Genomic DNA, 56,800 nt, shown 5'->3' on the forward strand with positions numbered 1-56,800 from the left:
ACCCACGCTGTTCGCGACCCTCGACGCGGTCAAGGCGCAGCCGGAGATCGCGAAGTTCCAGTTCCGGGCGACCAACCGCTGGGTCAAGGGCACGCACAACCAGTCGACCATGCACAGCTTCTTCGGCGCCGGACAGGAGATGGAGCACAAGCACGCCACCGTCATCGACGCGGATCACCCGGCCGTCCTGGTCGGCGCGGACAACGGACCGACCCCGGTGGAGTACGTGCTGGCCGCCTTGGCCGCGTGCCTGACGTCCGGGCTTGCCAACATCGCCGCGGCGCGTGGCATCGAGCTGACCGAGGTCTCCTCCACCGTGGAGGGCGACATCGATCTGCTGGGCATCCTCGGGCTGTCCGACGAGGTCCGTAACGGTTACCAGCAGATCCGGGTCGTTTTCACCGTCTCCGGCGATGCTCCCCCGGAGAAGCTGCGCGAGCTGGTCGAGCAGTCGCGAAACCGTTCTGCCGTATACGACGTCATCACCAACCCGGTCCCGGTGACCGTGGATGTGGCCGTCGTGTGAGGACCGGCCGCCCGCAGATCGTGGGACGGTCCGTGGACACCCGGCGTGGCCGCTGGCGGGCAGATCGCCCGCGAGCGGTCACCCGCCGGCGGAGAAGAGGATCAGATGAGAACCATCGAGACGGTCGTGATCGGTGCCGGCCAGGCCGGCCTGGCAACCAGCCGTTACCTCACCGGGGCAGGCCGCGACCATGTCGTGCTCGAACGCGGACGGGTCGCGGAGAGCTGGCTCAGTGCCCGCTGGGATTCGCTGCGGCTGCTGACACCGAACTGGATGACGCGGCTGCCGGCGTGGAGTTACGCCGGTGACGAGCCGGACGGCTTCATGACGGCCGCCGGGCTCGCCGGATACCTGAGCCGGTATGCGGACTCGTTCGGTGCTCCGGTGCTGGAGAACACTCCGGTGACCGACGTCTCGGCGATGGCACACGGGTTCCGGGTCACCACGTGGCGGGGGTCGTGGTTCACCCGCAACGTCGTGCTCGCCAGCGGCCCCAGCCGGGTGGTGCCGGAGCTGGCCCGGCGGCTTCAGCCGGAGATGCACCAGCTGCACACCAGCGGGTACCGCCGTCCCGGCCGGCTCCCGAGCGGTGGAGTGCTGGTGGTCGGGGCGTCGGCGTCGGGCGCGCAGATCGCGGCCGAGCTGTGTCGGTCCGGGCGGACGGTGGTGCTGTCCGTCGGCTCGCACACCAGGCTGCCGCGGCGATACCGCGGCATGGACATCATGTGGTGGCTGGAGCAGAGCGGCCTGCTGAGCCGCACCATCGATGAGATGCCGGACGCCCGGGCGGCGCGCGCCCAGCCGTCGCTGCAGCTGCGCGGCGGAGCGCCGGCCGTCGACCTCGATCTCGCCACGCTGCACGAGCTCGGGGTCCGGACCGCCGGACGCCTCGTCGGCGTCGATGGTGACCGGGTGCACTTCGCGGACGATCTGGCGTCGACGGTGTCCGCCGCGGAGAGCCGGTTGCGCCGGACGCTCGACACCATCGACCGCTTCGCGGAATCCACGGGCCTGGATGCGGAACTGCTCCCGGCCGAGCCGGTTCGCGCCGTCGATGTGGCCGCCGGACCGAGCGAGCTGGATCTGCGTGCCGCCGGAATCTCCACGGTGGTGTGGGCGACCGGCTTCCGGCACCGCTACCCATGGCTCCGGGTTCCGGTCTTCGATCGGGACGGGCAGGTGGTGCACAGGCGGGGGATCACCGCGGTACCGGGGCTCTACGTCATCGGGGAGCGCTTCCTGCACCGCCGTGACTCAAGCTTCATCGACGGCGTCCGTCATGACGCACGGACGATCAGTGAGCACCTCGGCTCCTCGTCGCAGGCCGGGCGGAGAGGCCCGCGGCGACGGGTGGACATCGACATACCGGAAGGGGCACGGGCCTGATGAGAGATTCGACGTACGACGTGATCGTGGTCGGCGCCCGGGTAGCGGGCGCCACGACGGCCCTGCTGCTGGCCAGGCAGGGGCTGCGGGTCCTCGTCCTGGACCGGGCCGCGTACGGCAGTGACACCGGCTCCACGCACGCACTGATGCGTGGCGGCGTTCTGCAACTGCGGGAGGCGGGCGTCCTCGGCGACGTCATCGCCGCCGGCACGCCGGCTGTGCGGCGGGTGGTCTTCCACTATCCCGATGACAGCACCACCGTCACCTTGAAAGCCACCGCCGGCGTCGACGCGCTCTACGCCCCGCGCCGCACGGTGCTGGACCGTGTCCTCGTCGACGCTGCGGTGGCGGCCGGCGCGGATGTACGCTTCGGGATGACCGTCACCGGGCTGCTCCGCGACGCTGCGGGCTCGGTGTCCGGCGTCGCCGCGGTCGACCGGGACGGTCGCCGGCTCACGGCGTCGTCGCGCCTGACCATCGGCGCCGATGGGATCGGATCCGCGGTCGCCACGGCTGCGCGTGCGCCGCTGACCTGGTCGGCTCCGGGCCCGGGCGGGGCGGTGCTCTACGGATACTGGAGCGATCTGCCCACCGAGGGATACGAGTGGTACTACGGCGACCAGGCCGGCGCCGGCTTGATCCCTACCAATGACGGCCGGACGCTGGTGTTCGTGGGGACGACCCCGCAGCGGATGAAAGCCGCTCGCCGGAACGGCACACGCGCCGCGTTGCGGGCTGTGGCGGATGCGGCCTCGCCTGAGCTCTGGGAGCGGATCGCCGACGCCGGGAGCCCACGGCACCTGCGTGGTTTCGCCGGTATGTCCGGGTATCTGCGCCGGCCGTACGGCCGCGGCTGGGCCCTGGCCGGAGACGCGGGTGGCTTCGAGGATCCGTTGAGCACACACGGCATGACCGACGCGCTGCGAGACGCTCGGCTGCTGGTGAGTGCGGTGTTACGGATCCGCTCGGGCACGGCCACCGAGACCGAAGCGCTCATCGAGTACGCGGCCGAGCGGGATGCGCTCGCGCTGCCATTGGCGCGCACCGTCGACACGATTGCGTCGTACCGGTGGACGTTCCCCAAGCTCCGCCGGCTGCTACTCGAGGCGAACGCGGCCATGAGCGCGCAGGTGGAGGCCGTGCTGAGGCACTCCGGACCCGCCGCCCGTCTTCCGGTCCGGTGAGTGGGCCGGCTGCCTGAGCACGACGAGCCTGAGCACGACGAGCCTGAGCACGACGAGCCTGAGCACGACGAGCCTGAGCACGACGAGCCTGAGCACCACGAGCCCGGCACGACGCATGAACGTGACGCGCCCGTATACAGACGCGGCGAAGAGGAGCATCATGGTTCACGTCGTGGCACGGTCTGGCTGCTGGCGAGCGGGGGGTACCGGTGACGACGCAGGTGGAGATCCGGCTCTTGGGCGAGTTCGCGGTCGAGCTCGACGGTGTCCCGGTCGCGGCCTCGGCCTGGCCGCGTCGACAGGCCGCGAGCCTGGTGAAGATTCTCGCGCTGGCTCCCGGCAGGCGGCTGCATCGGGAACGCCTGATCGACCTGCTCTGGCCGGAGCTCTCGGTCGCGGAAGCGGCACCTCGGCTGCACAAGCTGGCCCACTACGCCCGGCGTGCCTTCGGCGACGTGCGCGACGCGGTGGTGCTCCGCGACGACATGGTGTCGTTGTTCCCTGGCCTCAGTGTCGTCATCGACGTGGACGTGTTCGAACGGGCTGCCGAAGCGGCGCTGATCGACCCGGCGCCGGATGCGGCATCCGCGGCCGCCGATCTCTATGGCGGGCCGTTGCTGCCCGACGATCTGTACGAGCCGTGGGCCGGCGAGCCCCGCGAACGCATCCGGCTGCGGTATCTGGACGTGCTGCGCCACGCCGAGCAGTGGGAGCGGCTGGTCACGGCAGAGCCTGCCGACGAGGAGGCTCATCTGGCGCTGATGCGGAGGCACCTCGACGCGGGCGATCACCGGGCGGCGCTCCGCCAGTTCGAACGGATGAATGCAGCGCTGAAGCACGAACTGGGCGTCGGCCCTGGCCCCCGTGCACTCGCCCTGCGCGATCAGATCGTCGCAGCGTTACCTCAGCCACCGGGCGGCGGCCGGCCGGCTCTGGTCGGACGGGACGATGAGAGTACGGCCATCGAAGGCGCGCTGGCGGACGCCTCGCACGGGCGTGGCCGCACCGTGCTGGTGCTCGGCCCGGCCGGGGTGGGCAAATCGGCGTTGCTCGACCAGGCCTGTGCCTGGGCGGAACGCGCCGGCTGGCGGACCGGACGCGGCGTCGCCGCCGCGATCGAGGGTGCCTGGCCGTACGCGCCCGTGATGGAGGCTTTGGCCGACCTGTGCCGACGTCACCCGACTCTGCTCGACGGGCTGGACGACACATATCGCGCGGAGATCGAACGGGCTCTGGCCGGGCACGAGCTGACCTGGAGTGGAGAGGGCACGCACCAGCGGCTGTTCGTCGCCACGGCCCAACTCGTCCGGATCGCGGCGGCCGGATCCGGGTTGCTGCTCACCGTCGACGACGTGCACGAGGCGGACGAGGCCAGCCTACGCCTCTTGCACTACCTGGCGCGGACGGTGGCAGGCGAGCGCGCGGTCGTGGTGCTCGGGTTCCGCGACGGCGGCGCGCGGATCGAGCAGATCCGGTCCAGCCTGGTCCGCCGCAACCTCGCGGTGCAGCTCAGGCTCCATCCCCTCGGCCGGGCAGGGACGCAGGAGCTCGTCAAGCAGCGCCTGCCTACCGCGCCGCCGGAGACCGTAGACCGGATCTGGGCGGTGTCGGGTGGACTGCCCTTCACTATCACCGAGATGGCTCGCGCCCCGGAGCCGGCGGACGCGGCGGAACTGGGGGCGCTCGCGCTCACGACGCTCGCGCCCGCGACACGGGAGGCACTGCAGCGGGTTGCCGTGCTGGGCGCGAGCTTCGACACGGACCAGTTCGTCGCGCTGACCGGGCTGCCGGAGCCCCGGGCCTTCGCCGCACTCGACGCGGCGCTGGCGGCCCTGGTCATCCAGCACACCGGAGCCGGATACCGGTTCCGGCACGCGCTGATCCGCGACGCGCTGTTGGCCGGCGTGGCTCCGGCACAGCAACGGGCGTTCCATCATCAGGCCGCGCGCCGTCTGCACGCCATCGGCGCACCTCCGGCACGCGTCGCGCATCACCTGATCGCCGCCGGTGAGCTCGCCGCCGCTGTCCCCCACGTGTTGCTGGCGGTCGAGACCGAGGCCGCCATCGGCGCGTATCGAGACGCTCTCACCCTCGTCGACGCCGTCCGGGGGAACGCAACAGCGACGGACCGGGCGCGCCTGTTGGCACTTCGTGCGAATCTGCTCGCCGCGCTGGGTGACCGCGCGACCATCGACGCGTACCGCGAGGCACTCGCCGTCGCGGCGGAAGCGGATCGTCCACTGCTGCGTGCCCGGATGGGTCAGGCGGCGGTGATGGAGGGTGATCTCGAGACCGCGACGTGGGTGCTGGAAGGGCTGGAACCGTCGGGCGACGAGGCGGATGTGCCTATTCTTCTCGCCAAGGGCAGCCTCGCGTTCTTCTCCGGCGACGTCGACGGCGCGTGGAAGGCCGCGGACCAGGTCAATGCGGTGATGCTGCCCGACGAGGTCACGTGGCAACGGCTTGATCTGCTCACGCTGCAGGCATTGATCGCGCATCAGCGCGGAGAGTTGTTCTCCCGGCTGAGAACCGAGCTGACCCGTGCCAGAGACACCCCCGCGCTGGCCAGCACCCTGTTCGACCCCTACCTGTGTGTGACCGAGTTTCTGCTGTACGGGACGACGCCCTATGGCGAGGTGAAGGCATTGGCTCAGTCGCTGCGAGATACCGCCCGGAGGATGGGCATCCTGCGCGGCGAGGCGTTCGCCACCACCCTGTTGGGCGAGGCGGCATTACTGGCAGGGGAGTTCGTCGTGGCCGAGCGTGAGCTGCTGGACGCTGTCGACCTCCACCGGGAGATCGGCGCCTCGGCCGGTGAAGCGAACACGCTGCAGCGCCTCGCCGAGCTGAGGCTGTATCAGGGCCGGAAGGACGAGGCCCGCCACTTCTTGGTCCGGGCGCTTCCCCGCGCCCGCTGGTCGGTGCTGGCACTCCACCTGGTTCAACGCATTCTCGGCACCATGATCCGGGCCGCACCCGACCCGCACGCCGCGCGGGCGATGGTCGACCAGGCGAGGGAGACCATGGGCCCCGAGGACGCCTGCGCGTTCTGCGTCATCATGTTCGCCGTCCCGGCCGCCACGGCGTGCGCCGACGTGGGTGATCTGGACGATGCCCGGGAGTATCTGGCGATCGCCGAGCGGTCCTCTGAGCTGTGGGAGGGCACGGCGTGGCAGGCCGCGATCCTCGAATCACGCGCGCATATGGCCGCGGCTGCGGCAGAATACGACCGGAGCGTCGCCCTGCTCGGCGACGCGGCGGCGCTGTTCGAGCAGGCGGGCCAGCCGGTCGACGCCGCCCGCTGCACTGCCGGCGTCACCGCCGTCGCGCCGCGGCGTCGTGAGGGCTCGCGCTCGTGATCGATCCACACAAGGGTAGGGGAGTTGTATGGACAACAACGACATGTATCCGATCCAGTTCTCGGTCGATTACCCCGAACGCGATCTCAACCGGGCGACGACGGCGTTCCGGATCATCGTCGCGATTCCGATCATGATCGTCCTCGGCACCGTCTCCAGCGCTGCGTGGCAGTGGACCCACGAGACAGGCACGATCGTGGCTACCGGCGCGGGCGGTCTGCTGTTCGCCGGTCCGCTGCTGATGATCCTTTTTCGGCAGAAGTACCCCAGATGGTGGTTCGAGTGGAACCGGGAGCTGCTCCGGTTCACCAACCGGGTCTGGGCCTATCTGGCGCTGATGGATGATCGGTACCCCTCGACGGACGACTACCAGGCGGTCCGCCTCGAGTTCGAGCACCCGGACGCGCCGAACCAGCTGAACCGCTGGCTCCCGTTGATCAAGTGGTTCTTGGCCATCCCGCACTACATCGTGCTCGTGTTCCTGGACATCGCGGCGGTTGTTGTGGTGATCATCGCGTGGTTCGCGATCCTGTTCACCAAGCGCTACCCACGCGACCTGTTCACCTTCGTCGAAGGCGTCATCCGCTGGCACAACCGGGTGATCGGCTACGCGTTCATTCTGGTGACGGACCGGTACCCGCCGTTCCGGCTGACCGCCTGAACTCCGGGCGGTCTGAACCGCGGACCGCGTTGAACTCCGGGCGGTCCGAACCGCGACCGCCCCTGAACCCCTGCGTGTTCGCCCGCCTGACTCGCTGAGGGCCGACAGGCGTCGTGCACCGGGACCTACGCCCCTACGTGCGTGGTCCGGATCGCGATGTGCTGGACACAGTGGATCGCGATGCGCGACGCCACGTCGGACGGGCCAGGAGATCGGGCAGAGGGATGTTTCAGATACGCATACACGGGCGCGGCGGGCAGGGTGTGGTCACCGCCGCCGAGCTCCTCTCGGTAGCCGCGTTCGTCGAGGACCGGCATGCGCAGGCCTTTCCGAGTTTCGGCTCGGAACGCACCGGCGCCCCGGTGGTCGCGTTCTGCCGCATCGACAACGTACCCATCCGGGTCCGTGAGCCGGTGCTCCGGCCCGACGCACTGATCATCCAGGATGCCACCCTGCTGCGCCAGGTCGATGTCTTCGCCGGTGCGGACCCCGAGGGCCACGTGCTGATAAACTCCGGGCGGACTGTCGCCGACCTCGGGTTGACCGAACAGCTGCGCCCCTTCCGTCCGGATCGGGTCGCCGTCGTGCCCGCGACGGAGTTGGCGCTGCAGAACGTCGGGCGGCCGGTGCCGAACGTCGCGTTGCTCGGTGGTTTCGCGGCGCTGACGGGCGTGGTCTCGCTGGAGTCGGTGGTGGCGGCGATCCGGGAGCGATTCACCGGCCGGCTCGCGGACGGCAACGTCGCGGCCGCTCGAGACGCGTACGGCGTGGTCCGCGACGCGAGGAAGGAACCTCACCATGTCTGAGCAGCGAGAGCTGGAACGCTCGCCGAACGGCCGGGTTGAGCCGGGCGAGCACACTCGTGGCCCGGCGGCCCCACGCCAACCGCTGTATCGGCAGCTGGAAGGTTCGCGCGGGGTCGCCGAGGCGGTGGCTCGCTGCCGTCCGGAGGTGGTGTGCGCGTACCCGATCTCGCCGCAGACGCACATTGTGGAGGCGCTGAGTGCCCTGGTGAAGTCGGGCGAGCTCACGCCCTGCGAATTCATCAACGTCGAGTCCGAATTCGGCGCGATGTCGGTCGCGATCGGTGCGTCCGCCGCCGGCGCCCGGGCCTACACGGCGACGGCGAGCCAGGGGCTGCTGTACATGGCCGAAGCCGTGTACAACGCCGCCGGGCTGGGGCTTCCGATCGTGATGACGGTCGCCAATCGGGCGATCGGCGCACCGATCAACATCTGGAACGACCACAGCGACTCGATGTCTCAGCGTGACTCCGGTTGGATCCAGCTGTACGCCGAGGACAACCAGGAGGCGCTAGACCTGCACATCCAGGCGTTCCGGCTGGCCGAGGAGCTGTCCGTTCCGGTCATGGTCTGTATGGACGGCTTCGTGCTGACTCACGCGTACGAGCGGCTCACAGTGCCGAGCCAGCAGGACGTCGACGCGTTCCTCCCGCCGTACACGCCCCGTCAGGTGCTGGATCCCGCCGATCCGGTGTCGATCGGCGCGATGGTGGGGCCGGAGGCGTTCACTGAAGTCCGGTATCTGGCGCACGTCAAGCAGTTGCAGGCCGAGCGGGCCATCCCGCAGGTCGCGGAGGATTTCGCGGCCGCGTTCGGCCGGGATTCCGGCGGTCTGCTGCACACGTACCGGTGCGACGACGCCGAGACGATCGTGGTGGCTTTGGGCTCGGTACTCGGCACGATCAAGGACACGGCCGACGACCTGCGCGAGGAGGGGATGCGGATCGGCGTCGTCGGGTTGACGTCGTTCCGGCCGTTCCCCGCGGACGCGATCCGTGCCGCCTTGAGTGCTGCGCGGCGGGTGGTGATCGTGGAGCGGGCGTTCTCCACCGGCATCGGCGGCATCGTCTCGGCCGACGTCTGGAACGCGACCAGTGGCCTGCGGCAACGGCCAGCGCACGGCTACACCGTGATCGCCGGCCTAGGGGGCCGCCCGATCACCAAGGCCTCGTTGCGCCGGCTGTTCGTCGACGCGGTCGCCGACCGGCTGGAGCCGTTGACCTTCCTGGACCTCGACCGCGACCTTGTCGACCGCGAACTGCGACGGATGGGCGAGCGCCGCAGGTCCGGCCCGACGGCGGAGAACCTGCTGCGGGACATCGATGGACGCGGACGTTTGTGATCCGGACGGACACACCGGCACGAGGAGCGGACATGGCTGTTCAGCAGATCAAGTTCTACCAGACGGGGAGTTTCGTCGTCGGGAACCGGCTACTGTCGCCGGAGCAGCGCGCTGTTCAGGCCGATCCCGGCCGCGCCAACGCGCTCACCTGCGGACACCGGGCGTGTCAAGGTTGCGGCGAGGCGCTGGGCGCCCGGTATGTGGTCGACACGGCGCTGCGTGCGGCGTCGAACAAGGTCATCGCCGTGAACGCGACCGGGTGCCTGGAAGTGTTCTCCACGCCCTATCCGGAGACGTCGTGGCAGTTGCCGTGGCTGCACTCGCTGTTCGGGAACGCGGCGGCCGTCGCCACTGGGGTCGCGGCGGCCCAGCGGGTGAAACACCGCGACGACGTGCGCGTGCTGGCGCAGGGTGGCGACGGCGGCACCGTGGACATCGGATTCGCCTGTTTGTCCGGCATGTTCGAGCGCAACGACGACGTGCTCTACGTCTGCTATGACAACGAGGCGTACATGAACACCGGGGTGCAGCGGTCCGGAGCCACTCCGCCGGCCGCCCGGACGGCGACCACGCAGGCCGTCGGCTCCGATCCTGGCAACCTGTTCGGGCAGGGGAAGAACGTCCCGCTGATCGCGCTGGCGCATGAGATCCCTTATGTCGCCACGGCCACCGTGGCCGAGCTGCGCGATCTGGAAGCCAAGGTGCAGTACGCGATGAGCCTGCGTGGCGCGCGCTATCTGCATGTGCTGGTGCCCTGCCCGCTCGGCTGGGGAAGCGACTCGTCCGAGACGATCCGGCTGGCGCGGCTGGCCAAGGAGTCCGGCCTGTTCCCGGTCTTCGAGGCGGAACGCGGGGAGATCACCGGGGTGTCGAAGATCCGCCGGCAGGTGCCGGTCGAGGAGTATCTGCAGCCGCAGCGGCGGTATGCGCACCTGTTCGGCCCGTCGCCGCGGCCGGAGGTGGTGGCGCGGCTGCAGGCTCGCGCCGACCGCAACATCGAGCGGTTCGGCTTGATCGATGACGAGGTGGACAACTGATGGAGAAGCCGTTCGCGATCACGCTCGACGTCGGATCGAGCCGCGCCAACAAGACCGGCGCCTGGCGCACGCAGCGTCCGGTGTATACCGATCTGTTGCCGCCGTGCAGCGATGCATGCCCGGCCGGCGAACAGGTTCAGCAGTGGCTGTACCACGCGGAGGAGGGCGGGTACGAGCGTGCGTGGCGGCAGATCATGTCGGACAACCCGTTCCCCGCCATCATGGGACGGGTCTGCTATCGACCGTGTGAGACGGCCTGCAACCGAGGCCGGCTGGACGAGGCGGTCGGCATCAACTCGGTGGAGCGGTTCCTCGGCGACGAGGCGATCCGGCAGGGTTGGACGGTGCCGGTCGAGGCGGCGTCGTCGGGCCGGCACGTGCTGGTGGTCGGGGCCGGACCGGCCGGGTTGGCGGCTGCGTACCACCTGAGGCTGCTCGGACACCGGGTGACGGTCCGCGATTCCGGATCCAAGCCGGGCGGCATGATGCGGTACGGCATCCCCGTCTACCGGCTACCACGAGATGTGCTCGATGCCGAGATCCAGCGGATCGTGGACATGGGCGTGACGCTGGAGCTGGGCACGACCGTGCGCGATGCGGCCGAGGCGATGGCCGCGGACGGCTTCGATGCCGTGTTTCTGGCTGTCGGGGCGCACATCGGGCAGCGGACCTACATTCCGGCGGGTGATTCGGCCAGGATCATGGATGCGGTCTCGGTGCTGCGCGGTATGGAAGATGAGGACCTGCCGCTGCTGGGGCGCAGGGTCGCCGTGTACGGCGGCGGCAACACGGCTCTGGACGTCGCTCGCACCGCCAAGCGTCTCGGCGCGACGGATCCGATCGTCGTCTACCGGCGCAGCCGGGAGCGGATGCCCGCGCACGACTTCGAGGTAGCGGAGGCGATCGAGGAGGGTGTGCGGATGAACTGGCTGTCCACCGTGGCGCACGCCGACGCTGGGACGATCACCGTGGAACGCATGGAACTTGACGAGTCCGGCTATCCGCAGCCCACGGGTGAGTTCGACGAGCTCGGGGCCGATGCCCTCGTGCTGGCGATCGGGCAGGTCAGTGACCTCTCTGTGGTGGACGGTGTGCCAGGGGTGCACGTCGCGGACGCGGTCGTCGAGGTGGACCGGACCATGATGACCGGGCACCAGGGCATCTTCGCCGGGGGCGACATGGTGCCGGCGGAGCGTACGGTCACCACGGCGGTGGGACACGGCAAGCTGGCGGCGCGCAACATCGACGCCTGGCTGCGGCACAGGCGCTACGCGGAACCGGACCGTGCCGAGCTGGCCGATTACGACCGGCTCAACCCGTGGTACTTCTCCGACGCGCCGAAACAGCACCGGCCGCGCTTGGACGCCGCCCGCCGCGCGTCCACCTTCGATGAGGTGGTAAGCGGGCTGGACGAGTCGACGGCGCTGTTCGAGGCGCGTCGGTGCATGTCGTGCGGCAACTGCTTCGAATGCGACAACTGCTACGGCGTGTGCCCGGACAACGCGATCCGCAAGCTGGGTCCGGGGCAGCGATACGAGATCGACTACGACTACTGCAAAGGGTGCAACCTCTGCGTCGCTGAGTGCCCGGCGGGTGCGATCTCGGTGTTACCGGAACGCTCATGACGCATGGACGTTGGTCCCCGATCATGGGACCTTCGCCACTGTGCCGGACGGGTGCGTTCCGATGGACTGGAGTCGAGCCCGCGAAGCCGTCCCGGCGTCCGCGGCCCGCTCGGAGGTGAGTGATGGCCTGGACGACAGTCAGTGCCTTCGCGCGACGGTTCGGTATCGGTCGCTGTCCGTTGCGCAGGCCTTGGGGCCGCCTGGAGGCGGTGCTGACCGGAGCGGCGTTGGTCGCGGCTCTGATGGCGGTGCCGGTCGCCGCGGCGACCGGCACCGCCGCGCATCAGCAGGCGATGCGGGAGGCCGCGGAGCAGGAAACGACGGGTTTTCAGACTGTTGCCGTGCTGACCGCGGACGCCGTGCCCAAGGTGGCGACCACTCCGGCCGGAACGACGGTGCGGGGACCGGTGCTGGTCGAAGCGACCTGGCGGACGGCGGGCGGTCAGCAACGAGAGGGTTACGTGGTGGCCGAGGCCGGAACGGTGCAGGGCACGGAGGTCTCGGTCTGGCTCGACGAGAATGGTGACCCGTCCGAGCCGCCGTTGAGCGCCGGACAGAGTGTCTCCTCGGCGGTCGCGCTCTCGCTCCGGTGGCTCGTCGTCGCGGAGACGTTGATCATCGGTGGTTGGTGGATGATTCGCAGCGTGCTGGTCCTGCTCCGGGTGCACGCGTGGGGTACCGAATGGGCGCATGTCGAGCCGCGATGGTCACGTGAGATGGGCTTCCGGTGAGTGCCCGGACGGATGTGGTCGGGAAGGAGCAGCATCGATGGAGACGACGCCGCTGAGCGAGGTGCTGGCCGGCCACCGGTTCTTCCACTCGCTGGATCCGGCGTACCGTGAGGTCATCGCCGGTTGCGCCGGTCAGGAGCGATTCCAGCCGGGATCGTTCCTGTTCCGCGAGGGAGAGCCGGCGGATCGCTTCTACGCGGTGCGTTCGGGCCGGGTGGCGTTGGAGATGGCGGCGCCGGGAGTCGGTGCGATGATCATCGACACGGCAGAGGCCGGGGAGGTGGTCGGGGTCTCCTGGCTGTTCGTCCCGTATCGCTGGCAGTTCGACGCCAGGGCGGTCGAGCCGGTCGGCGCGATCGGCTTCGACGCGGTCTGCTTGCGCGAGAAGGCCGACGCGGACCCGCGCCTGGGTTATGCGCTGATGAAACTCTTCGCCGAGGTGCTGATTCGCCGGATGCAGTCGGCCCGGGTGCGGTTGCTGGATCTGTACGGCGACGGGAGGTCAGGAACGCCGGCGGATCGCGTACGCGGTTAGCCGGCCGCGCGGGCCCTCAACACCACGTGTCGTTATACCCCCTGGGGTATATTACAGTAGATGGTTGTCGGGTACCCCTGGGAGTATGTAACGCAGAGTTGAGCAAGAAAGGCTCGCATATGGACCTCATCCCGTTCCGCACCCCTGGCCTCGGGGATCAGAGTTACCTGTTGATCCATGACGGCGCGGGAGTTCTGGTCGACCCACAGCGAGACATCGGGCGATTCCTCGATGTCGCCGCCGATCGAGACGTCGACCTCCGCTTCGTCCTGGAGACGCATGTGCACAACGACTACGTCTCCGGCGGAGAACAGGCCGCCTTGCGCACGGGAGCCGAGCTCGTGCTGCCCGCCGCCTCAGCCGTGGCGTATCCGCACACCCCCGCGTTCCACATGGAGGAGATCACCGGCGGTGGAATCACGTTGCGCCCGGTCCATACGCCCGGACACACGCCCGAGCACACGAGTTACGTCGTGCTGATCGAGGACGAGCCGGTCGCGCTGTTCTCCGGCGGGAGCCTGCTGGTCGGCTCGGCCGGCCGACCGGACCTACTCGGCAGCGCTCGAGCACGGACGCTGGCCAAGCTCCAGTACGGCTCGTTGCGGCGACTTGCCAGGCTGCCGAGGAACGTCGGTCTCTACCCCACGCATGGCGCAGGCTCCTTCTGCACTGCCAGCGGGGTTGGAAAGCACACGTCGACCATCGGCGAGGAGATCGACTCGAATCCGCTGCTGACCGTCGGCGAGGCCGAGGAGATGGCCGACCGGCTGCTCGCCGACCCGATGCCGATTCCGGCCTTCTACCAGTACATGGCGCCCGCGAACATCCTCGGTGTGCCCCCGATGCCGCCGGTCACCGTTCCGGAGCTCAGCTACGCCGACCTCCAGGCCATGCCCCCGGCGACGCACGTCGTCGACATCCGGCCGAGGGGGGCGATGGCGGGTGGCATGCTTGCCGGTTCCACCGGCATCGAGCTCGCGGATGATTTCGGCAGCTGGGCGGGCTGGCTGCTGGAGTATCAGAGTCCGATCGTGCTGGTAGCACAGCCGGACCAGAACGTCAGCGAGGCGGTGACGCAGTTGGCGCAGATCGGCGTAGACACCGTGCGCGGCGTGATCAGAGACCTGCGCGGGGCGCCCACCACGCGGTTCGAGTTGGTTGACGTGGCTACCTTCAGACGACGGATGAGCGATCCGGCCGTGCAGGTGCTCGACGTGCGCATGCCGAACGAGCGTGCCGAGGTACGCCTCGACGGGGCGGTCGAACGGTTCGTCCCTGAACTCATCGAACGCGGTATCCCGCCGGAGCTTGACCGCGATCGGCCGGTGCTGGTGGCCTGCGCAAGCGGGCGCCGGGCGGTCATCGCGGCGACGTTGCTCGCCCGGGAAGGATATCGGCCCGCGGTGCTCGACGGCGCCGGCATCGCCGACGTGGCCGCGCGATGACGGCATCCGTGGGGGGATCGTGTCACCCCAGCCCCGCACGTTCTCCCGCGCCGCGTGCCGGCGGCGATGTCGAAGCCGGCACAGCCCGGCAGTGCATCTGCGGCGGACCAGGGTGAACCGCACGATTCCGCTGCCCAAGGTGGACCGCGCGGTTCCGCTGCTCGGGTGGTTGCGCCGGTACAACCGGCACGCCCTCCGGCACGACGCGGTAGCAGGCCTGACGGTCGCGGTGATGCTGGTGCCGCAGAGCATGGCATATGCCACGCTGGCGGGGATGCCGCCGGTCACAGGGCTGTACGCGGCGATCGTGCCGCTGCTGGCATATGCGGTGTTCGGCACGTCGGGATCGCTTGCCGTCGGGCCGGTGGCGATCACCGCGCTGATGACGAGCGCCGCGCTGGCTCCGCTGGCCGACGGCGACCCGGCCCGCTACGCCGCGCTCGCCGGGCTGCTGGCCGTTATGGTCGGCGGCATTCAGCTGCTGATGGGGGTCTTGCGGTTCGGAGCGCTGGTCAGCTTCATGTCCCACTCCGTCTTGTCCGGATTCACCTCCGCGGCCGCGATCACCATAGCGGCCAGCCAGGTCACCGGACTGTTCGGGTTGGACGCCGCTCGAGCGGAGACGTTCGGCGAGATCCTCACGTCGGTGTGGGACGCCGCCGTCACGGTGCACTGGCTGACCGTCGTCGTCTCGGTCGTGAGCGTGGCCGGGCTGATCATGCTCGCCCGCTACGCGCGCAGGGTTCCAGGAGCACTGGTCGTGGTCGCCGTCGTCACGTTGGTCAGCGCCGCGCTGGGGCTGGGTGAGCGCGGTGTGGCGATTCTGCGAGACATCCCGCGTGGCTTGCCGGCCCCGGCGATACCGGAGCTGACCTCCGGTGACGTCCGGCTGCTGCTCCCGGCGGCAGCGGCGATCGCGCTTGTCGCCTACATGGAGGGCATTGCGGTGGCGAAGGCGCTGGCGGCCAAGTCACGCCAGAAGATCGACGCGAACCAGGAACTCGTCGCGGTCGGAGCGGCGAACGTCTCCGCGGGGCTGTTCCAGGCCTTCCCGGTGGCCGGCGGGTTCTCGCGGAGCGCGGTCAACTTCCGGGCGGGCGCACGGACGCCGGTGGCGACGGTCATCACGGCTGTCGTCGTGGGGCTGACCGCGCTGGTTCTGACGCCGGCGTTCTACCATCTGCCGGAGGCCGTGCTTGCCGCGATCGTGGTAGTGGCCGTGCTCGGCCTGGTGGACTACCAGGGTGCGATGCGGGCTTGGCGCGCGCGTCGGTCGGATGGCGCCGCCGTCGCGGTGACATTCCTGGTCACGCTAGCTCTCGGTGTTGAGCCAGGTCTGCTGGCAGGCGTCGGGTTCAGCGTCGGCGTCTTCCTGTTGCGCTCGTCTCGCCCGCATCTGGCCGAACTCGGCCGGGTGCCGGGCACCCATGTCTATCGCAACGTGGCCCGATACCCAGACCTGGTGACCGACCCCCGCGTGGCGATCGTCCGGGTGGACGCGCCACTGTACTTCGCCAACGCGCAACGTCTGGAGGATTCCCTCCAAGAGCTCACCGACGACCGCCCCGAGCTGCGCGCCTTGATCCTCGATGCGAGCGCCGTCGGTGATGCCGACGCGGACGGTGCGCAGGCCGTCGCCCAGCTTCACGAACGGCTCGCCGATCGTGGCGTCGGCCTGCATCTGGCCACCGTGCGCGGTCCGGTGCGGGATCTGCTCACCCGGGCGGGCGTCTGGAAACGCCTGGCGGAAACGGCCGCTGTGCATGCCGATGTCATGACTGCGGTCGACGCGACCCGCGTCGGACCGCCGCTGGCCGATCCAGTCCCGCGGCGGCCCCCGGCCGACGTCCTGTAGAGCCGCGGCGCCCGATCACCCTCGATGCGGCTATCCGTCCGGATGGTCGTGCAGCACGAAGGTTGCTGTCATCGTGCTGGCGACCGCCAGGAACAGGACGAGAAGCCAGACGGAGAGTCCGAATGACACTGCTCCGGCGACGGCGAGCGCACCGGTGGACAGATCGGCGATGAGTTGTCTGCGCAGCATCATGACTCCCGTCTCGATCAGCCGGGAAGGCCGCGCTGGCCACGGACCGTGCGGATGGTCGCTGCGACGGCATCGAGACGGTGCCCGACGTCGACGTTGGCTGCGAACCCGTCGACGTCCATCCGGAACCAGGGACGGCCCTCGTCTTCCCACGTCACATCGATCCGCCCGGGGAGCATGATCCCGTCGGTGAGCCACCAGCGCCGCATGTCCACGTGCCACCACACCAACCGGCCGCCGGCGCCTTTGTACCGCAGCGCGGAGAACCGGCTCGGGTGGTCGTCGTCGGCGAAATGCAACAGCGCGGTGTCCGTCGCGTCTCCGGCTGGGATCGTCAGCTGGACGGTGCGCCACGCGTCGTCCACGACTTTCACCGGAGAACCGGCGGTGAACACCGACGGGATCAGCGTCGCCTCGGCCCACAGAAACAGGTTCGCACCTTGGTCGATTCCGGCTCCTACGGCGGGGCGCCGTATCGGACCGGCCATTCCGTGCCCGCCGACGTAGGCATCGACCACGTCGAGTACGGTCCGGCCCGCCCACGTGGGTGCGATATCGCTGACGAAGTCCACACCGACCCGGTGCCGGGTCAGCATCCGAGCCCACAGCCACGGCATGCGTCGTCCCAGCCGCAGCTGGGGCCGGGCCCAGAGCGCGATCGTGTCCATCCGCGGCACCAGGCCGTCTCCGTCCGGATCCAGGTGACGAGTGAGTCGGGTCGGCAGCCCGTCGGCGAGCTGGACCAGTCCGCGATCCCGGGTCGGTCCAACGGCGGCAGCGGCGCGTGGACGGACTCGGGCACCGGCGATCGTCGCCCCGACGGCGCCGCCAATCGCGAGCGTGGCCGCTCTGCGCGTGATCATCATGGCCTCCCGCCGGACGCACCGGATCCTCACCGGCGTGGCCGGACTAGTTCTCAGCGTGCCCCGCCGGCGAGACAGCGTGGCACGGACGAAGGTCCCGATCTATGAGTGCGGTCGGCCCGATCACGCTGCCACGACATGCTGATCACCGCCTGAGGCGGGCTATCGATCGGTAGAGTCTGCGACAGAGGGACGCGCACATCTACCGCTGGACGGTCACGCATGAGTGATGCATCGGACGGGCCTCACACGGCCAAGCCTCGGGGGCGGCTCGGTCGTATGGCCGCTGCGGTGACCGGTCGGGTCGTCGAGACGCTGGATCCGGACGCGGTCATCGAACATGTCGACGTGGACCAGTTACTGGACCGGGTGGATGTGGACCGGCTGCTCGATCGGGTGGATGTGAATCGTCTGCTCGATCGGGTCGACGTCGAGGAGTTTCTCGACCGGGTGGATGTGAATCGGCTGTTGGACAGGGTGGATGTGGACCGGCTTCTGGACCGCGTCGACGTCAACCGGATGCTGGCTCGGGTCGACGTCGATGCCGTCCTGCAGGAGGTGGATCTGGAGGGAGCGGTGCGGCGGGCGGGCGTGCCGGAGATCGTCGCGGAGAGCACCGGCCGGGTGGCGGGCTCGGCGCTCGACCTGGCACGGCGGCAGATCGTCGGACTCGACGTGGTGGTGGACCGGGTCATCAATCGGATCCTGCGGCGTGCGCCAGGCGACCAACCTCAGGGACCCCCGCGGCTCGTTCTGGGGCGCACACCGTGAGCAGCTGGGACGCGGCGCCGAGATTGAAAGTGACCGGTCACTATGCGGGCGTCGTCAGCCGGGCGGCCGGGGCGGCCCTGGATGTGGCGATCGTGCTCGCCACGTTCACCGCAGGGGTCGCCGGGGTGGATGTGTTGTCGAGGATGGTGGTGGGCGCCTCGCTGGCCCGGGACGACGCGGGCGTGCTCTCCACCGTTGCGCTCGCCACCTGGGCGTTTGTCTACATGTACGCCAGTCTGGCGATCGCTGGCCGGACTCCGGGCAAGGGCATCGTCGGGCTGCGGGTGGTGATGGCCGACGGCGCCGTGCTCACTGGGCGACGTGCGCTGATGCGCACGTTGGCGTTCCCGCTGAGCGTGCTTCCGTTCGGGCTGGGTTTGGTCGGCATCATCGTGCAGCGTGAGCATCGGGCGCTGCACGATCTGCTCGCTGGGACGGCGGTCGTCTACGACTGGGGCGGACGTGTCGCGGAGGTCCCTGGACCGTTGTCGGAATTTCTGGCGCGGCGCGCCGGGGCCGAGTACTCCTCGGCTCCGATCGCGGAACGGGCGACGGACCGGGCAGGAGCCGGCCGCCGCGCGTCGCAGGACCGGCGGAGCTGAATCGGCCGGACCGTCGAGGACCTATGTCGTCACACCGGGTGACCTTCGGCTCCGGCAGCTGACGGCACCGTGGCGCCAGTGTGGTCCATGTGGCGAGGCAGGTAGACGAGCCCGTTGCGGCGCGCGTATCGAGGTCGGGTGCTGACAGGCGGGATGTGAGAAGGAGCAGCAGATCCTCGGCTCGTCTCGGCGGCGGTGCGAGACGGCCGGTGATCCGCAGGTATCTGCCCCCTCAGCACGGAGCCTGGGCGATGCTGGCGGTGCCGCATCTAGCCGGCGTCCTGGTCGCCGGATGGAGCTGGCCTGCCGCTCCGCTGGCGGGTGCGTGGCTGAGCGGTTACCTGTTGTCGTACTACGTCTTCCTTGCGGTCAAGACTCGGCGGCCGTCTCGGTGGCATCAACAGATGGTCGTGTACGCCGCTGTAGCGACACCGTTGGCGGCGGTGGTGACGGTGGCACGGCCGGCTGTGCTCTGGTACGCACCGCTGTATGCGCTGCTGCTGGCGATCAACGCCTGGTACGCGTGGCGCCGCCACGAGCGTGCCCTGCTCAACGATCTAGCCTCGGTGGTGCAGAGCTGTCTCATGGTGTTCCTGGTGGCGGCGGTGGCGCGCGTCGATGTTGCCGAGGTGGCCGGCGTCTTCGTGGCGTGTGCGGTGTATTTCGCGGGCACCGCCGTGTACGTCAAGACGATGATCCGGGAACGCGGCAGACGCGGCTACCGCTACGCCTCGGCGGGGTACCACCTCGCCGCGCTGGCCGCCATGAGTTGGTACGGGCCTGCGATGGCCGGGATGTTCGGGCTGTTGCTCGTGCGTGCGGCGGTCCTACCCGGGCATGGTCTGACGCCGAAACAGGTGGGCCTGATAGAGCTGGTTCTCAGCGCCTTCCTGCTGGTCGCGATCGTCTTCACCTTCGCCTGACGCGGGTGTCCGCCGCTGGTCGGTGTGGCGTCGGCGTACGACGGCCCTCCTGCGGGGCGACTGTGCGAGAGTGCTGCCATGTCCCTGCGAGCCAAGCTGCAGTTCGGGCAGGACGTCCATGCCGTCATCAGGATCGAGCTGTTCATCGTGTCGGCGGTCAGCGCTGTCCTGATCACTCGCGGCTACCTGATACTCATGGGATACCCGCAGATCGGCAGCGGTGGGCTGCACATCGCGCACATGCTCTGGGGCGGGCTCCTCATGCTCGTCTCGCATGTCCTTCTGCTGGGCTTCCTCGGGCCACGGGTGAAAGGGGTGAGCGCCGTCGTCGGCGGTGTGGGATTCGGTCTGTTCATCGATGAGGTCGGCAAGTTCGTCACCTCCGACAACGACTACTTCTTCCAACCGTCGTTCGCGATCATGTACGTGGTCTTCGTCGCGCTGGTGCTCGTCATGCACCGCATGTCCGAGCGTTCGCCACGAGACGCGGCGACGTTGCTGGCCAATGCTGCGACACTGGGAGCGTCGGGCCAGTTACACGGCCTCGACGACGTCGATCGCGCCGATGCGCTGCAGATGATCGCCCTGGCTCGCGGACGAGGAGCAGACGATCGCGCCGCAAGGGCGGTGCAGGAGATGGTGGAGGCTTGCTCCGTCGATCAACACGGTGGCAGGTGGTACGCGTCGATCCGCACGTTCGTCTTGCGAGCGGCCCGTGGCGTGGTGCGGAGCCGGTCAGCATATGTCGCGGTGGTGGCCATCCTCGTCTTCCAGATGGTCGATCCGGTGGGGGATGTCGTCCGGATCGTCTTCGACCTGGGATATGAGGAGATGACGACCGCGAGCACGGTACGGCTCGGCTGGCTGCTGCTCACGGTGCCCGTCATTGTGACAGGGTTCGTGACCTGGTGGCGGAGAAGCGAGGAACACGGGCTGCAGGTGCTCCGATACGTCGTCCTGCTCAACATCATGGTTGGACAGGTCTTCAACTTCGCCGACCGAGAGCTTGATGCGCTTCCTGGTGTCCTTGTGAATCTCGGATCGCTTGCCGTGGTGAATTACCGTCTCAGGATGCTCGAGGAGCCGTCGGAAGTGCCGGCGCCGGCCCGTCTGCGCCGGAGGAGCATGGAGGATACGGAATAGTCTCAGGCGCGCAGCGGCACCCGGCGCAGGCAGAACGGCCTGAACCGGGTGCGGCCACGCTTGTTCGGTTTGTGGAGCGGACACCTGTCGGGTTCGGGTGTGGGTGGGGTGGGTGTTATGTGTGGGGTGGGGGTTGGTGGTCGTGTCGGGGTTGGGTGTTGCGTCTGGGGGTGCGGTCCGGGTCGACCCAGGGGGGTGGGAGGAATTCGGGGTGGCCGTCGGTGCCGAGGCGGACTTCCCAGCCGCCGTGGTGGATGACGCGGTGGTGGTGTGTGCAGACCAGGACGAGGTTTTCCAGGTCGGTGGGGCCGCCGTCGGCCCAATGGTCGATGTGATGCGCTTGGGTCCAGGCTGGGGGTCGGGTGCAGCCGGGGAAGGCGCAGCCGCGGTCGCGGGCGATCAGGGCGGTGTAGATGCCGGGGGTGACCAGTCGTTCGGTGCGTCCGACGCGCAGGGGGACGCCGTGCTGGTCGACCAGGATGGTGGTGATGTCGGCGTCGCAGGCCAGACGGCGCAGCGCCGCCGAGGAGATGGGTCCGCCGTGGGTGAGTTCGGCCGGGGCGACACCGAAGCGTCGGGCCCAGGTGTCTTGGAGCCACCGCGGGGGTGTGTCGGGGTGCGGGCAGCCACCCGCGGTGAACACCCCACCCTCCCCACCAACGCCGCCAGCGCCGTCGTCACCGTCGTCGATGTGGGCGCCGTCCACATGGGCGTCCACGCCGCAGCGGTCCGTGTCAGCGTTGTCGACGTGGACGCCGTCAGCGTCGTCGTCGGTGTCGCTGGTGTGGTCGAGCAGGGTGTGCAGGTTGGCGAGTAGGAGGAGTTGGGTGGGGTGGCCGTGGCGGGTGGGTAGGGTGTCGGTGGTCAGGGCGCGGCGGGCGAGTTCGGTCAACGCATCGGCCAGGCGCTGGTCCGCGGCGCGCTGGTCTTTTTCGCCGTCGTTGCCCGGTTCGGGCGCGGCGAGCGGGTCCAGTGCGCTGCGCACGATGGCTGCGGCCTCGGTGCCCAGTAGCCCGGTGATGCGTACGGTGCCGTCTCCCCGGTCACTGATGCGTAGCGATCGTTTACGCTGGGCGCGTTCGTCGCGGTCTTCCAGGCTGTCGCTGGTGAGTACGTGTAGCAGGTGATCGGCCAGGCGCTGCAGCGTGGCGGGGTCGTACTCGCGGGCGAACGCGGCCAGGTCTTGCTCCGCGCGGGCGGCGTCGTCGGTGGGGATGTCGGTGGGGATCTTCGCCATGGTCTTGGCGATCACCACGGCATGCTCATACGAGATCGCTCCTTCGACCATGCCGGCCAGGGTGGCCGGCATCGTCCGCCCGTTTTTCACTGCGGTCACGCTGGCGCCCCAGTCCTGCACCGGCGCCGGGGGTGTGAGCCGGTGCCCGAGATCCACACACGCCTTCGCCACACCGGGGCGCAGGTTCAACACCTCACGCAGCCACGCCGTGGACGAGGACGCACCCATGCGCCGGCCCAGATCCCGCGTGTCGGACTCGGCGACCAGCCGGGTGAACACCTCCGCCTGCCGAGCCGCCACCGCATGCACCCGCCGGATCGCCACCGCCAGATCCTCATCAGTCAACCCCGCCGCGTCCACCTCCCGGCCCTGGTCGAACCCGGCATCCAACATGTCGAGCACCTCGAACACCGGATGCCCACCACCACCACCGCTGCTGCGCTCGCCGCCCTGGCCGGAACCGCCGTGGTCGCTGCCCTGCCCGCAGCTGCGGCCACCATCGCCCTCACCGGGCATGTCCGCACCCCGGCCACGGTCGTCGTGGGCACCGTCGCTGCGGCCGGGGGTGTCCGCGAACCCGTTGGCGTTGCCGGATGTGCGCGAGGCGGACCCGGCTCCGGTGGCCTCGCCGGGGCCGTCGGGGCTGCTGTGGTGACTGGAGTCGAACATGTGTCTCAGCGTAGGCGATCTTGTCGCCTACATCCACGCGTATTCGTACGCTAACCGCGTAATAAGGGAATCAAACAGAGTCAGACAGGCACTGTCGCAGCATTACGTATTGAATCTTCCGCATGTAGGGCCGATGGTCGGTCGGAATGGGCCAGGCAGGACTGATGCCCTTGGTCCAAACGGCCCTGGGCCCTTCGGCTCTACGTCATGCCGTTTCGTGCTGTCACTGTGAGATGGGCGCGACATCCTCTGCGCGGGATGAACGCGTCGTCAACGGGGTGTTCACTGACGACCTCCGGTGCCGGTTCAAACGAATTCACAGTTCGTTTTCGGAGGAGTGACTGTGAGCTTTACATACGGATGGCACGTTGGGAACGTGGCGACGACGTGGCGTGGCGGGCATGACATCGCCTCCAGTGTGGAGGCGGCGTCACCCTGTGCCGGCACCACGGCGTCGAACGAGCAACGGTCCCACGGTTCTTCGCACGACGGCTATGTCGTGTTCGTCGGCTGGATGCTGCCCGGCGGCGGCGCCGACCGCGCCATCCGTATCGCACGTCGAGCCGGCAAGCGGATCGTCCTCGTGGCACGCGTGTGGGAGTTCGATGAGCGCGAGTACTTCCTGTCCTCCATCGAGCCGCTACTCGATGCTGACGCCGTATACCTCGGCGACGTCGCGGGAGAACGACGGCTCGAGCTACTCAGATCAGCGGAGGCGCTCATCACGCCGACTCGCTGGCCGGAGTCCCTGGTACGGATCTTCCTCGAAGCGGTCGCCGGCGGAACACCGATACTGGCGTTGGGCGACGGTCTCGCCGCAGACGTCATCGAGCACGGCAAGACCGGGTTTCTATGCCACGATGACGACGAGATCACCCGGATGCTCGTCAGCACACCGCACGTGGTCAGCGCCGACCGGGAGCTCCGGCCGGCCGACGTGCCGGTGCCGGCCCCGCCGAGGGTGCCATGGCCATGTCATGCCGAGCCCGCGCATGGCATCCCGCTGCAATTGCCGCCGCCCGGCGGCCGGTTCGGGCGGGACAGGTGGCGTCGAGCAGCCGTCAGCGCACGTTGACATCAGCGGGGCATCGCCGCCGGGTCTCACATCGTCGCGAGATTCGGTTTAACGCTGGACCGGACGGGCCGCAGCCGCGTCCGGTCCAGCGCCGCCGAAGTCAGCGCCTATCGTCGTCGGAATCCTGCTCGATGATCGGCGGCATATCCTCTCGGTCTGTGTCGGCGCCACGGGTCGTCGACTGTCCCGTCGCCTCCTGGGCGGCACCGGAACTGCCGCTGTCGGAGCGGGTGGCGATCTCGACGGCCTCCTCGCCGAGCGACGCCTCAATATCTTCGGCTTCCTTCTCTCGCCCCGGTGTCCGCATGTTCCACTTGGTGATCACCCAGCGGAACACGAAGTAATAGATCGCGGCGTAGCCTAGCCCGATCACGATCAGCCAGACCGGTGCCTCGGCGATACGGAAGTTGAGCAGATAGTCGATGGCGCCCGCGGAGAAGCCGAACCCGTCGCGGATACCGAGCGCGTTCACCAGCGCCAGTGACGTGCCCGTCAGAACCGCGTGGATGACGTAGAGCGGGTACGCGACGAACAGGAACGAGAACTCCAGCGGTTCGGTGACACCGGTCAGGAACGACGTCAGTGCTCCGGTGAGCATGATGCCGCCGACCACCTTCTTCTGCCGGGGAAGGGCGCAGTGCCAGATGGCCAGTGCCGCCGCCGGCAACGCGAACATCATGATCGGGAAGAATCCGGTCATGAACATGCCCGCGTCCGGGTCTCCGGCGAAGAACCGGGTGAGGTCCCCGTTGTAGGTGGTTCCGCTCGAATCGGTGTAGCTGCCGATCTGGAACCACACGATGTTGTTCGGGATGTGGTGGAGCCCGAGCGGAATGAGCAGGCGGTTCACGAACCCGTAGAGACCGCCACCGAGGACATCGTTGTCGCCCACCCATTCGCCGAAGTTCGTCAGCGCCCAGTCGAACGGTCGGTAGATGAAACTCATCAGGACGCCGATGATGACGGCGACGAACGAGGTGATGATCGGCACGAACCGTCGGCCGCCGAAGAACGCCAGGTACGGTGGCAGCTTGATGCGGTAGTAGCGCTGCCAGAGCAGGGCCGCCGTGATGCCCATGATGATCCCGCCCAGCACGCCGAAGTTGATCAGTTCCTGCTCCAGTGCGGCGGCGACATCTCCGGGGGCGGCGCCTTCTTCGACCAGTTGCTGCGCGGCGGCGGCATCGGGTTCACCGAGGATGTACGGCGACATCGCCTCGGTCACGCCATTGAACACGAGGTAACCGACCAGCCCGGCCAGCGCGGTCGAACCGTCGGCCTTGCGGGCGAAGCCGATCGCGACGCCGATGGCGAACAGCACCGCGAGGTTGTCGAACAGGGCGCCGCCTGCGGCCGCGAGGACCTCGGCTACCGGCTGCAGCCACTCCAGGGCGCTGTACTGGGCCAGGCCCGCGGGGAAGTCCTCGCCTACGGTGCCTTCCTTGCCGCCGAGCATGTCGTTCGAGCCGAACCGCAACAAAAGTGCCGCGGCCGGCAGGACCGCGATGGGAAGCATCAGGCTTCGCCCCACGCGTTGCGCATAGCTCAGCGTCGTACCCCACGCGGTACGCGAGGAGGATGTCGCCGTGCTCTGACTGCTCATCACTCGCTCCTTAGCATCAGACCGTCCGGTTGGCGGTGGATTGGGAGGATGTGTTCCAGTGGTCTAGGCAGATCGATGGCAAAGTCTCTTCGCACAACGCCCGTGCGCGCAAGAGGTTCGGGCAGAGATTGTTCGATCTTGCGGAAAATCATCACTCGGGCGATCATCGACAGCGTTGTTCGCTGTACTCTCTCGAGCACGCACCTGCCGTGGCACGGTGCCGCCAGATGCGCGCCGTGCGGGCTTCTGGTCATCGTCGAGGAAAGGGACCGGGATGAGCAACGCCGAGCAGATCCTCGCCGCTCTAGGCGGGGCGGACAATATCGTCGAGATCGAACCGTGCATCACCCGGCTGCGCGCCGAAGTGGAGGACGCGTCGCTGGTTGACGAAGCAGGACTCAAGGCCGCTGGTGCACACGGCGTAGTCAGGGCCGGCACAGCCGTACAGGTGGTCGTGGGGCCCGAGGCCGACACCATCGCGTCGGACATCGAGGATCTGATGTGACACTCTCTGTGCTCGCCCCCGTCTCCGGCGTGGCGGTCCGGTTGTCCGACGTCCCGGACCAGGCGTTTGCGGACGCGCTCGTCGGTCCCGGCGCCGCCATCGACCCGGCGCGGAGTGGCCGTGGCACCGCCCTGGCGCCCGTCGACGGCACGGTGGTCAAGCTGTATCCGCACGCCTACGTGGTGCGCACGGCAGGCGGGGCCGGCGTGCTGGTCCACCTGGGCATCGACACAGTCCAGCTCGCCGGCGCCGGATTTGAGCTGCTCACCTCGGAGAACGCCGAGGTCCGGGCCGGCGATCCGATGGTGGCCTGGGAGCCCGCCGTCATCGAGCACGACGGCCGGTCGCCGATCTGCCCGGTGATCGCCTTGGACGCTCAGGCTTCGGCGCTCTCCGAGGCGGTGGAGGAAGGCCCGGTCGCCGCCGGAGACGTGCTGTTCGTCTGGGACGTCTGACGAGGCCCACCGACGCGGCGCCGGAAAACCCAGTACGACCACCCCTGGTAGAGCAGCACCACGGGAACGAACAACACCGCTACCCAGCTCATGACCTCCAAGGTGTAGGAGCCCGACGCCGCGTTGTCGACGGTCAGGCTGTACGACGCGTCGATGGAACTGGGGAGCACGTCCGGGAAGAGTGCCCAGAACAGCGTGACCGCGGTCATCAGGATCGACGCTGCGGTGCCGATGAAAGCCCATCCTTCCCGCCCACGCGCGTTCGCGACGACACCGAGGGCCAACCCGCCGGCGGCCAGGGTCAGCGTGAGCCACGTCGCGTCCCGCCCGTGCTCGACCTGGGTCCACAGCAGGAACGACCCGCCCAGCCCGAGCGCCAGCGGGCCGAGCCGCCGGGACCACTGGTTGGCCCGTAGCCGAACCGCACCGTCGGCCTTCAGGCCGAGGAACGTCGCACCGTGGAACGCGAACACCGCCAGTGTGGTGAATCCACCCAGCACGCTGTAGGGCGAGATCAGGTCGAGAACGCTCCCGGCGTATTCATGGTCCGCGTCGAGCGGCACACCGTGCAGGATGGCGCCGAAAGCGACGCCCCATCCGAAGGCGGGAATGATCGAGCCGACGATGATGCACAGGTCCCAGCGCGAGCGCCATCGGGCGTCGTCATGCTTGCTTCGGTACTCGAACGCGACGCCGCGGACGATAAGCCCCACCAAGATGACCAGCAGCGGCAGGTAGAACCCACTGAACAGCGACGCGTACCACTCGGGAAAGGCGGCGAACGTCGCCCCGCCCGCGGTCAGCAGCCAGACCTCATTACCGTCCCAGACCGGTCCGATCGTGTTGATGGCGACCCGGCGCTCCTGATCGTTCTTGGCGACGGCCGGCAGCAGCGTGCCGACGCCGAAGTCGAAACCCTCGAGGACGAAATATCCGGTCCACAAGACGGCGATCAGCAAGAACCAGAACTCGGGGAGGGACATCGGGGGTCCTTTCGTTCATCTGCCGTGTGGGATGGCCGGCGAAGGTCGGCGGCGTCAGTAGACGAGGGACGGCTCGGGCCGGTCCTCGTCGGCGGCGGGCGGTTCGAGTTCGGCACGGACCTCCTCGCTGGTGGGCGGGCCGATCTTGATGTACTTGAGCAGAAGCCACACCTCGACCACGGCGAGCGCTCCGTAGAGCACGGTGAGGGTGATCAAGCTGGTCGCGACGGTGCCCACACCGACGGTCGGGGACACACTGTCCGACGTGCGCAGGACACCGAACACGGTCCACGGCTGCCGGCCCATCTCGGCCATGAGCCAGCCGGTGCTGTTGGCGATGAACGGCAACGGAAGGGCTGCGAGGCCGATCCACCACACCCACCGCCGATGCGGGGTGCGACCGCGCCGGGTGAGCCACAGGCCGACCACAGAGACGGCGAGGATGGCGATTCCTGCTCCCATCATCAGTCGAAACGACCAATACACGACGGGGATGTTGGGGCTGTAGTCACCCTCGCCGTACTCGGCTTCGTACTGTGCCTGCAGGTCGTCGATACCTTGCACTTCGCCGTCGAAGTCGCCGGTGGCGAGGTAGGACAATACCCGCGGCACGCGGATACTCAGCAGTTCCTCGTCGCCGTCGAGAGTGCCGATGGTGAACAGTGAGAATGATGCGGGCCGTTCGGTCTCGTACAGAGCCTCGGCAGCGGCCATCTTCATCGGCTGTTGGTCGGTGACCACCTTGGCCTGCAGATCGCCGCTGACGGCGACGGCGATGGACGCTACGGCGGTGACCCACAGCCCTACCTTCAGCGAGGAGCGCATCACGTCGGTGTGCTGTTTGCGCAGCATGTGCCAGCAGCTGATCGCGATCAAGAACACGCCGGCCGTGACGAACGCGCCCGCGATGGTGTGCGGGAAGGTCACGAGCTGCTTGCTGTTCGTCAGCACGGCCCAGATGTCGGTGAGCCGGCCCTTGCCGTCCTCGATCTCGTATCCGACCGGATGCTGCATCCAGGAGTTCGCGGCCAGGATGAAGTACGCGGAGAGCAGCGTTCCGACGGCCACCGCCCACATGCACGCGTTGTGCAGCCAGCGGGGCAGCCGGTTCCACCCGAAGATCCACAGCCCCAGGAACGTCGACTCCATGAAGAAGGCCAGCAATGCCTCCATCGCGAGCGGCGCCCCGAAGACGTCACCGACGAAGCGCGAGTAGCTGGACCAGTTCATGCCGAACTGGAACTCCAGCACGATGCCGGTGACGACGCCGATGGCGAAGTTGATCAGCAGCAGCTTGCCCCAGAACTTGGTGGCGCGCAGCCATGTGTCGTTGCCGGTGCGGATCCAGGCCGCTTCCATCGCGGCGACGACGCCGGCCAGCCCTATGGTCAAGGGGACGAAGAGGAAGTGGTACACAGTCGTGATGCCGAACTGCCATCGGGCAAGGTCGAGTGCTTCCACAGGTCGCCTCCTCGTATTTCGCTGCGAAACAAGCTTCTGCGCTGGGTATCGGTGCCCGTAGGGCCGGAAGTCCCAGAAGCGGACCGGCGTTCGGCCTGCTGCGGCTCGTCCGCTCCGAGACGCGCCGCCGATGGTGCTGTCGGCCATGGGGCGGCGGCCACCCACGCGTGGGCGCTGCAGAGTCGACGCGGCAGAGTCGACGCGGGGACCAAGGGCCCTGCCCGCCGGGGCGTACGGCCGTCGTATTCCCCCGGGGGTATCTGGGAACGTGGAGGATAGAGATCGTTCCTGGGAGGTGGACGACGTGCGTAAGAGGGTCCTGGTGCTGGGCGGCAACTTCGGTGGATTGACGGCCGCACTGAGTGTCAAGCACGAACTGCAGGGTGATGTGGACGTGCGGGTGATCGCGGCGTCCGATCGGTTCCTGTTCAACCCGTCACTGATCTGGCTTCCGTTCGGGAAGCGCCGTCCGCAAGACATCACGTTCCCGCTCGCGCCGACGTTGACGGAACACGACGTCGATTTCGTCCATGCGAGCGCGACCCGCATCGACGCGGCAGCCAAGCGCGTGACGGCCGCCGGTGTCGAGTACGACTACGACTATCTGGTGATCGCCACCGGCTACCGGAACGCGATGGGGGCAGTTCCGGGTCTAGCCGACACCGATGGCGCCTACACCATCACGACGCTGGAGGATGCCATCCACGCGGGCGAGGGGTGGCGACGGTTCCTGCAGAACCCGGGACCGGTGATCGTGGGTGCGAGTCAGGGCGCGGGATGCTTCGGCGCCGCGTACGAATTCCTGTTCAACATGTCGTACCAGCTGCGCAGATTCGGCCTGAAGAAGCACGTGCCGCTGACCTACGTCACGGCCGAGCCGTTCCTCGGGCATTTCGGCATCGGCGGCCTTCCGGGTGGGGAGCGACTGCTGGGGATGTTCCTGAGGAAGGAGGGCATCACGGCGGTCACCGAGGTGGCGATGGAAGAAGTCGTCGAGGGCAAGCTCGCCGTTTCCGGGCGCGAACCACTCGATTTCGCCTACGCCGTGATCATCCCGCCCTTTGAGGGGCAGGACGTGGTGCGCGGTGTCCCGGGCCTGGCCGACGAGAAGGGATTCGTTCCGGTCCGCGACACTTACCAGTCGGCGGCGTATCCCGATGTCTATGCTGTCGGGGTGGCCGCGGCGGTGAGCGTGCCGTGGACGACGGCCGTCCCTGTCGGAGTCCCGAAGACCGGCTTTCCCACGGAGGTGCAGGCGCACGTGGCTGCCGAGAACATCGCCAGCCAGATCCGGGGCAAGGAACCGGGCAGGCACAAGGCTTTCGGTGAGATCCCTGCGGTGTGCGTCATGGATGCGGGAAACAACGGTGTGATGATCCTTGCCGACCGGATGCTCCCACCGCGCAAGGCGGGTGTGCTGATTCCCGGCCCGCAGTCCCACGGAGCAAAGCTGTTGTTCGAGAAATACTTCCTCTGGAAGGCGCGGCACGGGTATGTGCGGCTGCCGTGAGCGTCGTCGTGCGCAGATCCGGGTATTCGACGTGGTGAGCGGCGCGTCGTGATGCGGGAATGGCTGCCGCAATGTGGGTGTTGTATACCCCAGGGAGTATCGAGAGAAGGGCTTGCTGATGGCAACGGTTCAACTGACCAAGGACAACTTCAACGACGTGACCAGCCGCGACGGTATCGTGTTGGTCGACTTTTGGGCGGCGTGGTGTGGCCCGTGCCGCATGTTCGCCCCGGTGTTCGAGCGTTCTTCGGAGAAGCACGAGGACATCGTCTTCGGCAAGGTCGACACCGAGGCGGAGCGTGAGCTCGCTGGGGCCTTCCAGATCAGCTCGATCCCGACGCTGATGGCGATCCGGGACAATGTCGTGCTCTACGCGCAGCCGGGTGCGCTGCCGGAAGAGGCGCTGGAGGATCTCATCGCCAAGGTGCGGGCCGTCGACATGGACGAGGTGGCGCAGAAGCTGGCCGCCGACAAGGGCTCTCGATGAGTCTGCCGCTCCTGGGCGGCCTGAGTACACGTCATCATGGGCGTCGCTCCCGGCCGGGTATCGTTACCCTCCGGGGTATCGTGAAAGGAACCTACGGTGGAGCTGGATCGAGAGTCTCTGTCTGATGTGATCGTCCGCCTGAACCGGGTGCAGGGGCAGCTGCGCGGCATCGTGGCCATGATCGAGGAAGGCCGGGACTGTAAGGACATCGTCACCCAGCTGGCCGCGGCGTCGCGGGCCCTGGATCGCGCGGGCTTCAAGATTATCTCTACCGGTCTGGAACAGTGCGTGACGGCGGAGAGCGCGGGGTCCGCCGAGGCCAAGATCGACCGCAAGCAGCTGGAGAAGCTCTTCCTGACCTTGGCCTGAACAGGCGGTGCCTGAACGGGCGGTACACGTATGGCGGCGCCTGAACCGGCGTGCGGGTCCGGGCGCGGATCGGTTCCCGAACCCGCACGGCGGGTGGTGGCTGTGGCCTGTTCAGCTCGGCGGTGTCTGCGCTTCGCCGGAGTCCGCCTCGGGCTCGGGCGCGCCTTGTTCCCGGCGACGCGAGCGCAACCGTCCGCGGAACCATGGCGTGCCCAGCAGCGGCAGCGCCCAGCGGTCGAGCCCGTACCAGCCCGCGTTCCGCCAGGCAAGAATCAGCAGGAACGACACCAAGATCATCGCCGGGTTCACGCCGGCCGAACCGGCGAATACGAACGAGAAATTCAGCACCGCGCCCAAGGCGGCGGCGATGCCGGTGAACAGCCCGACGATCAGCAGCACGCCGATCACCAGCTCGCCGATGGCGACCATCGGGCCGAGCCAGGGGTGCGCGGTGTCTCTCACCCACTCCAAGAAGTCCACGTACCAGCCGTACGCGACGTCCGGGTGGGGCCCTTCGGATGCCTCGATCGCCCCCTGCGCGAAGCCGGCCACGGAGTCACCGACATCGACGTCGCCGCTGGACCGGACCCAGCCGATGTTCCCGTCACCGGTCAACCCGTACTGCTGGTCGCCCCAGTCCCAGAAACGCAACGTGATGTCGCCGCCGAACACCTTGCTCCATCCAGACTGGAACCACTCCCAGCCCAGCCAGAGCCGCGCGATGAGCCAGATCCAGGCCGCTCGGTTCGAGCCGAACAACCAGCGGGCGACGGCCGGTTCCTCGATATAGGTGGGGCCCGATGGGGTCTGTTCGGTTGTGGACATGGATATCACCAGCCTCCCTGCGAGTCCCGCCAGAAACGTAGGGGTTCTCCCCTGTCACCTGCCGGCGAGTGCGACGGGACGTTGACGGTTCTGTTGCCCATCTGCGGGACTCGCACACGTCTATGGTGGCGAACTGTGCGTTCGGGCGTAGCCCACGTCACGCGTGGTGCAGCGGCACCGCAATGGTGAATGTGGAACCCTCACCAGACGCTGACTCGACATGAACCGTTCCGCCGTGTGCGGTGACCACCTCTCGCACGACGGCGAGGCCGATGCCCGATCCCGGGGCCGCCGTGCCATGCCGGGCTGTCCACCAACGGTCGAAGACATGCGGCTGGTCTTCGGCCGGGATGCCGGGACCGGTGTCGGCGACCCTGATCACTGCGTCACCGGCCTCGACACCTGCGTAGACCGAGACGCGGTCGCCGGGGCGGCAATAGCGAGCGGCGTTAGCCAGCAGGTTGCCGATCGCCTGGTGCAGCCGGTCCGGATCGCCGTAGACCGGGACCGGCCCGGTGATGTCCGGCCGCACGTCCAGCCCGGCCGATCGCAACTGACTTCGATGCGCGGCGAGCGCATCCGCGGCGAGGACGCCGAGGTCCACGACGGTGCGTTCAAGCGACAGCGCCGCCGACTCGGCGGCCGCGAGAGTCGCCAGGTCGTCGACGACGCGGCCCAGCCGAAGCGCCTGATCATGAAGCCTGGACAGACAGCCGGCGTCGGGCTCGGCGTAACCGTCGCGCAACTCCTCCAACTGTGCCTGCAGGGCGGTGAGCGGCGTGCGGAGCTCGTGTGCCACGTCCGAGGTCATCCGGCGGCGCGCAGCCTCGGCGCGGGCGAGATCGTCCGCCATCCCGTCGAACGCCTCCGCCACGTCGCCCAGTTCACCGGGACCGCGCAGCCCGACCCGGGCCGAGCGGTCGCCACTCGCGAATGCACGCGCCGCGCCGGCCAAGGCGATCAGCGGTGTCGTCAGTCGTCGCGAGACGAACCAGCTCATCCCGACCGCTACGGCGAGCGCCACCACGGCGGCGACACCGATCCACCACCACGCCACCACCCGGCCGTCGGCGACGGCCGCCGCGCCCACCATGTCCGCCATCTCACCGGAGTGCCCCGCCATGTGACGCATCTGGCGTCCCGCTTCCGTCAACCCGAGGTCGGCGCCGATCAGGGCTGCGAGCGTGAGGACGGCCACCGCGGCGACCGCGACCAGGATGAAGGCCACGAGCAGGCGGCGCCCGAGCGGCCCGAGGGTGTCACCGGTGCGGCCCTGTGCGACGGTGCCGCGCCGCCCTGGGCGGTCGGCGGGCATGTCCCTCACCTGTCCCTGGCGAGAGTCATCCGGTAGCCGACGCCCAGGACGGTCTCGATGATCCGATCACCGTCCGGTCCGAGCTTGCGGCGCAGATTCTTCACGTGCGAGTCGACGTTGCGCTCGTAGCCGGCGAAGTCGTACCCGCGAACCCGGTTGATCAGCTCGTACCGCGAGTACACCCGCAACGGAGCGGTGGCCAGGGCGGTCAGCAGACCCCATTCGGTGGGGGTGAGCTCCAAGAGCCGGCCGTCCAGCCGAGCCTCATGGCGCGGCTCGTCGATGGTCAACCGTCCAACCCCGAAGGACGCTCCGTCCGGACCCGGGTTGCCCGATCGTGTGCGATGAAGCACTGCCTGCACCCGCAGAATCAGTTCGGTGGGGCTGAACGGTTTGGTGACGTAGTCGGCCGCGCCTTGCCGGAGGCCACGAATGCGGTCGTCCAGCTCGCGCCGGGCGGTCAGCACGACCACGGGCACGTCGTTCGTCTCCCGAGCCGCTGCGAGCACCTCGGCACCGTCCAGATCGGGAAGCCCCAGATCGAGGACGACCAGATCGACGCCTCCGGACGACAGTAGCCTCAGCGCTTCGGCGCCCGACCCTGTGGCCAGGACGGTGTAGTCCGCCCGCTCGAGGTAACGACGGAGCACCTCGCGGATCTCCCGCTCGTCCTCGACGACCATGACGTTGCCGGCCATATCCCCTGTCTAGATCCGGTCTGCATGCCCGGATAGGGACGAAGAGCATCCGTCCGCCGGGCGTTGGTCGGTTCTCCACACCCTCTCCACACCGAACACGTGCCGCTTCCACGCCGACCGTCCACGCTGGAGGCGTCACAGCGAGAGGTGTGACTGCGAGAGAGGGGCCAGATCATGAAACGCACCAGGAAAGCGGTCTTAGCGCTGTCGACAGCCGGAGTCATCGCCGTTGGAGGCTTTGCGGCGCTGCCCGCGCTGGCCGGCGGCGAGACTGCGCCCGCGACGACGGTCTCGGACGATGACGGAGCTACGTCCCCGGCGACCGCGGACCGTGACCGGCCTGGCCAGCACGGGACGATGCGGCATCACGGCGGAGAGGGCCGGGGGATGGGCGAGCACATGGGTGACCGTGACGACCACGGAATGGGCATCCACATGCGCGATCATCACCGCGACGGTTCCGGCGACGGCAGCGGACACGGACCGGGCGCAGCCGAGTGCCCGTTCGTCACCGAGGAGTGAAGGCAGCAGCAGAACCGCCGCGTCCACGCCGGGTGCGTCTGGAGATGGCAACCGTTCGGTCTCTGCGGGCGTCTCATAGATGACCGGTACAGGGAGGCGAGGACATGCGGACGGCCAGACATGTTGCGGCGATCGGCGCGTTGACGGTGCTTCTCATGGCATGCGGAGACGACGGCGGCGGGCCGGTCGCCACGTCGGACGGCAGCGGTTCTGGTGCGGATGCTGACGACGTGGCGATCGACGGCACGTGGGAGCTCGTGGAAGGCAACGGCCCGGGCGGGCCGCTCGAGGTGGTCGACGGGTATCCGGTGACCTTGACGATCGGCGACGAGGTGGGTGGCCGGTCGGCCTGCAACCACTACGGCGCGGAGCTGACCCGGGACGGCGCGTCGGTGAGTTTCGGCGTCAGCCACATGACAGAGATGGCGTGTATGCCAGAGGTCATGGACCTGGAATCGGCGTACTTCGAGGCACTGGAAGATGTGCGGACCGCCGGGCTGGAGAGCGACATGCTGGTGCTGGCCGGTCCGTCCAGTGAGCTTCGTTTCGAGGCGGTGCCGGAGGTACCGGTCGCGCAGGTCGTCGGTACCGACTGGGTACTGGAGAGCCTGGTGGACGGCGTCGGCGGCGACGCCACAGTGTCCAGCGTGGCAGGTGAGCCGGCGCTGCTCCGGCTCGAGGAGGACGGGACGTTCACCGGCTCCACCGGCTGCCGCGAGATGAGCGGCGACTACGTCGTGTCGAACGGCCAGATCGCCCCGGTCGAGCTCACCATGGATGACCGGGAGTGCCCGGATGAACTGCGTGATCAGGACGATCACGTGGTCTCGGTGATGGAGGGCTTCCAGGCCTCCGTCGACGGTGACACGCTGACGCTCGTGTCGCAGGGTGGTCGAGGCCTCGTCTACCGCACGAGCGACGGCTGACAGCGGAGGAAGCCCGATCCTCTCCCGGTGCACCACGCCGGCCGGGCCCGCGCAGGTTATGACCACCGGCCGGACCGGACCGTTCTTTCGGCCCTGGGCTCAGCGGCGTTTCGCGCCGAGGATGGGGTCGGGATCGCACCAGGGAGCGCGTGATGGCTCGTATGCGGAAACGCCGTGCCGTCGCGGTGTCATTGATCGCGACGGTGCTGACGGCTGTGCTCATCGTGGTGTTGAGCGTGCGGGGCGATGAGCCGGCAGACGGACCGGCCGTCGTCCCCGCCTCGGATCGGGCGCCACTGACCGGCCTCGTCGTCGAAGACGCGACGACACTCGATCATCCAGCGGTCGCGATCAAGGTCTCAGACGTGCGTCAAGCGCACCCGCAGGCCGGCGTCGAGCGCGCCGATATCGTCTTCGTCGAACCCATCGGGCTGTCGTATACCAGGTTGGCGGCGGTCTTCCACTCCCGTCTGCCCGCACGTGTCGGACCGGTCCGCTCGGTCCGGCCTGCCGACGCCCCGTTACTCGGGCCGTTGTCGCCGGTGTTCGGCAACACGATGGGCGCCGGATGGGTGGTGACGTATGCCGATGACGTGGCGGACTGGGACAACCTCGGAACCGCCCGGGTCAGCGGGTCCGGTGCCTACGTGGTGGACCGTGACCGCCCGCGGCCGGACCACGTGTTCGCCACGCCCGAAGAACTGCTGGAGCTGTCGGAGCTGACGGAACCACCCGAGCCGTACTTCGACTACGCGCCGGCCGGCGGACGGAGTTCGGCAGAGCAGGCGGGCGAGCCCGGCCGTCTCGCGGTCATCCCGTACGGAAGCAGTTGGCAGGTGACGTGGACGTATGACGATGGGTCCGGGCGTTACGTCCGGGAGCAGCCCTGGGGTCCGCACATCCTCTCCGGTGGTGACCAGGTGGCCGCCGCGAACGTCCTGATCATGGAGGTCGAGTCGAGGGTGGACAAGCTCGTGGAGGGGCACGGAGCGCCGGTGCCCGTGCTGGACCTCGTCGATGCGTCTGGCCGGTTCACGACGTTGTCGGGTGGCTCATCCGTGACCGGCAGCTGGACCAAATCAGGGGTCAACGACCCGTTCCAGTTGCGTACGGACACCGGCGACGAGCTGAAGCTGTCCCCGGGCAACACCTGGGTCGAGCTGCCCGTGCCGGACGCCGGCGTGATGATCAGCTGAGTGTCGTCACCATGGTCATCGTGGTGCCGGCCTTGGCGTTCAGCTACTCGGCGTTCGTCGTCGTGGTGCCGGCCGGCGCACCCCAGCCGGAACTGCTGCAAGCGTCGTTGTGGGCAGCCGCCGTGGTCGTCGGTTACGTGCTGTATTCCAGACACCGTGCGCGTCGATTCGCATCCATCTGGACGTATCCACGGACCTGGTGGTTTCTGCTGATCGCGGCTCTCGCCACCGGCGTGGTCGTCTTGGCGGTGGTGTTCCCGTCCGACGACCGGACACGGATCGACCTGGTACGGATCACTGCGCTCATGGTGATCGGAGAAGAGGTGCTGTTCCGTGGCCTGCTCTGGGACATGGTTGCCGACGCCTGGCGCATGTCGCGGCGCGCCGAGTCTCTCGCTTGGGCCGTCTCGACGGTGTTGTTCTCCGTGGCGCACCTGCAGTACCACGACTTCGGCATCACTATGGCGTCGGTTGGGCAAGTCGGCTACACCGCCGTGGCCGGGCTTGTGCTCGGTTGGGTTCGCGTCCGCACTGGCGGGCTCGTCGTCCCCATCCTGCTGCATGCCGGTGGCAATGCGATCTTGCAGCTGTTGCGGTAGCAGCGTGCTGACCAGTCCCTAAGTCCTAGCGGGACGTGACTTCCGGCCGTGGTGGGGAGCGCGGGCCACGTCGCATCGTGGAGCATGCCGCCACGACCGGTGTGGCGGCGTCGCATGCCGGCGACAACCACGGCGGACGGCGGGGTGATCATGCTGCTGGGCACCGAGGGCCGGATGGCTGTCGGCGTCGCCGTGGCGACCGCAACGCGGCTGCTGCTGGCCGGAGTATGGCTATACGCAGGGCTGTCCAAGGTGGGAGACGTGCGCGCTTCGGTCCGTGCGGTCAAGGCGTATCAGGCCATGCCGAACGCGCTCGCCGAGCCGGTCGGGGCGGCGCTGCCGATGGTGGAGATCACCCTCGGCGTCCTGCTGCTGGCCGGCCTGGCCGTACGCGCGACTGCCGTGGTGTCGGTGTTGCTGTTCGCGGTGTTCGTCGTCGGGATCGGGTGGGCATGGGCGCGAGGGCTGCGTATCGACTGCGGCTGCTTCGGCGGAGGCGGTGAGCTCGGCCCCGGTGAGTCGCCGCGGTACGGGGTGGAGATCGCCCGCGACGTCGCATTGATGCTGGCTGCGGCCGTCCTCGCCCGCTGGCCGCGTACCTGGTTCGCGCTCGATTCCGTGTTCGCTCGAGATGTCGCATTTGACGAGAAAGGCCGATGATAGATGAACCAGCGCACCAATCCCGTGGGCTCCGGACTCCCAGGAGACTCCCGCCGGAACGCCTCGAGGACGTCCAGATGGACATCGGGGGTGGCGATCAGCGGCCTCGTGGCGGCCGGCCTCGTCGGGATGGCTGTCTGGCAGGCGTCCGCTCCCGGTGACGACGTCGCCACGCCGACGGCGACGTCGAGCGCAGGCGACGGTCTGTCCACGGGGTCGGGCCCGGTAGAGGTGGAGATCTACCTCGACTTCCTCTGTCCCGCGTGCAGGGTCTTCGATGAGGCGGCCAGGCCGATGCTGGACGCGTACCTCGCGGAGGACGAGATCACGCTGACCTATCACACCATCGCGATCCTCAACCGTGCCTCCACGACGGAGTACTCCACCCGGGCTGCCGGTGCGGCCGGATGCGCCGCCGACGGCGGTGAGATCGACGCGTTCGTCGGCGCGATGATGCAGCGGCAACCCGCCGAGGGCGGTCCGGGGTTGTCGGACGACGAGATCGTGGAGATAGGCGTGGACGTCGGGCTGACCGGATCCGACTTCGCCGAGTGTGTCCGCGACGGCGTGTACCACGACTGGGCGGATGGGGCGACGGACGCGGCCGCGGACCGCGGGGTCGCGGGCACCCCGACCGTGTATGTGGGAGGCACCCAGGTGACGGAGTTGAGTCTGCAATCCCTGGCAGAGGCGATCGAAGCCGGCGGCTGATCCTGTCGTTCGGGACCTTTGGCGCGCCACCGAGGCCGTTCAGGCTTGGTGGAGGGGACGTTCTGGGCGGCAGAGTGGAACTATGACGACCGTACTCGTACTCGTAGGTGTCTGGACGGTGTCCGGGCTGCTGACGACGTATCTCATGGCACGTGCCGGGCATCGCCACCCGAACTGGCTGCTGATCGGCCTGGTTCTGGGGCCGCTCGGGCTGCCCATCCTGTATGAGCGCGCGGAACGCCGCGCGCGCCTGGTGGCGGAGCGTGAGTCGTCGGCCACCGGCGAACCCACAGGTCTGACGGTCGTGTTCGGGCTGGACGGGTCCGGGGAGTCCGAAGCCGCCTTCGAGGCCGCGTTCCGTGTCCTCGGCGAGCGGGTCCGCGGCGCACACCTGGTCGAGATCGTCGACTTCGACAGTGGTGCCGACGCCGGCTTCGTCACGTCGGTGGAGGCCAGGCTGGCGAGCTGCGCTCAGCGGTGCCCGACTGCCTCGGTCTCGACTCACGTGGTGTCCGGGCAGCCCGCCCCGGCGCTGCTCGCTTTCGCTGAGGAACACGGTGCGGACGTCATCGTGGTCGGACGTCGCGGGCGGGGAATGTCGACGTGGCTGCTGGGTAGCGTGTCCGGGGCACTCATGCGTTCGTCGACGGTGCCCGTCCTGGTGGGCGGTTATCAGAGTGAGCGTGCCTCCGTGGACGACGCCGATGCGGGCGAGCGTCGTGACGAGGACGTGAACGCCTGACCCCGTCGCCGGCCCGAGTACGCTGGTCGCCCGCAGGAGGCTAAAGGCCTCTCGGCTTCAGTCGTAGTGGCACTTCGACGCTGCCCCGTTGGACCCGGGTGGACCCACACAGGTAGCTCTAGCCTGAAGTATGAGTACCGACTTCCGGACGGGCATGACAGTCCTCGAGGAGGACGATTGCTGGCAACTGCTGGACACATCCTCCGTGGCCAGGCTGGCTGTGCTGGTTGGGGATGATCTGGAGATCTTCCCCATCAACTACGTCGTCGACGGCCGCGCGATCGTCTTCCGCACCGGCGAGGGAACCAAACTCGCCGCTGTGACGATCGCACGGAACGTGGCGATGGAGATCGACGGCTATCACCGTGCCCGGCGGGAGGCATGGAGCGTTGTCGTCAAAGGTACGGCCGAGCGGGTCGAGGACTTCGACGAGATCTATCAGACGGAAGAGCTGCCGCTGCGCTCCTGGAGCGACCATCCGAAACAGTGGTTCGTCCGCCTACTCCCGCAGCAGGTCACCGGCCGCAGATTCGCCGTCGCCGGTTACTGACGCCGTGCCTCGGCCAGCTACGCGCACGCCCGCGGCCGAACACGCCCGGCACACGCACGACCGCGCGGCGCGTCACCGCCGACCCGCACGCTGGCGGGTGCGCACACCGTCGCGGTTCCGGTAGATGGGCCGGTCTGGACGGGCGTCGCGGCTGCGATAGACGATGTACGGCCGGAACAGGTATCCGATCGGCGCGCTGAACATGTGGACCAGCCGGGTGAACGGGATGGTCGCGATGAGCAGCAAGCCGAAGAGCGTGTGGATCTGGAATGACAGCGGGGCTTCGGCCATCGCGTCGATGTCCGGGTTCAAGGTGAACAGGGAGCGGAACCAGATCGAGACCGTCTCCCGGTAGTTATGCTCGTCCGCGACGATACCCGCGCCGATCAGCGTCGTCGCTAGCCCAGTGATGATGGCGGCCACCAGCGCGACGTACATCGCCTTGTCGTTGCGGGTGGTCGCCATGAACACCGGTCCGTTGGTGCGTCGCCGGTAGATGAGGATGGCGACGCCGGCCAGCGTGCTGAACCCGGCGATGGCGCCGAGCACCAGCGCCTGGATGTGGTACGCATCGTGGCTGACCCCCATCGCATCGGTCCACGATTCCGGAATCACCAACCCGATGATGTGGCCGATGATGACCACCAGGATGCCGAAGTGGAACAGCGGACTGCCGATGCGCAGCAGCCGGCTCTCGTACAGCTGGGATGACCGGGTGGTCCAGCCGAGCTTGTCGTAGCGGTACCGCCAGAACGTCCCGACCACCAGGATGGCAATGGCGACGTAGGGCACGGCCGCCCACAGCAACGTATTCATCGTGAGACTGCTCCGTCGAGGTTCGTACCGAACGGTTCCGACCCACGCCGGTGCGGGTCATAGGGCTGTAACTGGATCGGCTGCGGACCGGCGCCCTCCAGCCCGACCAACTCGGCCGGCGGTCCCGCCGCGGCGATGCGCTGTGCGGCGGCAGCGACGTCGGCGGAGGCATGAGGAAGCGTCGCGCAGACGGCGTCGACGGCTCCGGCGTACGGCGAGGCCGCCTTGTGCAGTGCCTGGCGGAGCAGCTCCAAACCGGGCCGGTGTTCGCACAGTAGTGCCTCACCCGCTTCTGGGTCCCCGGCGGCCGCGAACTCCAGAACCACGGCGAGATGGTCCGGTAGCTCGTTCCTGGGCGGCTCCATGCCGGCGTTCCGGTACGCCTGCTTGAACCCGACGAGCGCGTACCCGCGGTTGCGGGTATCGCCGTGTGCCCACCAGGTCAGGTAGAGGCAGCACCGCTTACGCAGGTCGAACGTGGCCACGTACTGCCGCTGCTGCTCGCCCAGCGGCGTGGCGCGGATGTGCTCGAGCACCTGTGCCAATGGCTCACGCGTGCCGTCCGGCAGCATCCCCGGTGCCTCCACCGCCGAGCGCAGCAGCCCGAGCTCGTCCAGGAGCCGATCGTCCGGGTAGGTCAGCACGCGGGACGCGACCTGGCGGGCCGCTGCCCGTGCAGTGGCACGCGAGACCCCGGCGCTGAGTCGCTCACGCATCGCCGTCCTCCTGCCGTTCGGGGAACAACCCGGCGGGTCTGCCCTGGCCGTCCCAGTTGAGCAGGTTCACCCGCTGCTCCTTGTTCTCCGGACCGGCAAGCGTGTCCGTGGTCTGCCGGTGCCGTAGCGCGTGGAACGTCTCCACCGACACCGGCACCGGCTGACCGGACGCCTCGCCGAACGGGCCGGAGCCGTTGATGTACATGCCCGGGCCACCGTCGTAGTCCAATGAGCAGCTCATCTCTTCAAGCTGACGGCCGGCCTCCTCGTACGCGGTCGGGATGACGTAGCGATCCTCGTACTTCGCGATGGCCAGCAGCCGGTACATCGCGTGCATCGACTCCTCGGTCATGCCGACGCCGGCGGGTATCTCCGGCCGGGTTTCGCGCCCGAGATTCACGTCGCGCATATACGAGCGCATCGCCGCAAGCTTGCGCAGGACTGCATCGACGGGTGCGGTGTCGCCGGCGGTGAACAACTCGGCCAGGTACTCGATCGGGATGCGCAACGCATCGATCGCTCCGAACAGGTTGCCCGCTTCCTCGGCGTCGTGTCCGGTGTCGCGCACCTGGTCGACGACGGGGGAGAGTGGTGGGATGTACCAGACCATCGGCATGGTCCGGTACTCCGGATGCAGCGGCAGGGCGACCCGGTACTCCTTGATCAGGCGGTGGATGGGAGAGCGCTGGGCGGCGGAGATCCAGTCCTCGGCGATGCCTTCGCGGCGGGCGGCCTCGACCACCTCCTCGTCGTTCGGGTCCAGCAGCACGTCCAGCTGTGCCTGGTAGAGGTCCTTCTCGTCCTCCACCGCCGCCGCCTCCAAGACCTTGTCGGCGTCGTACAGGATCAGACCGAGATACCGTAGCCGTCCGACGCAGGTCTCCGAGCAGACCGTAGGAAGCCCCACCTCGATCCGCGGGTAGCACAGCGTGCACTTCTCGGCCTTGCCGGTGCGGTGGTTGAAGTAGACCTTCTTGTACGGGCAGCCGGTGACGCACATCCGCCAGCCGCGGCAGGCGTCCTGGTCGACCAGGACGATGCCGTCTTCGCTCCGCTTGTACATCGCGCCGGACGGGCACGACGCCACACAGGACGGGTTCAGGCAGTGCTCGCAGATCCGCGGCAGGTAAAACATGAACGTCTGCTCGAACTCCAGCTTGACCTGATCCGAGACCTTCTTCAGAACCGGATCGTCGACGGCGAGCTGCGGTCCGCCGGCCAGGTTGTCGTCCCAGTTCGCCGACCACTCGACCTTCATCGGATCACCGCTGATCAAGCTGCGCGGCTGGGCCACCGGCATCTGGTCGCCGAGCGGGGCGTTGATGAGATTGTCGTAGTCGTAGGTCCAGGGCTCGTAATAGTCCTGGAGCGAGGGCAGCTTCGGGTTGGAGAAGATGCTCAGCAGCCGGCGCACCCGGCCGCCGCCTTTCAACCGCAACCGGCCGCGCTTGGTCCGTTCCCAACCGCCGCGCCAGCGCTCCTGGTCCTCGTAGGTGCGCGGATAGCCCTGACCGGGCCGGGTCTCGACGTTGTTGAACCAGACGTACTCGGTGCCCGGCCGGTTGGTCCACGCCTGCTTGCAGGTGACCGAGCAGGTGTGGCAGCCGATGCATTTGTCCAGGTTCATCACCATGGCCACTTGCGCCATGACCTTCATCAGTAGGTCACCTCCTGGGAGCGGCGGCGGACGACGGTCACCTCGTCGCGCTGGTTGCCGGTCGGCCCGAGGTAGTTGAACCCGAACGACAGTTGCGCGTACCCGCCGATCAGGTGGGTCGGTTTCACCAGCAGCCGGGTGAGGGAGTTGTGGATGCCGCCACGTGTGCCGGTGCTCTCGGTCAGCGGCACGTCCACCGTGCGCTCCTGTGCGTGGTACATGTACGCGGTGCCGGTGGGCATGCGGTGCGACACGGTGGCACGGCACGTCACGACGCCGTTCCGGTTCACCGCCTCCACCCAGTCGTTGTCGCGCACCCCGATCCGCCCGGCGTCCGCCGGGCTCATCCACAGTGTCGGACCGCCTCGGGACAGACTGAGCATCAACAGGTTGTCCTGGTACTCGGAATGGATCGACCACTTCGAGTGCGGGGTCAGATAGCGCACCGTGATCTGGGTGCCGTCGCCCTCGCCGACGGCCGACTCACCGAACAGCGCGGTCATGTCGACGGGCGGACGGAAGACCGGCAGGCATTCACCGAGATCACTCATCCAATCGTGGTCGAGGAAGAAGTGCATCCGCCCGGTCAGCGTGTGCCACGGTTTGCCCTCCTCGACATTGACGGTGAACGGCGCGTATCGGCGGCCGCCGGTCTCGCTCCCGGACCATTCCGCGCTGGTGATCACCGGCACCGGCCGGGCCTGAGTGTCGGCGAAGCTGATCCGCTTCTCCTCGCTGCCTTCGGCGAGGTGGTGCAGCGGCCGTCCGACGCGCCGTTCCAGTTCGCGGAAGCCCTCGACGGCGAGCCGCCCGTTGGTGGTTCCGGAGAGCGCCAGGATGGCCGAGGCCATCTTGACGTCGGTGTCCAGCGCGGGCCGCCCGTCAACCGGGGAACCCGGCGTGTTCATCACGCCGCATTGGGCGGCGAGATCGGCGACCTCCTGGTCCGGCTTGACGGTGACCGCCTTGGTCGTCAGCCCGAGGGTGTCCACCAGCGGGCCGAGACTGGCCATCTTGTCGGAGATCGCCGCGTAGTCCCGCTCGACGACGGCCAGCCCCCACATCGTCTTCCCCGGCACCGGGTCGACGTCGTCGCGCCGCCAATCCCGCACCGAGCCGCCTGGCTGGGCGACCTCACCAGGGGTGTCGTGCTGCAGCGCCGTCGCCACCAGGTCCTTGCGCACGCCCAGGTGCTTGGCGCTGAGCCTGCTGAAGGCGCGCGCGATCGCGTTGAACGCGTCGAAATCGGTGCGTGTCTCCCATGGCGGGTCGATCGCCGGATTGAACGCGTGCACGTACGGGTGCATGTCGGTCGAGGAGAGGTCGTGCTTCTCATACCAGGTGGCGGCCGGGAGAACCACGTCGGAGAGCAGCGTCGTGCTGGTCATCCGGAAGTCCATCGACAGCACCAGGTCGAGCTTGCCCTCGGGCGCCTCCTCCCGCCAGACGACGTCGCGCGGGCGGCGATCCTCCGGCGTCTCCTCGGCGCGCAGGTTCGCGTCGGTGCCGAGCAGGTGGCGCAGGAAGTACTCGTTCCCCTTCGACGACGAACCCAGCAGGTTGGCCCGCCACACGGTGAGCACCCGGGGCCAGTTCTCCGGTGCGTCCGGGTCCTCGCAGGCGTACCGGAGCCGACCGTCACGCAGCTGCTGCGCGACGTACTCCTTGGGGTCGGCGCCGGCAGCCTCCGCCTCATCGACCAGTTCCATCGGATTGCGGTCGAATTGCGGATACGACGGCATCCAGCCCATCCGGGCGGACTGAGCGACGACGTCGGCCGTGTGCATGCCGGAGAAGTGCCCTTCGGCCAGCGGCGAAGCCAACGCGTCCGCCTGGTACCCGTCGTAGCGCCACTGGTCGGTGTGGGTGTACCAGTAGGCGGTGCCGATCATCTGCCGAGGTGGGCGAGACCAGTCCAGCCCCATAGCGAGAGTCGCCCAGCCGGTGAACGGCCGGCACTTCTCCTGTCCCACGTAGTGCGCCCAGCCTCCGCCGTTGCGGCCCATACAGCCCGTGAGCATCAGCATCGCGAGGATCGCCCGGTACGTCGCGTCGCCGTGGAACCACTGGCAGATGCCGGCGCCCATGATCACCATCGACCGTCCGCCGGATTCCTCGGCGTTGCGGGCGAACTCGTGCGCGATCCGTGCCACGGTCTCCGCTTTCACCGAGGTGATCTCCTCCTGCCAGGCGGGTGTGTAGGGCTGCGATGCGTCGTCGTAGCCGGTGGGCCAGTCGCCCGGCAGGCCGTCGCGGCCGACACCGTACTGTGCCAGCATCAGGTCGAAGACGGTGGTGACCAGCCTCCCGCTCACCTTGCGGGCAGGTACGCCACGGCGCAGCACACCGGGTCCTTCGGGATCGTCGAACCTGGGTAGCAGCAGCGTCACGCCCTCGCTCGCGGGGTCACCATGGAACGACAGCCGCGGCCGGAGGCCTCCGAGGTCGAGGTTCCAATGCCCGACCCCCGAGCCGGTGTGCCGGAATCCGAGCGAACCGTTCGGGACCACGGCGTCGCCGGTGTCCTCATCGAGGACGACGGTCTTCCACTCATCGCCCTCGCCGGGTTCCATGCCGTCGTAGGATTCAAGGTCCGCAGCGGTGACGAACTTGCCGGGTACGTATCCGTCGGTCCGTTCGGTGAGGGTGACCAGGAACGGCAGGTCGGTGAACGTGCGGACGTAGTCGGTGAACGCCGGCACGTGCCGTTCGACGAAGAATTCGCGCAGTATGACGTGGCCCATCGCCATCGCCAGGGCGCCGTCGGTGCCCGGCTGGGCCGGCAGCCACTCGTCGGCGAACTTGGTGTTGTCCGCGTAGTCCGGGGAGACGGTGACCACCTTCGTGCCCCGGTAGCGGGCCTCGGCCATCCAGTGCGCGTCCGGGGTGCGTGTGACGGGGACGTTCGAGCCCCACATCAGCAAGTACGACGCGTCCCACCAGTCGCCGGACTCCGGGACGTCGGTCTGGTCTCCGAACACCTGTGGAGACGCCACCGGCAGATCGGCGTACCAGTCGTAGAACGACGTCATCGCGCCGCCGATCAGCTCGATGAAGCGCGCGCCGGCGGCGTGCGAGACCATGGACATCGCCGGGATCGGGGAGAATCCCGCCACCCGGTCCGGGCCGTGCGCCTTGATCGTGTGCACATGTGCCGCGGCGATCATCTCGACCGCCTCGTCCCAGTTCACTCGGACCAACCCGCCCTTGCCTCGCGCCCGCTGGTAGCGGCGCCGCCGCTCTGGGTCGGCCTGAATGTCGGCCCACGCCTCGACCGGGTCGCCGAGGCGTGCCTTCGCCTCCCGATACATCTCGACGAGCACACCGCGGGCGTACGGGTATCGCACCCGGGTGGGGGAGTAGGTGTACCAGGAGAACGCTGCACCACGAGGACAGCCGCGTGGCTCGTACTCAGGGCGGTCCGGGCCGACGCTGGGATAGTCGGTCTCCTGCGTCTCCCAGGTGATGATGCCGTCCTTGACGTACACCTTCCAGGAGCACGAGCCGGTGCAGTTCACCCCGTGCGTGGAGCGCACGACCTTGTCGTGGCTCCAGCGGTCCCGGTAGAAGACGTCGCCCTCGCGCCCGCCACGGCGATGGACGGTTCGGAGATCGGCACTCACCTCGCCTGGGGTGAAGTATCGGCCCGTCTTGAGCAGCAGCTCAGCGATCGGACCGTCCAGCTGTGGGGTCGTGCCGTCATCCGTGTCCGCCATAGGGCAGCTCCGTTCCGCGTCCGTCTCTCTCATCGACTCTAGACAGACTGCCCGTTCCGCGCGGGGTATTACAGGGGCGAAAGTCCCAGACGATCGGCTCTACTGGCCGGATGTCCCTTCGAACTACGGTCGTTGATGTGCGTCTTCGCCGGTCGAGACCGCCACGCGTGGCTGGCGTACGGACGCGCCGACGATGTCCGTGAACGCATCACCCAGTCCGCCCTGGCCCTGCAGACTGGTCCCATGGGATGACGACCGCCGGAACGATCGCACCAGGATGGGCTACCTGGTCAGACGACACTCGAACGATAGAGGCTGAACGAATGGAGCCAGCGTGAGCACCCAGTCGCCGTCGACGACGCAGCAACAGGCCACCGCGCCCTCGGGCAACCCATGGATGCTGGCGCTCGCCACACTCGGGTTCACGTTGACGTTCTGGGCATGGGCGCTGCTCGGTCCGCTCGGGCCTGATCTGCGGGATCGGCTGGATCTGTCGGTCAACCAGCAGGCGATCGTGGTGGCGGTTCCGGTCATCGTGGGTTCGATCGGCCGCATCCCGGTGGGTGCGCTCACCGACCGCCTCGGTGCGCGGATCATGTTCCCGGCGGTGAGCCTGCTGACCATCGTCCCGGTGCTGTACCTGGGACACGTCGCGGACTCCTACGTCCAGTTGCTCGTCGGCGGATTCTTCCTGGGCCTCGGTGGGACGACGTTCGCCATCGGCATCCCGTTCGTCAACGCGTGGTACCCGCCGAGCAGCCGAGGCACGGCGCTCGGGATCTTCGGCGCAGGTATGGGCGGCACCGCCATCGCGGCGTTCACGACGGTTCCACTCGCGGACAACGTCGGCCAGAGCTTCCCGTTCACCCTGGTGGCGGTGATCCTGGCGGTCTACGCCATGGTCGCGTGGCTGATGCTGCGGGACTGGCCCGGTCGGACCGTCTCGACGGCGAGCCTGCTCTCCCGGACGGTGGGCACGCTGAAGATCCCGGCGACGATCCCGTTGGCTCTGCTGTACGCGGTGGCGTTCGGTGGGTTCGTCGCGTTCAGCGTGTACCTGCCCACATACCTGAAGAACGCGTTCGAGCTGTCGCAATCCGACGCGTCGTTCCGAACGGCGGGTTTCGTGCTCGTCGCCGTGGTGATGCGTCCAGTCGGCGGCTACCTCTCCGACCGATTCGGTGCCGTCACCGTGCTCTCCGGAGTGTTCGGAGCGTCCGCCGTGCTGGCGCTACTGGCGTCGTTCGAGTTCGATCTCGTGCCGGTGGGCACGGTCGCGTTCCTCGGTCTGGCCGCAGCGCTCGGTGCAGGCGCGGGTGCGGTGTTCGCGCTTGTCGCCGAGATGGTGCCCGGCGAGCGTGTCGGCGCGGTCACCGGCTTCGTCGGCGCGGCCGGCGGGCTTGGCGGGTTCTTCCCGCCGCTGGTGATGGGCGCCTTCTACAGCTCGCTGGACTCCTACACGTGGGGGTTCGTGCTACTCGCGCTTACCGCTGCGGCGGCGTTCACGTACACCACGACGGCCGTGCGCCGCCAGGTCCGCGAGCACCAGGCACGTTGCGAATGAACGTTCGTTCGAATGTAGAAGATGCCGCTTCGACCACCGATGCTCTGCTGCCTTCGATGCGTACCATACGTACTGGTCAGGCTTGTTGCTGAACGTATCGAGCAGCACTCTGTGGAGGGACCAACCAATTTGTGCCACCACTGGTGGCACAGATTCAGGAATCGGCCACATCATGGCAAAGCGTCGCATGTAGAACTAGCCACGACGTGAGAAACCCCGAGCTCCGCCCGTCGTGGCTCGCAAGTCTTGGCTGATGCGACCGACGACGTCGTCGCCCCAGCCGTGCTCCTGCTGCTGTTCCAGGATGTCGCGGCCTATCGATCAGTACAGCATCACCAACTCGGTGTTCACCGCGCGAGCCGCGCGGTTTTGCGCGTCGCCGATGCGTTGGCTGAGGCGGTCGATCAGGCTCTGGTACGCCTTCGTGTCGACGACGGCCTCGACAGATGCGGGTGCGTTGTGCGATTCGCTCATGCTACGAGAATAACTCGAGGTAAATGGATGTTATCACGATAAGATTAAATCTAGTGAGACTAGACAGAAGTATTCTGGGTCAACTAGACGGAAAAAGTTGCGGCCGGATGGGCTCGTTCGCGTCTGGGCCGTGGACGGGGTTCCGGTCATGGCGGGAGCGTTCGTGGATGCGGACCGTGTATGTATAGGTGGGTGGAGAACAGGCAGCGGAAGATCGTCATCCCAGGTGGCACCGGCTACATGGGGCGGGCGTTGACCGGACGGTTGATCGAGCGGGGTGACGAGGTGGTCATCCTGTCGCGTGGCACTTCGACCACGGTGCCGGGCGCCACAGTGGTGGACTGGGACGGCGCCCGGCTCGGGGCGTGGGTCGACCATCTCGACGGGGCGGACGCCGTCGTCCACCTCACCGGCAAGCGCGTCGACTGCCGCCCGACCCGGCGAAACATCGAGGAGCTGATCCGTTCCCGGGTGGAGCCGGTGCGTCTCGTGGGCGAGGCGATCCGCCAGGTGTCAGCGCCGCCAGGAGTGTGGGTGCAGTCGGCGACGCTGGCGATCCACGGCGAAGGCGGCGACCGGATGATCACAGAGTCGACTCCGGTCTCCGGTGTCGGTCCGCAGCAGATGGTCCAGGTGGCGCTGGCCTGGGAGGCCGCATACCGGGAGGCGGTCGAGCTGGTGGATCGTGCCGTTCTGCTCCGGATCGGCGTCGCCATCGGCGGCAGCGGCGACCCGGCCACGGAGCGGCTGCGCACCTTGGTCCGGCTGGGCCTCGGCGGCACCGTCGCGTCCGGCCGGCAATGGTTGTCCTGGATCGCGCTGGACGACCTGCTGCGCGGCCTGCTGCGTGCCATCGACGAGCCCTCCATGAACGGCATGTACCTCTTGACCTCGCCGTCGCCGGTGACGAACGCCGAACTGATGGCCACGTTGCGGCGGCTCATCGGCAGGCGCATGGGATTGTCGTCGCCGGCGTGGCTGACCCGGCTGGGAGCGCCGATGCTCGGCTCGGACCCCGAGCTTGCGCTGACCGGGCGGCGTGCCTACCCAGAACGCTTGCTGGCCGAGGGATTCACCTTCGGCGTCACGGACCTGGACGAGGCGCTGCGTCGCGCCCTCGCCGACGCCTGAGGGCACATCGACGACGTCCCCGGCGAAGGTGCAGCTGACATGGTGACGTCAACGGGCGGCATGATCGGCGCCGACGTCCTGGTGCCCTATGTCCCCGAGGTCGATTCATGCTCTGGTGTGCCCGCGACGTGGTTGAGTATGTTCCGTGAGCGATGAGCAGGGTCTGTTCGCCTTCCATGACGTTGTCGTGGAACGGCAGGGCATCCGGGCGTTGAACGGCTTCTCGGCACGCATCGAGGGTCTCGGGGTGACCGGTCTGAGCGGGCCGTCCGGTTCCGGCAAGAGCACGTTGCTACGGCTGTGCAACCGGCTGGAGGTTCCGACGTCGGGACAGGTGCTGTTCCGCGGCGACGACGTCGCCGGCCTGGATCCGCTCACCCTTCGGCGTCAGGTCGGGATGGTGTTCCAGAAACCCACGCCGTTTCCAGGGTCGGTCCGCGACAACCTCCTGGCCGCCGCGCCCGACGCCGGTATGGACGAGTTGGAACAGGCGCTGCTGCGTGCCTCGTTGGACGGTTCGTGGCTGGACCGAGACGCCACCACTCTCTCCGGCGGTGAGGCCCAGCGCGTCTGCATGGCGCGGACGCTGGCCATGGAGCCCGAGGTTCTGCTCCTCGACGAACCCACCTCCGCCCTCGACCAGGCAGCGGTGGAGATCTTCGAGCAGGCGGTGAGCGAGCTGGTGAAGGCGGGACTCGCCGCCATCTGGGTAAGCCACGACACGGTGCAGCTGAGGCGGGTCGCCGACGTGGTGTTGCGGATCGACGACGGTCGCTATGCCGGAACCGATCGGATCGAACATGGTTCTCCAGCCGAGGAGGTGTGAACAGTGGAAGGTGACGTCAGCATCGCGGGACTCGCGACGTCGCTGGCACTGGTCGGTGTCGCGGCCGCCATCTCGCTGTGGCAACGGCTCGGGCTGGAACGACGCATCCTGTGGGCGGCGGCCCGAGCGCTGGTGCAACTGCTGCTGGTCGGCGCGGCGCTCGCGCTGATCATCGAGGAAGGCCGGCCGCTCGCGTGGTCGTGGCTGTGGGTGGTGGCGATGGTCGCGTACGCCGGGGACGTCGCACGTCGCCGTGCACCCGAGGTGCCGGGGGTCATGTGGCTGGCGATCGCGGCGTTCTCCGCCGCGGCCATCATCAGTCTAGGTGTCCTGTTCGGGTTCGGCGTGCTGCCGCTGGAAGGGCGCACGCTCGTGCCGCTGGCCGGGATGCTGGTCGGTAACTCGATGACGGCGACCGTGCTGGTCGCGCGCCGCCTCGTCGAGGAGCTCCGGGACAAACGCGACGAGGTCGAGGCCCGGCTTGCGCTGGGGCACGCATCGCAGCAGGCATCGACGCCCTACCTGCGAACCGCGTTGAGATCCGCCGTCACCCCGCAGATCGAGACCACCAAAGCGACCGGTCTGGTGTTCTTGCCGGGAGCGATGACGGGGCTGATCCTGGCCGGCGTGTCGCCGACCGACGCGGTCCTCGTCCAAGCCGTGGTGATGTTCCTGATTCTCGGATCGGTGACGACTACGGCGGTCGTCATGGCGCTAGGGTTGATCCGGCGTCTGTTCACGTCGGATCACCGGCTGCGCTGGCTGCCGCGACAGGCCGAGACATGATGCGCAACGGCAATGACGTCGGCCAGGGTCTTTCGGCCCTACCCATGGGCCGGTCGGACGCAAATGATTCGAGTAACAGCACCCAGAGGAGACAGACGTGCCCGGAACCCGGCCTGAGCCCGCGCTCGACCCGAAACTCGCAGGCAAGGTGAACCATGGCAGATAGGCGCCAGCTGATCCCCATGGAGCGGGAAGACGCTATCCGTCTGCTCGCGAGTGTGTCCCTGGGGCGCATCGTCTTCACCTCGCAGGCCCTGCCCGCGATCCGGCCGGTGAATCATCTGGTCGACGACGGCGACCTGATCGTGCGCACGCATATCGGTGCGGCGATCACCTCTGCGGTTACTCCGACCACGCCCGGCGTGGTGGTCGCCTACGAGGCGGATCAGATCGACCCGGACTCCCGTCTCGGCTGGAGTGTCGTCGTGACCGGCGTCGCCACCGCCGTCACTGATCCGGACGAGATCGCCCGTTTCGAGGGACGGCTGGAGCCGTGGATCGACCAGCCGATGGATCAGGTGGTGCGGATCGTGCCCGACCTGGTGACCGGTTACCGCCTGACGAACGGTACGGAGCCCGCCGAGGACATGTGACGTGCATCTCGGCCGTGTGTCCAGGACAGTCGGGACCTTAGTCCGTACCTGGCGCGGCGCCGACGCGCCAGAGTTGGAGTGCGACATCCGCTGACTGAGCGTGCTGGCCGGCAGGTGGAGCACGCGGCCGGAAATCCCCCGTGTCGGGCCGCGCTGCGGCCACCTACCGGCCGGCCTTGGCGCCCTCCGGCGGATGTCGTCCTGGTTTACCGAGTCACCGGACGCCGGCGTCAGGGAGGACGACAGATGGCCGCAGCCGCTGGAGATCGCCGCGAACTGCCTCTGGTCGAGGCACGTACCCATCCTGGACCGTCGTATCGTGAGCCGCGGCTGTACCGGACCGCACACGCGGTGATCTTCGGTTATCTGGCGCTCGCGGCTGTGGTCCTCGCCGCCGATCCCGCCTGGCTGAATACCCGGTGGCTCACCATCCACCTGGTGTTCCTCGGCGCCGCGACGACCGCGATCATGGTCTGGAGCTCGCACTTCTCCCAGGCGTTGACCCGCTCCGTCACCGGCGATCGGTGGCTCGGTCGCCGGGTCGCCGTGCTGACCGTGGGCGTCGTCTCCGTCCTCGGCGGGGTGGCGCCCACCGGCCACAGCACCTTGGCGGTCAGCATCGGCGCGGTCACCGGAGTGGCGCTGATTCTGCTGGCGGTCGGCGCGCACGCGCTGGTGCTGGCGCGGATGGCGCGCACGAGGTTCGGCGGACCGCTGAAGGACGTGGTCTGGTTCTATGTGGCCGCCTGCGGCGCGCTGTCTCTGGGCGCGCCGTTGGGCGCCGCCCTGGCGACCGGGGTGCCGGCGACGGTAGCGACGAGTACCGGGTCGTTCGCCGCGCACCTGCACCTGAACATCGTCGGTTGGGTCGGTCTCACGGTTCTGGGGAGCCTGCTGATGCTGGGACCGGCCACCTTGCGGGCGCGGATGCATCCGCGCGTTCCGCGTGCGGTGCGGCCGGTGCTGGGCACCGGGGTGGTCGGCCTCGCCCTGACGGTGGCTGGTCTCTGGGCCGACGTGCACGTGGTTGCGGTCGCGGGCCTCGGCCTGTACATCGCGGGCATCGGCATACTGATGGTGGCGCTGGCGGCGACGGCCCGCAACAGCCGGGCCAGGCGCGGGCCGGCGCTGGCGCTCGGGCTGGGCATGGGCTGGTTCGCCGCCTACCTGGTACTGGACCTTGTGGCGGTAGCGACCGACGGTAGCGCCGGAGCGGTACGACTCGTGACGGACAAGGTGCCGATGCTCGCGCTGGGTTTCCTGGCGCAGGTACTGATCGCCGCGTTGACGTTTCTGCTGCCGGTGCTGTTCGGCGGCGGCCCAGCGGGGCACAAGAGCCTGGCCGGGCGGTTGGCGCTGGGGTGGAGCGTGCGGTTAGGGGTGCTGAACGTCGGCGTCGTGCTGCTCGCGTCCGTCGACACCGGCGGATGGCGGACCCTGGGCTGGCTGCTGGCGGCGGGCGCGCTGGTCGCGTTCCTCACGCTGGCCGTGTCGGTGCTGATACCGGAGGCGGTGAGCACCCGGTTGCGCTGGGCGTGGACTCCTGCGGTTGTCGTCGCACCTGTGATCGTCCTGCTCACGGCCATCGCCGCGGTGCCGGGTGGCGACGACGGCTCGGCCGCGTCGGCGACATCGGCGACGTCGGCGGCGGGAAGTGACAGGGAGCGTCACGTCGTTGACGTCGTGCTCTCCGACTTCCATGTCGAACCGGCGAGGTTGGAAGTGCCGGGCGGGGCCGATCTGGTGCTCCGCGTGCGCAACGAAGGTGTGCACAATCACGATCTGCGGCTGGAGAACGACGGTGACACCTTCGCCACCCGCTCGCTCCGTGGCGGTGAAGAGGACGAACTGCACGTCGGAACCGTGACCGAGGCGGTCGAGGCGTGGTGCACCATCGGGGCGCACCGGCAAGCCGGTATGGAGATGGAGATCGTGCCCGTCGATGCCGCATCCGGCGACCTGGAGGACGACGGCGCTACCACACATGAGACGAATCCCGGCGCAGGCGGCGGCCATGGCATGCACGACGGTGAAACGTCAGGCGACGTGAGCGGAGCGGACGGTGCCACTGCGACGAACGGCTCCCCGGACCTGGAGGCGGCGCTGTCGGGGACGCCCTCGCAGGGCAAAGATTTCGAGGCGAGGGACGCACGATTGGAGCCGGCACCGGGCGGAACCGTCCATGAGATCAGGCTCCCGGTGCAGGAGACGGACGTCGTGGTCGCACCCGGCATTCAGCGACGGATGTGGACGTTCGGCGGCTCCGTGCCGGGACCGGTGCTGCGGGGCAAGGTCGGCGACGTCGTCGAAGTGACATTGGTCAACGAAGGGAGCATGGCGCATTCGATCGACTTCCACGCCAGCGAGGTGGCGCCCGACGTCGAGATGCGCTCCATCGAGCCCGGGGAGTCGCTCGTCTACCGGTTCCGCGCCGAGCGCGCCGGCGTGTGGATGTACCACTGCGGGACGGCGCCGGTACTGCAACATGTGGCGAACGGCATGTATGGGGCGGTGGTGATCGATCCGCCGGAGCTGGAACCGGTCGACCACGAGTACCTGCTGGTCCAATCCGACATGTATGTCGGCGACGGCGACGAGCCAGCCCCCCTGGACGATGCCCGGCGCGGCGCCTACGACCTCGTGACGTTCAACGGCTACGTCAACCAGTACCTGCACGATCCGCTCACCGTCGGCGTCGGCGAGCGCGTCCGGATCTGGGTGCTGGCCGCCGGGCCGAACGGCGGCAGCGCGTTCCATGTGGTCGGCAGCCAGTTCGAGACGGTCTTCAAGGAGGGCGGGTACCTTCTGCGGCCGGACGAGGAGTTGCGCGGTGGCTCGCAGACGTTGGATCTCGCCGCTTCGCAAGGAGGGTTCGTGGAGTTCACGCTCGACCGGCCCGGCGAGTACCCGTTCCTGACCCACCGACTCGGTGACGCCGCACTCGGTGCGACGGGCCTGATGCTCGCCGAGTGAGTAGAGAGCGGAGAACGACGAGCGACCAGGTCCGGTAGGAGACGGGAGGGAAGGAGCGATGTCCTGGCCAGGGTAGGCGCGGGCGTCGGCCTGTGAGGAGTTCTACGACGAGCTGGCCGCGGGCGGGGCCAAGACATCGCTCCTTCCCACCAGACTCACCCGACAGCGTCAGCTGCGTGAGACGGTGAAGTCGAGGAAGTGGGCGGAGCAGGAGATGCACGGGTCGTAGTTGCGGATGGCCTGCTCACATTGCCATTGCAGCTGCTCGTCGCTGAGTTCCAGCCGATCCGAGACGAAGTCGTACAGGTCGTGCTCGATACTGGCCTGGTTCTGCGACGTAGGCGGAACGATCCGCGCGGTCTTGACCAGGCCATCGGCGTCCAGCTCATAGCGGTGGTACAGGACCCCGCGCGGAGCCTCGGTGACGCCATAACCCACGCCGGCGCGGGGCGGGACATCCACGTACGACGGTCCGCTCGGCTCGTACGCCTCGATCAGGCGTAGCGCCTCGTCCACCGCGTACAACGTCTCGACCGCGCGGACGACGATGCTGCGGAACGGGTTGCGGCATTCGCGGCCCAGACCGGCCTCCCGGGCCAGCTCGGCGGCGAGCGGCGACAGCGCCGACGAGTTCAGTGTGTAACGCGCGGTCGGGCCGACCAGGTAGTGGTCACCCCCGTTGAGGTGCGCGTGCAGTGCGGTGGAGTGCGGGACCTGCTCCTCGATGACGTGTTCCTCGAACAGCCGTGCAGGGAACGCACGGCCGCCGGTCGTGACCAGTGTGCCCGCTTCGATCGGGTACTGGCCCGGAGAACTGAGCGCCATCATCTCGTGTTCCTGCGTGAAGTCCGGGAAATCGAAGCCTGCGGCCATCCGGACGGTGTCGACGGCGACGTCGCGCGCCACTCGAAGCTGCTCGGCCAGCCGGCCGAGCGCTCCGGGCTCCGGCCACCGGTAGAACCCGCCGACCCGCACGTTGATCGGATGGATCGCACGCCCCGCGACCGTCTCCAGCAGGTCGTTGCCGGCCTTCTTCAGAGCAAGGCCCCGTTCGACCAGCTCACGGTGGTCGGCGGCCATCGCGATCGCGCTCTCGTACCCGAGGAAGTCCGGTGCGTGCAGGAGGTAGATGTGCAACGCGTGGCTCTCGATCCACTCACCGCAGTACAACAGCCGCCGCAGGTCCTGAATCTGCGGGCTGACCGTCACGCCGCACGCGTCCTCGATCGCCAGGCACGCGCTCATCTGGTACGCGACCGGGCAGATGCCGCAGATGCGTGCGGTGATGTCCGGTGGCTCAGTGTGCCGGCGGCCGCGCAGGAAGGCCTCGAAGAACCGGGGCGGCTCGTAGATCTCCAGCTGGACGCCGACCACCTCGCCCTTGTCGACGCGGACATGCATCGCGCCTTCGCCTTCGACGCGCGCCAGCCCAGCGACGTGCAGCGAGCGGTCAGTGCGGTGGGTCATCGG

54 protein-coding genes (2 of these 54 only partly in view) are annotated in these 56,800 nt (G+C 68.3%); 37 read left to right on the plus strand and 17 right to left on the minus strand.

The genetic code is table 11. From position 1 onward, the window contains the following. The 13 genes from G1H10_RS10445 to G1H10_RS10510 all read left to right on the plus strand — a co-directional run. Nucleotides 1-526, plus strand: partial view of an OsmC family protein gene (locus G1H10_RS10445; protein ID WP_163736574.1) — the 3' portion only. 44 nt of this gene lie to the left of the window's left edge; the window shows 526 of its 570 coding nt (coding positions 45-570); its start codon lies beyond the left edge, outside the window; its stop codon occupies nucleotides 524-526. A gap of 105 nt (nucleotides 527-631) precedes the next feature. Then, nucleotides 632-1,912: an NAD(P)-binding domain-containing protein gene (locus tag G1H10_RS10450; protein ID WP_163736576.1), complete on the plus strand. Its 1,281-nt coding sequence runs from the start codon at nucleotides 632-634 to the stop codon at nucleotides 1,910-1,912. Then, nucleotides 1,912-3,096: an NAD(P)/FAD-dependent oxidoreductase gene (locus tag G1H10_RS10455; RefSeq protein WP_163736579.1), complete on the plus strand. Its 1,185-nt coding sequence runs from the start codon at nucleotides 1,912-1,914 to the stop codon at nucleotides 3,094-3,096. Before G1H10_RS10450 ends, G1H10_RS10455 begins: the two co-directional genes overlap by 1 nt. Before the next feature lie 209 nt (nucleotides 3,097-3,305). Further along, nucleotides 3,306-6,455, plus strand: coding sequence for an ATP-binding protein (locus G1H10_RS32345; RefSeq protein ID WP_216853124.1), 3,150 nt, complete (start codon nucleotides 3,306-3,308; stop codon nucleotides 6,453-6,455). Nucleotides 6,456-6,483: 28 nt separating this feature from the next. Beyond that, a complete protein-coding gene (locus G1H10_RS10470; RefSeq protein ID WP_216853125.1) occupies nucleotides 6,484-7,116 on the plus strand; it encodes a DUF4389 domain-containing protein in 633 nt (210 codons plus the stop codon). Between the two features lie 224 nt (nucleotides 7,117-7,340). Continuing rightward, entirely contained in the window at nucleotides 7,341-7,922 is a 582-nt protein-coding gene (locus G1H10_RS10475) for a 2-oxoacid:acceptor oxidoreductase family protein (RefSeq protein ID WP_163736584.1), read from the plus strand. Nucleotides 7,923-8,004: 82 nt separating this feature from the next. Beyond that, complete coding sequence (locus G1H10_RS10480; protein WP_163737107.1) at nucleotides 8,005-9,261, plus strand: transketolase C-terminal domain-containing protein; 1,257 nt, start codon at nucleotides 8,005-8,007, stop codon at nucleotides 9,259-9,261. Between the two features lie 32 nt (nucleotides 9,262-9,293). Then, nucleotides 9,294-10,298 carry a thiamine pyrophosphate-dependent enzyme gene (locus G1H10_RS10485; protein ID WP_163736587.1) on the plus strand — a complete coding sequence of 335 codons (1,005 nt, stop codon included), beginning with the start codon at nucleotides 9,294-9,296 and terminating at the stop codon, nucleotides 10,296-10,298. Then, a complete protein-coding gene (locus G1H10_RS10490; RefSeq protein WP_174264246.1) occupies nucleotides 10,298-11,923 on the plus strand; it encodes an NAD(P)-binding protein in 1,626 nt (541 codons plus the stop codon). Before G1H10_RS10485 ends, G1H10_RS10490 begins: the two co-directional genes overlap by 1 nt. Before the next feature lie 122 nt (nucleotides 11,924-12,045). Further along, nucleotides 12,046-12,654 (plus strand): Rv1733c family protein, encoded by a 609-nt coding sequence (locus tag G1H10_RS10495; RefSeq protein WP_163736589.1) that lies wholly within the window; start codon nucleotides 12,046-12,048, stop codon nucleotides 12,652-12,654. A gap of 37 nt (nucleotides 12,655-12,691) precedes the next feature. Next, entirely contained in the window at nucleotides 12,692-13,189 is a 498-nt protein-coding gene (locus tag G1H10_RS10500) for a cyclic nucleotide-binding domain-containing protein (protein ID WP_163736592.1), read from the plus strand. 119 nt (nucleotides 13,190-13,308) lie between these two features. Then, a complete protein-coding gene (locus G1H10_RS10505; protein ID WP_163736595.1) occupies nucleotides 13,309-14,634 on the plus strand; it encodes an MBL fold metallo-hydrolase in 1,326 nt (441 codons plus the stop codon). A 112-nt stretch (nucleotides 14,635-14,746) separates the two neighbouring features. Continuing rightward, nucleotides 14,747-16,489: a SulP family inorganic anion transporter gene (locus G1H10_RS10510; protein WP_163736598.1), complete on the plus strand. Its 1,743-nt coding sequence runs from the start codon at nucleotides 14,747-14,749 to the stop codon at nucleotides 16,487-16,489. A 30-nt stretch (nucleotides 16,490-16,519) separates the two neighbouring features. Here the strand turns inward: G1H10_RS10510 and G1H10_RS10515 are convergent, their stop codons facing one another. Together G1H10_RS10515 and G1H10_RS10520 are read right to left on the minus strand one after the other, a co-directional pair. Next, nucleotides 16,520-16,681, minus strand: coding sequence for a hypothetical protein (locus G1H10_RS10515; protein WP_163736601.1), 162 nt, complete (start codon nucleotides 16,679-16,681; stop codon nucleotides 16,520-16,522). 14 nt (nucleotides 16,682-16,695) lie between these two features. Beyond that, the gene (locus G1H10_RS10520) at nucleotides 16,696-17,541 is read right to left on the minus strand and encodes a DUF6544 family protein (protein ID WP_163736604.1); all 846 of its coding nucleotides are present in this window, start codon (nucleotides 17,539-17,541) and stop codon (nucleotides 16,696-16,698) included. Between the two features lie 291 nt (nucleotides 17,542-17,832). Between G1H10_RS10520 and G1H10_RS10525 the strand changes: the two genes are divergently transcribed. The 4 genes from G1H10_RS10525 to G1H10_RS10540 all read left to right on the plus strand — a co-directional run bounded on the left by G1H10_RS10525 (nucleotide 17,833) and on the right by G1H10_RS10540 (nucleotide 20,980). Further along, nucleotides 17,833-18,312, plus strand: a complete 480-nt coding sequence (locus tag G1H10_RS10525; protein WP_163736606.1) for a hypothetical protein — start codon at nucleotides 17,833-17,835, stop codon at nucleotides 18,310-18,312. Then, a complete protein-coding gene (locus tag G1H10_RS10530) occupies nucleotides 18,309-18,914 on the plus strand; it encodes an RDD family protein (RefSeq protein ID WP_163736610.1) in 606 nt (201 codons plus the stop codon). Before G1H10_RS10525 ends, G1H10_RS10530 begins: the two co-directional genes overlap by 4 nt. Nucleotides 18,915-19,069: 155 nt before the next feature. After that, on the plus strand, nucleotides 19,070-19,837 hold the full coding sequence (locus G1H10_RS10535; protein WP_376778594.1) for a YwiC-like family protein: 768 nt from the start codon (nucleotides 19,070-19,072) through the stop codon (nucleotides 19,835-19,837). Between the two features lie 78 nt (nucleotides 19,838-19,915). Next, a complete protein-coding gene (locus G1H10_RS10540) occupies nucleotides 19,916-20,980 on the plus strand; it encodes a hypothetical protein (protein ID WP_163736615.1) in 1,065 nt (354 codons plus the stop codon). A gap of 115 nt (nucleotides 20,981-21,095) precedes the next feature. Here the strand turns inward: G1H10_RS10540 and G1H10_RS10545 are convergent, their stop codons facing one another. Then, complete coding sequence (locus tag G1H10_RS10545) at nucleotides 21,096-22,886, minus strand: HNH endonuclease signature motif containing protein (protein WP_163736617.1); 1,791 nt, start codon at nucleotides 22,884-22,886, stop codon at nucleotides 21,096-21,098. A gap of 343 nt (nucleotides 22,887-23,229) precedes the next feature. Here G1H10_RS10545 and G1H10_RS10550 point away from each other — a divergent pair, with 343 nt between their 5' ends. Continuing rightward, complete coding sequence (locus tag G1H10_RS10550) at nucleotides 23,230-23,961, plus strand: glycosyltransferase (RefSeq protein WP_163736620.1); 732 nt, start codon at nucleotides 23,230-23,232, stop codon at nucleotides 23,959-23,961. Between the two features lie 100 nt (nucleotides 23,962-24,061). On the opposite strand, the gene G1H10_RS10555 is transcribed toward G1H10_RS10550, so the two are convergent. After that, the gene (locus G1H10_RS10555) at nucleotides 24,062-25,564 is read right to left on the minus strand and encodes a PTS transporter subunit EIIC (protein ID WP_163736623.1); all 1,503 of its coding nucleotides are present in this window, start codon (nucleotides 25,562-25,564) and stop codon (nucleotides 24,062-24,064) included. 274 nt (nucleotides 25,565-25,838) lie between these two features. On the opposite strand from G1H10_RS10555, the gene G1H10_RS10560 reads away from it, so the two are divergent. Beyond that, nucleotides 25,839-26,069: a PTS sugar transporter subunit IIB gene (locus G1H10_RS10560; RefSeq protein ID WP_163736626.1), complete on the plus strand. Its 231-nt coding sequence runs from the start codon at nucleotides 25,839-25,841 to the stop codon at nucleotides 26,067-26,069. Further along, the gene (locus tag G1H10_RS10565) at nucleotides 26,066-26,524 is read left to right on the plus strand and encodes a PTS sugar transporter subunit IIA (RefSeq protein ID WP_163736628.1); all 459 of its coding nucleotides are present in this window, start codon (nucleotides 26,066-26,068) and stop codon (nucleotides 26,522-26,524) included. The genes G1H10_RS10560 and G1H10_RS10565 overlap by 4 nt, the downstream gene beginning before the upstream one ends. Here G1H10_RS10565 and cydB read toward each other — a convergent pair. Continuing rightward, the gene (gene cydB / locus G1H10_RS10570) at nucleotides 26,446-27,507 is read right to left on the minus strand and encodes a cytochrome d ubiquinol oxidase subunit II (RefSeq protein ID WP_163736630.1); all 1,062 of its coding nucleotides are present in this window, start codon (nucleotides 27,505-27,507) and stop codon (nucleotides 26,446-26,448) included. The two genes, G1H10_RS10565 and cydB, sit on opposite strands and share 79 nt — an antisense overlap. 54 nt (nucleotides 27,508-27,561) lie before the next feature. After that, complete coding sequence (locus tag G1H10_RS10575) at nucleotides 27,562-28,968, minus strand: cytochrome ubiquinol oxidase subunit I (RefSeq protein ID WP_163736633.1); 1,407 nt, start codon at nucleotides 28,966-28,968, stop codon at nucleotides 27,562-27,564. 304 nt (nucleotides 28,969-29,272) lie between these two features. On the opposite strand from G1H10_RS10575, the gene G1H10_RS10580 reads away from it, so the two are divergent. The 3 genes from G1H10_RS10580 to G1H10_RS10590 all read left to right on the plus strand — a co-directional run bounded on the left by G1H10_RS10580 (nucleotide 29,273) and on the right by G1H10_RS10590 (nucleotide 31,334). Continuing rightward, on the plus strand, nucleotides 29,273-30,478 hold the full coding sequence (locus tag G1H10_RS10580) for an NAD(P)/FAD-dependent oxidoreductase (protein ID WP_163736635.1): 1,206 nt from the start codon (nucleotides 29,273-29,275) through the stop codon (nucleotides 30,476-30,478). Between the two features lie 118 nt (nucleotides 30,479-30,596). After that, nucleotides 30,597-30,965 carry a thioredoxin gene (gene trxA / locus G1H10_RS10585; protein ID WP_163736638.1) on the plus strand — a complete coding sequence of 123 codons (369 nt, stop codon included), beginning with the start codon at nucleotides 30,597-30,599 and terminating at the stop codon, nucleotides 30,963-30,965. Nucleotides 30,966-31,061: 96 nt separating this feature from the next. Then, complete coding sequence (locus tag G1H10_RS10590; protein WP_163736641.1) at nucleotides 31,062-31,334, plus strand: metal-sensitive transcriptional regulator; 273 nt, start codon at nucleotides 31,062-31,064, stop codon at nucleotides 31,332-31,334. Between the two features lie 111 nt (nucleotides 31,335-31,445). Here G1H10_RS10590 and G1H10_RS10595 read toward each other — a convergent pair whose 3' ends face one another. The 3 genes from G1H10_RS10595 to G1H10_RS10605 all read right to left on the minus strand — a co-directional run bounded on the left by G1H10_RS10595 (nucleotide 31,446) and on the right by G1H10_RS10605 (nucleotide 34,172). After that, complete coding sequence (locus tag G1H10_RS10595; RefSeq protein WP_163736644.1) at nucleotides 31,446-32,159, minus strand: DoxX family protein; 714 nt, start codon at nucleotides 32,157-32,159, stop codon at nucleotides 31,446-31,448. Nucleotides 32,160-32,316: 157 nt separating this feature from the next. Then, nucleotides 32,317-33,474 (minus strand): HAMP domain-containing sensor histidine kinase, encoded by a 1,158-nt coding sequence (locus G1H10_RS10600; RefSeq protein ID WP_163736647.1) that lies wholly within the window; start codon nucleotides 33,472-33,474, stop codon nucleotides 32,317-32,319. 5 nt (nucleotides 33,475-33,479) lie between these two features. Continuing rightward, nucleotides 33,480-34,172, minus strand: a complete 693-nt coding sequence (locus G1H10_RS10605) for a response regulator transcription factor (RefSeq protein ID WP_163736650.1) — start codon at nucleotides 34,170-34,172, stop codon at nucleotides 33,480-33,482. A gap of 174 nt (nucleotides 34,173-34,346) precedes the next feature. Here G1H10_RS10605 and G1H10_RS10610 point away from each other — a divergent pair, with 174 nt between their 5' ends. The 8 genes from G1H10_RS10610 (at nucleotide 34,347) to G1H10_RS10645 (ending at nucleotide 40,078) form a co-directional block, all read left to right on the plus strand. Then, nucleotides 34,347-34,694, plus strand: coding sequence for a hypothetical protein (locus tag G1H10_RS10610; protein WP_163736653.1), 348 nt, complete (start codon nucleotides 34,347-34,349; stop codon nucleotides 34,692-34,694). A gap of 104 nt (nucleotides 34,695-34,798) precedes the next feature. Further along, nucleotides 34,799-35,620: an META domain-containing protein gene (locus G1H10_RS10615; protein WP_163736656.1), complete on the plus strand. Its 822-nt coding sequence runs from the start codon at nucleotides 34,799-34,801 to the stop codon at nucleotides 35,618-35,620. A gap of 152 nt (nucleotides 35,621-35,772) precedes the next feature. Continuing rightward, complete coding sequence (locus G1H10_RS10620; RefSeq protein ID WP_163736659.1) at nucleotides 35,773-36,816, plus strand: DUF3048 domain-containing protein; 1,044 nt, start codon at nucleotides 35,773-35,775, stop codon at nucleotides 36,814-36,816. A gap of 11 nt (nucleotides 36,817-36,827) precedes the next feature. Continuing rightward, nucleotides 36,828-37,415, plus strand: a complete 588-nt coding sequence (locus tag G1H10_RS10625; RefSeq protein WP_163736661.1) for a CPBP family intramembrane glutamic endopeptidase — start codon at nucleotides 36,828-36,830, stop codon at nucleotides 37,413-37,415. Nucleotides 37,416-37,565: 150 nt separating this feature from the next. Beyond that, nucleotides 37,566-38,075: a MauE/DoxX family redox-associated membrane protein gene (locus G1H10_RS10630; protein ID WP_163737114.1), complete on the plus strand. Its 510-nt coding sequence runs from the start codon at nucleotides 37,566-37,568 to the stop codon at nucleotides 38,073-38,075. Between the two features lie 90 nt (nucleotides 38,076-38,165). Continuing rightward, complete coding sequence (locus tag G1H10_RS10635) at nucleotides 38,166-38,786, plus strand: DsbA family protein (protein ID WP_163736664.1); 621 nt, start codon at nucleotides 38,166-38,168, stop codon at nucleotides 38,784-38,786. An 82-nt stretch (nucleotides 38,787-38,868) separates the two neighbouring features. Further along, nucleotides 38,869-39,528 (plus strand): universal stress protein, encoded by a 660-nt coding sequence (locus G1H10_RS10640; protein ID WP_163736667.1) that lies wholly within the window; start codon nucleotides 38,869-38,871, stop codon nucleotides 39,526-39,528. A gap of 130 nt (nucleotides 39,529-39,658) precedes the next feature. Beyond that, nucleotides 39,659-40,078, plus strand: coding sequence for a pyridoxamine 5'-phosphate oxidase family protein (locus G1H10_RS10645; protein ID WP_216853128.1), 420 nt, complete (start codon nucleotides 39,659-39,661; stop codon nucleotides 40,076-40,078). Between the two features lie 72 nt (nucleotides 40,079-40,150). Here G1H10_RS10645 and narI read toward each other — a convergent pair whose 3' ends face one another. The 4 genes from narI to G1H10_RS10665 are packed head-to-tail and all read right to left on the minus strand — an operon-like array spanning nucleotide 40,151 to nucleotide 46,983. Then, the gene (gene narI, locus G1H10_RS10650; RefSeq protein WP_163736670.1) at nucleotides 40,151-40,894 is read right to left on the minus strand and encodes a respiratory nitrate reductase subunit gamma; all 744 of its coding nucleotides are present in this window, start codon (nucleotides 40,892-40,894) and stop codon (nucleotides 40,151-40,153) included. Next, entirely contained in the window at nucleotides 40,891-41,610 is a 720-nt protein-coding gene (narJ, locus tag G1H10_RS10655; RefSeq protein ID WP_163736674.1) for a nitrate reductase molybdenum cofactor assembly chaperone, read from the minus strand. Before narJ ends, narI begins: the two co-directional genes overlap by 4 nt. Further along, entirely contained in the window at nucleotides 41,603-43,267 is a 1,665-nt protein-coding gene (narH, locus tag G1H10_RS10660; RefSeq protein WP_163736677.1) for a nitrate reductase subunit beta, read from the minus strand. Before narH ends, narJ begins: the two co-directional genes overlap by 8 nt. Next, nucleotides 43,267-46,983, minus strand: coding sequence for a nitrate reductase subunit alpha (locus G1H10_RS10665; protein ID WP_163736679.1), 3,717 nt, complete (start codon nucleotides 46,981-46,983; stop codon nucleotides 43,267-43,269). The genes narH and G1H10_RS10665 overlap by 1 nt, the downstream gene beginning before the upstream one ends. 397 nt (nucleotides 46,984-47,380) lie before the next feature. Between G1H10_RS10665 and G1H10_RS10670 the strand changes: the two genes are divergently transcribed. Beyond that, the gene (locus tag G1H10_RS10670) at nucleotides 47,381-48,547 is read left to right on the plus strand and encodes an MFS transporter (RefSeq protein WP_163737120.1); all 1,167 of its coding nucleotides are present in this window, start codon (nucleotides 47,381-47,383) and stop codon (nucleotides 48,545-48,547) included. Here the strand turns inward: G1H10_RS10670 and G1H10_RS34995 are convergent. Beyond that, entirely contained in the window at nucleotides 48,458-48,736 is a 279-nt protein-coding gene (locus G1H10_RS34995) for a DUF1016 N-terminal domain-containing protein (RefSeq protein WP_163736682.1), read from the minus strand. The two genes, G1H10_RS10670 and G1H10_RS34995, sit on opposite strands and share 90 nt — an antisense overlap. A gap of 132 nt (nucleotides 48,737-48,868) precedes the next feature. After that, a complete protein-coding gene (locus G1H10_RS10685; protein ID WP_163736685.1) occupies nucleotides 48,869-49,021 on the minus strand; it encodes a DUF1016 domain-containing protein in 153 nt (50 codons plus the stop codon). Between the two features lie 192 nt (nucleotides 49,022-49,213). Between G1H10_RS10685 and G1H10_RS10690 the strand changes: the two genes are divergently transcribed. From G1H10_RS10690 to G1H10_RS10710, 5 genes are all read left to right on the plus strand, one after another. After that, nucleotides 49,214-50,152 (plus strand): epimerase, encoded by a 939-nt coding sequence (locus tag G1H10_RS10690; RefSeq protein ID WP_163736688.1) that lies wholly within the window; start codon nucleotides 49,214-49,216, stop codon nucleotides 50,150-50,152. A 145-nt stretch (nucleotides 50,153-50,297) separates the two neighbouring features. Further along, complete coding sequence (locus tag G1H10_RS10695; protein ID WP_163736690.1) at nucleotides 50,298-50,978, plus strand: ABC transporter ATP-binding protein; 681 nt, start codon at nucleotides 50,298-50,300, stop codon at nucleotides 50,976-50,978. 3 nt (nucleotides 50,979-50,981) lie between these two features. After that, the gene (locus tag G1H10_RS10700; RefSeq protein ID WP_163736692.1) at nucleotides 50,982-51,764 is read left to right on the plus strand and encodes an ABC transporter permease; all 783 of its coding nucleotides are present in this window, start codon (nucleotides 50,982-50,984) and stop codon (nucleotides 51,762-51,764) included. A gap of 155 nt (nucleotides 51,765-51,919) precedes the next feature. Next, nucleotides 51,920-52,357: a pyridoxamine 5'-phosphate oxidase family protein gene (locus tag G1H10_RS10705; RefSeq protein WP_163736695.1), complete on the plus strand. Its 438-nt coding sequence runs from the start codon at nucleotides 51,920-51,922 to the stop codon at nucleotides 52,355-52,357. A gap of 246 nt (nucleotides 52,358-52,603) precedes the next feature. Beyond that, entirely contained in the window at nucleotides 52,604-55,330 is a 2,727-nt protein-coding gene (locus G1H10_RS10710; RefSeq protein WP_163736698.1) for a multicopper oxidase domain-containing protein, read from the plus strand. A gap of 168 nt (nucleotides 55,331-55,498) precedes the next feature. On the opposite strand, the gene G1H10_RS10715 is transcribed toward G1H10_RS10710, so the two are convergent. Both G1H10_RS10715 and G1H10_RS10720 read right to left on the minus strand, forming a co-directional pair. After that, nucleotides 55,499-56,797 (minus strand): Ni/Fe hydrogenase subunit alpha, encoded by a 1,299-nt coding sequence (locus G1H10_RS10715; protein WP_163736700.1) that lies wholly within the window; start codon nucleotides 56,795-56,797, stop codon nucleotides 55,499-55,501. Continuing rightward, on the minus strand, nucleotides 56,794-56,800 hold the end of the coding sequence (locus tag G1H10_RS10720) for an NADH-quinone oxidoreductase subunit B family protein (RefSeq protein WP_163736702.1). The gene runs 809 nt beyond the window's last position; only the last 7 of its 816 coding nucleotides appear in the window; its start codon lies beyond the right edge, outside the window — the gene reads right to left on this strand; it ends in the stop codon at nucleotides 56,794-56,796. The genes G1H10_RS10715 and G1H10_RS10720 overlap by 4 nt, the downstream gene beginning before the upstream one ends.

The organism is Phytoactinopolyspora halotolerans, from assembly GCF_010550675.1.
GTDB lineage: Bacteria > Actinomycetota > Actinomycetes > Jiangellales > Jiangellaceae > Phytoactinopolyspora > Phytoactinopolyspora halotolerans.

Bases quoted from the DNA above. Each gene is read 5' to 3' on its own strand.
- G1H10_RS10620 (WP_163736659.1), top strand. From the start codon at position 35,773: ATGGCTCGTATGCGGAAACGCCGTGCCGTCGCGGTGTCATTGATCGCG.
- G1H10_RS10615 (WP_163736656.1), top strand. From the start codon at position 34,799: ATGCGGACGGCCAGACATGTTGCGGCGATCGGCGCGTTGACGGTGCTT.
- G1H10_RS10600 (WP_163736647.1), bottom strand. From the start codon at position 33,474: ATGCCCGCCGACCGCCCAGGGCGGCGCGGCACCGTCGCACAGGGCCGC.
- G1H10_RS10450 (WP_163736576.1), top strand. From the start codon at position 632: ATGAGAACCATCGAGACGGTCGTGATCGGTGCCGGCCAGGCCGGCCTG.
- G1H10_RS10640 (WP_163736667.1), top strand. From the start codon at position 38,869: ATGACGACCGTACTCGTACTCGTAGGTGTCTGGACGGTGTCCGGGCTG.
- G1H10_RS10470 (WP_216853125.1), top strand. From the start codon at position 6,484: ATGGACAACAACGACATGTATCCGATCCAGTTCTCGGTCGATTACCCC.
- G1H10_RS10475 (WP_163736584.1), top strand. From the start codon at position 7,341: ATGTTTCAGATACGCATACACGGGCGCGGCGGGCAGGGTGTGGTCACC.
- G1H10_RS10520 (WP_163736604.1), bottom strand. From the start codon at position 17,541: ATGATCACGCGCAGAGCGGCCACGCTCGCGATTGGCGGCGCCGTCGGG.
- G1H10_RS10555 (WP_163736623.1), bottom strand. From the start codon at position 25,564: ATGAGCAGTCAGAGCACGGCGACATCCTCCTCGCGTACCGCGTGGGGT.
- G1H10_RS10705 (WP_163736695.1), top strand. From the start codon at position 51,920: ATGGCAGATAGGCGCCAGCTGATCCCCATGGAGCGGGAAGACGCTATC.
- G1H10_RS10505 (WP_163736595.1), top strand. From the start codon at position 13,309: ATGGACCTCATCCCGTTCCGCACCCCTGGCCTCGGGGATCAGAGTTAC.
- narJ (WP_163736674.1), bottom strand. From the start codon at position 41,610: ATGCGTGAGCGACTCAGCGCCGGGGTCTCGCGTGCCACTGCACGGGCA.
- G1H10_RS10710 (WP_163736698.1), top strand. From the start codon at position 52,604: ATGGCCGCAGCCGCTGGAGATCGCCGCGAACTGCCTCTGGTCGAGGCA.
- G1H10_RS10715 (WP_163736700.1), bottom strand. From the start codon at position 56,797: ATGACCCACCGCACTGACCGCTCGCTGCACGTCGCTGGGCTGGCGCGC.
- G1H10_RS10515 (WP_163736601.1), bottom strand. From the start codon at position 16,681: ATGATGCTGCGCAGACAACTCATCGCCGATCTGTCCACCGGTGCGCTC.
- G1H10_RS10495 (WP_163736589.1), top strand. From the start codon at position 12,046: ATGGCCTGGACGACAGTCAGTGCCTTCGCGCGACGGTTCGGTATCGGT.
- G1H10_RS10455 (WP_163736579.1), top strand. From the start codon at position 1,912: ATGAGAGATTCGACGTACGACGTGATCGTGGTCGGCGCCCGGGTAGCG.
- G1H10_RS10485 (WP_163736587.1), top strand. From the start codon at position 9,294: ATGGCTGTTCAGCAGATCAAGTTCTACCAGACGGGGAGTTTCGTCGTC.
- G1H10_RS10595 (WP_163736644.1), bottom strand. From the start codon at position 32,159: ATGTCCACAACCGAACAGACCCCATCGGGCCCCACCTATATCGAGGAA.
- G1H10_RS10665 (WP_163736679.1), bottom strand. From the start codon at position 46,983: ATGGCGGACACGGATGACGGCACGACCCCACAGCTGGACGGTCCGATC.
- cydB (WP_163736630.1), bottom strand. From the start codon at position 27,507: ATGTCCCTCCCCGAGTTCTGGTTCTTGCTGATCGCCGTCTTGTGGACC.
- G1H10_RS10645 (WP_216853128.1), top strand. From the start codon at position 39,659: ATGAGTACCGACTTCCGGACGGGCATGACAGTCCTCGAGGAGGACGAT.
- G1H10_RS10670 (WP_163737120.1), top strand. From the start codon at position 47,381: ATGCTGGCGCTCGCCACACTCGGGTTCACGTTGACGTTCTGGGCATGG.
- G1H10_RS10685 (WP_163736685.1), bottom strand. From the start codon at position 49,021: ATGAGCGAATCGCACAACGCACCCGCATCTGTCGAGGCCGTCGTCGAC.
- G1H10_RS10490 (WP_174264246.1), top strand. From the start codon at position 10,298: ATGGAGAAGCCGTTCGCGATCACGCTCGACGTCGGATCGAGCCGCGCC.
- G1H10_RS10625 (WP_163736661.1), top strand. From the start codon at position 36,828: ATGGTCATCGTGGTGCCGGCCTTGGCGTTCAGCTACTCGGCGTTCGTC.
- G1H10_RS10610 (WP_163736653.1), top strand. From the start codon at position 34,347: ATGAAACGCACCAGGAAAGCGGTCTTAGCGCTGTCGACAGCCGGAGTC.
- G1H10_RS10540 (WP_163736615.1), top strand. From the start codon at position 19,916: ATGTCCCTGCGAGCCAAGCTGCAGTTCGGGCAGGACGTCCATGCCGTC.
- narH (WP_163736677.1), bottom strand. From the start codon at position 43,267: ATGAAGGTCATGGCGCAAGTGGCCATGGTGATGAACCTGGACAAATGC.
- G1H10_RS10630 (WP_163737114.1), top strand. From the start codon at position 37,566: ATGCTGCTGGGCACCGAGGGCCGGATGGCTGTCGGCGTCGCCGTGGCG.
- trxA (WP_163736638.1), top strand. From the start codon at position 30,597: ATGGCAACGGTTCAACTGACCAAGGACAACTTCAACGACGTGACCAGC.
- narI (WP_163736670.1), bottom strand. From the start codon at position 40,894: ATGAATACGTTGCTGTGGGCGGCCGTGCCCTACGTCGCCATTGCCATC.
- G1H10_RS10560 (WP_163736626.1), top strand. From the start codon at position 25,839: ATGAGCAACGCCGAGCAGATCCTCGCCGCTCTAGGCGGGGCGGACAAT.
- G1H10_RS10500 (WP_163736592.1), top strand. From the start codon at position 12,692: ATGGAGACGACGCCGCTGAGCGAGGTGCTGGCCGGCCACCGGTTCTTC.
- G1H10_RS34995 (WP_163736682.1), bottom strand. From the start codon at position 48,736: ATGCGACGCTTTGCCATGATGTGGCCGATTCCTGAATCTGTGCCACCA.
- G1H10_RS10545 (WP_163736617.1), bottom strand. From the start codon at position 22,886: ATGTTCGACTCCAGTCACCACAGCAGCCCCGACGGCCCCGGCGAGGCC.
- G1H10_RS10605 (WP_163736650.1), bottom strand. From the start codon at position 34,172: ATGGCCGGCAACGTCATGGTCGTCGAGGACGAGCGGGAGATCCGCGAG.